General features: G+C 68.0%; 53 protein-coding genes (2 of these 53 running past the window's edge). 33 read left to right on the top strand and 20 right to left on the bottom strand.

What is annotated here, in order from left to right; all coding sequences use genetic code 11:
* The 6 genes from AC1DEY_RS03710 to AC1DEY_RS03685 form a co-directional block, all read right to left on the bottom strand.
* Window positions 1-106: the 5' portion of a DNA polymerase III subunit gamma/tau domain-containing protein gene (locus AC1DEY_RS03710; protein WP_476866806.1), read on the bottom strand. It extends 2,453 nt beyond the left edge of the window; 106 of the gene's 2,559 nt are visible here — the first part of the coding sequence; it begins with the start codon at window positions 104-106; the stop codon falls past the left edge of the window.
* A 7-nt stretch (window positions 107-113) separates the two neighbouring features.
* Entirely contained in the window at window positions 114-881 is a 768-nt protein-coding gene (locus AC1DEY_RS03705; RefSeq protein ID WP_476866805.1) for a peptidoglycan-binding protein, read from the bottom strand.
* Between the two features lie 382 nt (window positions 882-1,263).
* Window positions 1,264-1,704 (bottom strand): hypothetical protein, encoded by a 441-nt coding sequence (locus tag AC1DEY_RS03700; RefSeq protein WP_476866804.1) that lies wholly within the window; start codon window positions 1,702-1,704, stop codon window positions 1,264-1,266.
* Window positions 1,705-2,017: 313 nt separating this feature from the next.
* Entirely contained in the window at window positions 2,018-4,246 is a 2,229-nt protein-coding gene (locus tag AC1DEY_RS03695; protein WP_476866803.1) for a S9 family peptidase, read from the bottom strand.
* Window positions 4,247-4,273: 27 nt separating this feature from the next.
* Window positions 4,274-5,395, bottom strand: a complete 1,122-nt coding sequence (locus AC1DEY_RS03690) for an LCP family protein (protein ID WP_476866802.1) — start codon at window positions 5,393-5,395, stop codon at window positions 4,274-4,276.
* A gap of 76 nt (window positions 5,396-5,471) precedes the next feature.
* The gene (locus AC1DEY_RS03685) at window positions 5,472-6,539 is read right to left on the bottom strand and encodes an LCP family protein (protein ID WP_476866801.1); all 1,068 of its coding nucleotides are present in this window, start codon (window positions 6,537-6,539) and stop codon (window positions 5,472-5,474) included.
* A 500-nt stretch (window positions 6,540-7,039) separates the two neighbouring features.
* Between AC1DEY_RS03685 and AC1DEY_RS03680 the strand changes: the two genes are divergently transcribed.
* Window positions 7,040-7,294, top strand: coding sequence for a hypothetical protein (locus tag AC1DEY_RS03680; protein ID WP_476866800.1), 255 nt, complete (start codon window positions 7,040-7,042; stop codon window positions 7,292-7,294).
* Window positions 7,295-7,378: 84 nt separating this feature from the next.
* Here AC1DEY_RS03680 and AC1DEY_RS03675 read toward each other — a convergent pair whose 3' ends face one another.
* Window positions 7,379-7,615, bottom strand: a complete 237-nt coding sequence (locus tag AC1DEY_RS03675) for a hypothetical protein (RefSeq protein WP_476866799.1) — start codon at window positions 7,613-7,615, stop codon at window positions 7,379-7,381.
* Between the two features lie 325 nt (window positions 7,616-7,940).
* Between AC1DEY_RS03675 and AC1DEY_RS03670 the strand changes: the two genes are divergently transcribed.
* The gene (locus AC1DEY_RS03670; protein WP_476866798.1) at window positions 7,941-9,224 is read left to right on the top strand and encodes a M23 family metallopeptidase; all 1,284 of its coding nucleotides are present in this window, start codon (window positions 7,941-7,943) and stop codon (window positions 9,222-9,224) included.
* A 13-nt stretch (window positions 9,225-9,237) separates the two neighbouring features.
* On the opposite strand, the gene AC1DEY_RS03665 is transcribed toward AC1DEY_RS03670, so the two are convergent.
* The 4 genes from AC1DEY_RS03665 to AC1DEY_RS03650 form a co-directional block, all read right to left on the bottom strand.
* Window positions 9,238-10,587: a permease prefix domain 1-containing protein gene (locus AC1DEY_RS03665; RefSeq protein WP_476866797.1), complete on the bottom strand. Its 1,350-nt coding sequence runs from the start codon at window positions 10,585-10,587 to the stop codon at window positions 9,238-9,240.
* Entirely contained in the window at window positions 10,587-10,949 is a 363-nt protein-coding gene (locus AC1DEY_RS03660) for a PadR family transcriptional regulator (RefSeq protein ID WP_476866796.1), read from the bottom strand. The genes AC1DEY_RS03665 and AC1DEY_RS03660 overlap by 1 nt, the downstream gene beginning before the upstream one ends.
* A gap of 70 nt (window positions 10,950-11,019) precedes the next feature.
* Window positions 11,020-12,300: an amidohydrolase gene (locus AC1DEY_RS03655; RefSeq protein WP_476866795.1), complete on the bottom strand. Its 1,281-nt coding sequence runs from the start codon at window positions 12,298-12,300 to the stop codon at window positions 11,020-11,022.
* A gap of 111 nt (window positions 12,301-12,411) precedes the next feature.
* Entirely contained in the window at window positions 12,412-13,641 is a 1,230-nt protein-coding gene (locus AC1DEY_RS03650; protein WP_476866794.1) for an FAD-dependent oxidoreductase, read from the bottom strand.
* A 110-nt stretch (window positions 13,642-13,751) separates the two neighbouring features.
* Here AC1DEY_RS03650 and AC1DEY_RS03645 point away from each other — a divergent pair, with 110 nt between their 5' ends.
* From AC1DEY_RS03645 to galU, 8 genes are all read left to right on the top strand, one after another.
* Window positions 13,752-14,219, top strand: coding sequence for a MarR family winged helix-turn-helix transcriptional regulator (locus AC1DEY_RS03645; protein ID WP_476866793.1), 468 nt, complete (start codon window positions 13,752-13,754; stop codon window positions 14,217-14,219).
* A 104-nt stretch (window positions 14,220-14,323) separates the two neighbouring features.
* Window positions 14,324-15,355 carry a 1,2-phenylacetyl-CoA epoxidase subunit PaaA gene (gene paaA / locus AC1DEY_RS03640; protein ID WP_476866792.1) on the top strand — a complete coding sequence of 344 codons (1,032 nt, stop codon included), beginning with the start codon at window positions 14,324-14,326 and terminating at the stop codon, window positions 15,353-15,355.
* Entirely contained in the window at window positions 15,352-15,711 is a 360-nt protein-coding gene (gene paaB, locus AC1DEY_RS03635) for a 1,2-phenylacetyl-CoA epoxidase subunit PaaB (protein WP_476866791.1), read from the top strand. Before paaA ends, paaB begins: the two co-directional genes overlap by 4 nt.
* Window positions 15,708-16,655, top strand: coding sequence for a 1,2-phenylacetyl-CoA epoxidase subunit PaaC (gene paaC, locus AC1DEY_RS03630; protein ID WP_476866790.1), 948 nt, complete (start codon window positions 15,708-15,710; stop codon window positions 16,653-16,655). Before paaB ends, paaC begins: the two co-directional genes overlap by 4 nt.
* 11 nt (window positions 16,656-16,666) lie before the next feature.
* Window positions 16,667-17,239: a 1,2-phenylacetyl-CoA epoxidase subunit PaaD gene (gene paaD / locus AC1DEY_RS03625; RefSeq protein ID WP_476866823.1), complete on the top strand. Its 573-nt coding sequence runs from the start codon at window positions 16,667-16,669 to the stop codon at window positions 17,237-17,239.
* Window positions 17,240-17,254: 15 nt separating this feature from the next.
* Entirely contained in the window at window positions 17,255-18,481 is a 1,227-nt protein-coding gene (gene paaE / locus AC1DEY_RS03620) for a 1,2-phenylacetyl-CoA epoxidase subunit PaaE (RefSeq protein ID WP_476866789.1), read from the top strand.
* A 38-nt stretch (window positions 18,482-18,519) separates the two neighbouring features.
* Window positions 18,520-19,299: an enoyl-CoA hydratase/isomerase family protein gene (locus tag AC1DEY_RS03615; protein ID WP_476866788.1), complete on the top strand. Its 780-nt coding sequence runs from the start codon at window positions 18,520-18,522 to the stop codon at window positions 19,297-19,299.
* Between the two features lie 97 nt (window positions 19,300-19,396).
* Window positions 19,397-20,287, top strand: coding sequence for a UTP--glucose-1-phosphate uridylyltransferase GalU (galU, locus tag AC1DEY_RS03610; RefSeq protein WP_476866787.1), 891 nt, complete (start codon window positions 19,397-19,399; stop codon window positions 20,285-20,287).
* Here the strand turns inward: galU and AC1DEY_RS03605 are convergent.
* Window positions 20,284-20,748 (bottom strand): Lrp/AsnC family transcriptional regulator, encoded by a 465-nt coding sequence (locus AC1DEY_RS03605; protein WP_476866786.1) that lies wholly within the window; start codon window positions 20,746-20,748, stop codon window positions 20,284-20,286. The genes galU and AC1DEY_RS03605 overlap by 4 nt on opposite strands.
* Before the next feature lie 159 nt (window positions 20,749-20,907).
* Between AC1DEY_RS03605 and pdhA the strand changes: the two genes are divergently transcribed.
* Genes pdhA through AC1DEY_RS03590 form a run of 3 tightly spaced genes read left to right on the top strand, consistent with a single transcriptional unit; the run spans window position 20,908 to window position 24,880 of the window.
* The gene (pdhA, locus tag AC1DEY_RS03600) at window positions 20,908-22,155 is read left to right on the top strand and encodes a pyruvate dehydrogenase (acetyl-transferring) E1 component subunit alpha (protein WP_476866785.1); all 1,248 of its coding nucleotides are present in this window, start codon (window positions 20,908-20,910) and stop codon (window positions 22,153-22,155) included.
* The gene (locus AC1DEY_RS03595; protein WP_277526417.1) at window positions 22,152-23,264 is read left to right on the top strand and encodes an alpha-ketoacid dehydrogenase subunit beta; all 1,113 of its coding nucleotides are present in this window, start codon (window positions 22,152-22,154) and stop codon (window positions 23,262-23,264) included. Before pdhA ends, AC1DEY_RS03595 begins: the two co-directional genes overlap by 4 nt.
* Before the next feature lie 2 nt (window positions 23,265-23,266).
* Window positions 23,267-24,880 (top strand): dihydrolipoamide acetyltransferase family protein, encoded by a 1,614-nt coding sequence (locus AC1DEY_RS03590; protein WP_476866784.1) that lies wholly within the window; start codon window positions 23,267-23,269, stop codon window positions 24,878-24,880.
* A gap of 47 nt (window positions 24,881-24,927) precedes the next feature.
* On the opposite strand, the gene AC1DEY_RS03585 is transcribed toward AC1DEY_RS03590, so the two are convergent.
* A complete protein-coding gene (locus AC1DEY_RS03585) occupies window positions 24,928-25,605 on the bottom strand; it encodes a TMEM175 family protein (RefSeq protein WP_476866783.1) in 678 nt (225 codons plus the stop codon).
* A 231-nt stretch (window positions 25,606-25,836) separates the two neighbouring features.
* On the opposite strand from AC1DEY_RS03585, the gene AC1DEY_RS03580 reads away from it, so the two are divergent.
* From AC1DEY_RS03580 to AC1DEY_RS03565, 4 genes are all read left to right on the top strand, one after another.
* Window positions 25,837-26,652 (top strand): MBL fold metallo-hydrolase, encoded by an 816-nt coding sequence (locus AC1DEY_RS03580; RefSeq protein WP_476866782.1) that lies wholly within the window; start codon window positions 25,837-25,839, stop codon window positions 26,650-26,652.
* A gap of 117 nt (window positions 26,653-26,769) precedes the next feature.
* Window positions 26,770-28,059, top strand: coding sequence for a MinD/ParA family ATP-binding protein (locus AC1DEY_RS03575; protein ID WP_476866781.1), 1,290 nt, complete (start codon window positions 26,770-26,772; stop codon window positions 28,057-28,059).
* A 49-nt stretch (window positions 28,060-28,108) separates the two neighbouring features.
* On the top strand, window positions 28,109-28,846 hold the full coding sequence (locus AC1DEY_RS03570; protein WP_476866780.1) for a GAF and ANTAR domain-containing protein: 738 nt from the start codon (window positions 28,109-28,111) through the stop codon (window positions 28,844-28,846).
* Window positions 28,847-28,884: 38 nt separating this feature from the next.
* A complete protein-coding gene (locus AC1DEY_RS03565) occupies window positions 28,885-30,099 on the top strand; it encodes an MFS transporter (protein WP_476866779.1) in 1,215 nt (404 codons plus the stop codon).
* Here AC1DEY_RS03565 and AC1DEY_RS03560 read toward each other — a convergent pair.
* Window positions 30,093-31,115 (bottom strand): phosphatase PAP2 family protein, encoded by a 1,023-nt coding sequence (locus AC1DEY_RS03560; protein ID WP_476866778.1) that lies wholly within the window; start codon window positions 31,113-31,115, stop codon window positions 30,093-30,095. The genes AC1DEY_RS03565 and AC1DEY_RS03560 overlap by 7 nt on opposite strands.
* A gap of 376 nt (window positions 31,116-31,491) precedes the next feature.
* On the opposite strand from AC1DEY_RS03560, the gene AC1DEY_RS03555 reads away from it, so the two are divergent.
* The 4 genes from AC1DEY_RS03555 to menD all read left to right on the top strand — a co-directional run bounded on the left by AC1DEY_RS03555 (window position 31,492) and on the right by menD (window position 38,412).
* Window positions 31,492-32,556 carry an o-succinylbenzoate synthase gene (locus tag AC1DEY_RS03555; protein ID WP_476866777.1) on the top strand — a complete coding sequence of 355 codons (1,065 nt, stop codon included), beginning with the start codon at window positions 31,492-31,494 and terminating at the stop codon, window positions 32,554-32,556.
* Between the two features lie 54 nt (window positions 32,557-32,610).
* Window positions 32,611-34,707, top strand: coding sequence for a PhoX family protein (locus tag AC1DEY_RS03550; RefSeq protein ID WP_476866776.1), 2,097 nt, complete (start codon window positions 32,611-32,613; stop codon window positions 34,705-34,707).
* 154 nt (window positions 34,708-34,861) lie between these two features.
* The gene (gene argS / locus AC1DEY_RS03545; RefSeq protein WP_476866775.1) at window positions 34,862-36,685 is read left to right on the top strand and encodes an arginine--tRNA ligase; all 1,824 of its coding nucleotides are present in this window, start codon (window positions 34,862-34,864) and stop codon (window positions 36,683-36,685) included.
* Entirely contained in the window at window positions 36,682-38,412 is a 1,731-nt protein-coding gene (gene menD / locus AC1DEY_RS03540) for a 2-succinyl-5-enolpyruvyl-6-hydroxy-3-cyclohexene-1-carboxylic-acid synthase (protein WP_476866774.1), read from the top strand. Before argS ends, menD begins: the two co-directional genes overlap by 4 nt.
* 81 nt (window positions 38,413-38,493) lie before the next feature.
* Here the strand turns inward: menD and AC1DEY_RS03535 are convergent, their stop codons facing one another.
* From AC1DEY_RS03535 to AC1DEY_RS03520, 4 genes are all read right to left on the bottom strand, one after another.
* Window positions 38,494-39,270 (bottom strand): amino acid ABC transporter ATP-binding protein, encoded by a 777-nt coding sequence (locus AC1DEY_RS03535; protein WP_476866773.1) that lies wholly within the window; start codon window positions 39,268-39,270, stop codon window positions 38,494-38,496.
* Complete coding sequence (locus AC1DEY_RS03530; protein ID WP_476866772.1) at window positions 39,267-40,238, bottom strand: amino acid ABC transporter permease; 972 nt, start codon at window positions 40,236-40,238, stop codon at window positions 39,267-39,269. Before AC1DEY_RS03530 ends, AC1DEY_RS03535 begins: the two co-directional genes overlap by 4 nt.
* A 35-nt stretch (window positions 40,239-40,273) precedes the next feature.
* On the bottom strand, window positions 40,274-41,227 hold the full coding sequence (locus AC1DEY_RS03525) for an ABC transporter substrate-binding protein (protein WP_476866771.1): 954 nt from the start codon (window positions 41,225-41,227) through the stop codon (window positions 40,274-40,276).
* Between the two features lie 277 nt (window positions 41,228-41,504).
* Window positions 41,505-42,887: an isochorismate synthase gene (locus AC1DEY_RS03520; RefSeq protein WP_476866770.1), complete on the bottom strand. Its 1,383-nt coding sequence runs from the start codon at window positions 42,885-42,887 to the stop codon at window positions 41,505-41,507.
* A gap of 152 nt (window positions 42,888-43,039) precedes the next feature.
* Between AC1DEY_RS03520 and AC1DEY_RS03515 the strand changes: the two genes are divergently transcribed.
* The 4 genes from AC1DEY_RS03515 (at window position 43,040) to AC1DEY_RS03500 (ending at window position 47,740) form a co-directional block, all read left to right on the top strand.
* Complete coding sequence (locus AC1DEY_RS03515; RefSeq protein ID WP_476866822.1) at window positions 43,040-43,834, top strand: demethylmenaquinone methyltransferase; 795 nt, start codon at window positions 43,040-43,042, stop codon at window positions 43,832-43,834.
* A 12-nt stretch (window positions 43,835-43,846) separates the two neighbouring features.
* A complete protein-coding gene (locus AC1DEY_RS03510) occupies window positions 43,847-45,253 on the top strand; it encodes a geranylgeranyl reductase family protein (RefSeq protein ID WP_476866769.1) in 1,407 nt (468 codons plus the stop codon).
* Complete coding sequence (locus tag AC1DEY_RS03505; RefSeq protein WP_476866768.1) at window positions 45,250-46,350, top strand: polyprenyl synthetase family protein; 1,101 nt, start codon at window positions 45,250-45,252, stop codon at window positions 46,348-46,350. Before AC1DEY_RS03510 ends, AC1DEY_RS03505 begins: the two co-directional genes overlap by 4 nt.
* Window positions 46,351-46,918: 568 nt before the next feature.
* Entirely contained in the window at window positions 46,919-47,740 is an 822-nt protein-coding gene (locus tag AC1DEY_RS03500; protein WP_476866767.1) for an endonuclease domain-containing protein, read from the top strand.
* A 166-nt stretch (window positions 47,741-47,906) separates the two neighbouring features.
* On the opposite strand, the gene AC1DEY_RS03495 is transcribed toward AC1DEY_RS03500, so the two are convergent.
* Both AC1DEY_RS03495 and AC1DEY_RS03490 read right to left on the bottom strand, forming a co-directional pair.
* The gene (locus AC1DEY_RS03495; protein ID WP_229995872.1) at window positions 47,907-48,335 is read right to left on the bottom strand and encodes a hypothetical protein; all 429 of its coding nucleotides are present in this window, start codon (window positions 48,333-48,335) and stop codon (window positions 47,907-47,909) included.
* A gap of 20 nt (window positions 48,336-48,355) precedes the next feature.
* On the bottom strand, window positions 48,356-49,021 hold the full coding sequence (locus AC1DEY_RS03490) for a trimeric intracellular cation channel family protein (RefSeq protein WP_476866766.1): 666 nt from the start codon (window positions 49,019-49,021) through the stop codon (window positions 48,356-48,358).
* Window positions 49,022-49,081: 60 nt separating this feature from the next.
* Between AC1DEY_RS03490 and AC1DEY_RS03485 the strand changes: the two genes are divergently transcribed.
* The 8 genes from AC1DEY_RS03485 to AC1DEY_RS03450 all read left to right on the top strand — a co-directional run.
* Window positions 49,082-49,828, top strand: a complete 747-nt coding sequence (locus tag AC1DEY_RS03485) for a sirohydrochlorin chelatase (protein WP_476866765.1) — start codon at window positions 49,082-49,084, stop codon at window positions 49,826-49,828.
* Between the two features lie 131 nt (window positions 49,829-49,959).
* A complete protein-coding gene (locus AC1DEY_RS03480; RefSeq protein ID WP_476866764.1) occupies window positions 49,960-51,699 on the top strand; it encodes a nitrite/sulfite reductase in 1,740 nt (579 codons plus the stop codon).
* Window positions 51,696-52,439 carry a phosphoadenylyl-sulfate reductase gene (locus AC1DEY_RS03475; RefSeq protein ID WP_476866763.1) on the top strand — a complete coding sequence of 248 codons (744 nt, stop codon included), beginning with the start codon at window positions 51,696-51,698 and terminating at the stop codon, window positions 52,437-52,439. Before AC1DEY_RS03480 ends, AC1DEY_RS03475 begins: the two co-directional genes overlap by 4 nt.
* Window positions 52,436-53,503: a sulfate adenylyltransferase subunit CysD gene (gene cysD / locus AC1DEY_RS03470; protein WP_476866762.1), complete on the top strand. Its 1,068-nt coding sequence runs from the start codon at window positions 52,436-52,438 to the stop codon at window positions 53,501-53,503. The genes AC1DEY_RS03475 and cysD overlap by 4 nt, the downstream gene beginning before the upstream one ends.
* Entirely contained in the window at window positions 53,503-54,927 is a 1,425-nt protein-coding gene (locus tag AC1DEY_RS03465) for a sulfate adenylyltransferase subunit 1 (protein ID WP_476866761.1), read from the top strand. The genes cysD and AC1DEY_RS03465 overlap by 1 nt, the downstream gene beginning before the upstream one ends.
* 281 nt (window positions 54,928-55,208) lie before the next feature.
* On the top strand, window positions 55,209-56,384 hold the full coding sequence (locus AC1DEY_RS03460; protein WP_476866760.1) for an ABC transporter substrate-binding protein: 1,176 nt from the start codon (window positions 55,209-55,211) through the stop codon (window positions 56,382-56,384).
* A 47-nt stretch (window positions 56,385-56,431) separates the two neighbouring features.
* Complete coding sequence (locus AC1DEY_RS03455) at window positions 56,432-57,157, top strand: ABC transporter ATP-binding protein (protein ID WP_476866759.1); 726 nt, start codon at window positions 56,432-56,434, stop codon at window positions 57,155-57,157.
* Window positions 57,147-57,517: the beginning of an ABC transporter permease gene (locus AC1DEY_RS03450; protein ID WP_476866758.1), read on the top strand. The gene runs 580 nt beyond the window's last position; the window shows 371 of its 951 coding nt (coding positions 1-371); its start codon is at window positions 57,147-57,149; the stop codon falls past the right edge of the window. The genes AC1DEY_RS03455 and AC1DEY_RS03450 overlap by 11 nt, the downstream gene beginning before the upstream one ends.

Raw genomic sequence — 57,517 nt, 5'->3', positions numbered from 1 at the left:
CGTTCGACGCCGGGCCGGCAGCTTCGGCGGCTGTGCCGACTCCGCTGGCGGCGGGCGGGACCGGAGGGCCGTCCTGCCCGGACGGCCCTCCGTGCGCACTGATCATCTGGGTGTTACTGCTTCAGGCCGGACTGCTGGTCAGCCGACGCCGTGGCATCGCCATGGATGTCCTGGTTGATGATGGCATCCTGGTGGGCGACGGCGAACGCGTTGCTGTCGATTGAGCCGATGTTGGCGCCGACGGCGGCGTCGATCGGTGCAGCCACGTTGGCGTTGGCGGCCACCGCACCGTTGATGGGCGCGGCGATGCCCGCATTGGCGTCCAGGTTCACGTCGACGTTGAGCAGGTTGCCGTTCAGGGCGCCGGCTCCGGCGGCAGCACCGGCTGCATCGGTGGGCAGCGCGCCGCCCAGGTCCGGGGCCGTGCCGCCGGGCAGGATGCCGCCGTCGGTAAGGGGGCCGGAAGCCGGGGCCGTACCCGCGGCGGCGGGCGCGGCGGTGGACGCTGCGCCGGGATCCGATGCAGCTGCGGCATCCGTGCCGGTGCCCTGGTCAATGACACTGTCCTGGGTGGAATCTGCTGTGGCGTCTCCAGTGACGCCCTGGTTGATGATGGTCCCCTGATCGGCGAGCGCCTGTGATTCGGACCCAAAGGAGAGAACGTTTGCCGACGCAGCCGCGTCAATCGGGGCAGCAACGTTGGCGTTGGCCGCGATGCCGAGGTCGATCGGCGCGGCGGCGCTGATGCCCAGGTTCAGGTCTGCGTTCAGGTCCAGGACGGAGGCGACCTCCTTGTCCGGGAGGGCCGTGCCGCCCTGCGCCATCAGCTCATCATCGGTCAACGGGGTCATTCCCTGCTCAACGCCCACAATAAACTCCATCTCCGGCACCCTGTGCCCGGTAAAAGCCTTCAAACGCCCCGCCCCCAGCGGACGGGTTCCACGTCGAATGCCCATCATGCCAGTAAATAGTAAGCATGATGACCAATTTTTCGGTAGAGGGCTCCCAGATGATCCGGGATGCGCCGCCACACCGCGTCCGCCCCCCTCCCGCCTCGAAGCCGCGTCCGCACCGATTCGACAAACTTGGCCGCCAAGAGGGTCTCATAGCGGCCATCCCTGTCGAATCGGTGAGGCGAATGGGTGAACGGGCGAGCCACCCGGCCACCCGGCGACCCGGCGACCCGGCGCGCCCGCGCGCTACTTCAGCGGGCTCCCGGCAGCAGTTCGGTGGGCGTCATCGCCGCAGCTCATCGCTTCGGGATCACCGTAGGCCAGGACCCCGCTTCTCCCTGGACAACCCGATCCCTATGACGATGATGACCGTCGTCGCCAGCAAGGGCGCAATGAATGTGGCGCTGTAGACCCCAAAGCCAAAGGCGACGATGAAAGACACCATGAGTGCGCATGAGCTCCAGCCCAGCAGCAAGACGGGCGCCGCGCGGAGCCGTTCGCGCCGCTTGACCAGGAGCAAGATAGCGGAGGCGAGCGTGCCGATCGCGGCCATCAGGAATAGGAAAGGAGCGAAGCCGGCCCCAACTGAGATGCCGGTGAGGAACAGCATGAAGAGCCAGACTCCCAACACGATCGCCACAATACTCGAGGCGACCCGGTAGTCGGAGGACCTGGGCTCCGTGGGGCCGGCAGGAACCCATTGGCCTGCCGGCGTGAACTGCTGTGCGGACGGGTAGGGAACGTACTGCATCTGCTGGTGGTTCGGCTGCTGACCGTACCCTGGCGGTGCATAAGGCGGGGCAAATGGCTGCGGCGCCGGCTGCTGACCGTACCCTGGCGGTGCGTAAGGCGGTGCGTAAGGCTGCGGCGCCGGCTGCCCATACCCCGCCGGTGGCTGGACTGGGTTCTGCGGTGCCGGTGGTGCCGGCGGGACCGGCGGTATGTTCTCAGTCAATGGTGCCCCCATGGTCATCGATCCGGTCGCCACAGGCTACACCAGGCCCTCGTCGGGAAACAGGCCACCATTGTGCGCCGTGAGGACCGGACGAGGACAGGGAACCGTTTTACTTCAGCCCGGCTCCGGGCAGCAGCTCGGTGGCGCCCACGGAATCGGCGACGAACGCGTAGTCCCAGGCCCGTTCACGCCACTGCACGTAACGGCCCGAGGCGCCGCCGTGGCCGCCCTCCATCTCGATCTTCAGGACGATCGGGTCGCTGCCGGTGTTCACCTCGCGCAGCCGCTGCACCCATTTGGCCGGCTCCACATAGAGCACCCGGGTGTCGTTGAAGCTGGTGACCGCGGCGATCTTCGGATAGGCCACGGCACGGACGTTCTCGTACGGCGTGTAGGACTTCATGTACGCATAGACCTCAGGGTCCGTGATCGGGTTGCCCCACTCCTCCCACTCCAGTGCGGAGAGCGGCAGTTCGGGGTCCAGGATGGTGGTCAGCGCGTCCACGAACGGAACGGCCGCAACAATTGCCGCGTACTTTTCCGGTGCCAGGTTGGCGACGGCGCCCATCAGCAGGCCGCCGGCGGAGCCGCCCATGGCCGCGATCCGGTCCGGGGCCACCCAGCCGGATCCCGCGAGCCAGTCCGTGGCCGCGATGAAGTCGGTGAAGGTGTTCTTCTTGTGCAGTTTCTTGCCGTCGTCGTACCAGTGCCGGCCCAGCTCGCCGCCGCCGCGGATGTGGGCGATCACGAACACGATGCCGCGGTCCAGCAGGGACAGCCGGGGGATCCCGAAGCCCGGATCCATGCTCATCTCGTAGGAGCCGTACCCGTACACCAGGCCGGCCGCCGTCGAATCCTGCCGGACGGAGGCGTGCCGCAGCACTGAGAGCGGAACCTTCGTGCCGTCCGCGGCGGTGGCCCACTCCCGGGTGGCGACGTAGTCCGACGGCGAGTAGCCGCCCAGCACCGGGCTCTCCTTGCGCAGCAGGAGTTCACCGGCCGGACGTTCCGGGGTGGGSAGCACRAAGTCGTAGACCCGGGACGGGGTGAAGTAGGAGGTGTAGCCCATCCGGATTACCGGGGCCTCGTAGTCGGAGCCCGCGACGCCGGCAGTGTAGAGCTCCTCGTCGAACGCGGGTTCCACTGCGGCGCCTTGCTCCGCGGTGCCGAGGCCGGCCAGGGGCAGGACCTGGACGCGTTCGATGGTGTCCTTGCGGATGGAGACCACCGCGTGGGTGGAGGTGACTCCGGCGCCGTTGACCCGGACCTGGTCGGAATGGGCGATGACGGTGTCCCAGTGCTGCTCGGCGATCGGCTTGTCGAGTTCGGCCGGGTCCACCAGCGAGACCATGGAATTGATGGCGTCCTTGTTGTGGGTCAGCAGGACCCGTTCCCGGCCAGCGATAGAGCCAGTGCCCTCGGCGTCCGCCAGCAGGAACGGTTCGGCCTCGTACAGGATGCGCTCATCGCGGGAGATCACGGTGCGCAGGCCGGCGTCGGGGTCATCGAAGCGCAGCAGGCGGGTTTCGCTGAACTCAGAGCAGCCGATGCTGAGCACCAGATGGCGCCGGTCGGCCGAGAGCTCGAAGCCGAGCCACATGGCGACGTCGTCCTCCTGGAAGATGACCCCGTCCTCGCTGACGGGTGTGCCCAACACATGGGACTTCACCTGGTACGGGCGCCAAGAGTCGTCCACCACGGTGTAGAAGATCCGGCTGCCGTCGGGGGAGAAGGAGATGCCGTAGAAAACGTTCTCGATCACGTCCGGGAGCAGTTCGCCGGTGCGCAGGTCTTTGATGCGGAGCGTGAAGCGCTCGTCGCCGGCGTTGTCCACGGCGTAGGCGTAGAGCGTGCCGTCGATGGTCGTGGCGGCCCCGCCCACGGCGAAGAACGGCTTGCCCTCGGCCTCGAGGTTGCCATCGAGCAAGACCTCCTCGCCGGGGATGGCGACGCCGGCCTCGACGGCCGGGGGAGTCCAGTCCGCGACGCGGTCCGCGGTTTCCTGGCCGCGGACGCGGCAGTGGATGCCGTACTCCTTGCCCTCGACCGATCGGGTGTAGTACCACCAGCCGTCCTTGCGGTTCGGGACGGAGAGGTCTGTTTCCTGCGTGCGGCCCTTGATTTCCTGGAAGATGGACTCGCGCAGCGTTTCCTGGTGCGCGGTCACGGCCTCCTGGTAGGTGTTCTCCGCCTTGAGCAGGTCCACGACCTCCGCGGATTCCTTGTCCCGCAGCCATTCGTAGTTGTCCTCGAACGCGTCGCCGTGGTGGGTGCGCACCGAGGGAACTTTCCGGGCGACGGGGGGCTGCGGGGAGGGCTGCGCGGGAGTCTGGGTCATGGACCCAATCTACCCAAAAGCGGCGCCTCAATTGCCGTTCTGCAGATTGTTGGCCGCCACGTACCCGGCGAGCGTTCCCGAGCCCAGCGCGGCGGAGACCGCGGCGGTTGCGGCCGGGGCCTGCAGGACAATCGACTGGCCGTCCCGGCTGAACCCGGTGCCGGCGGTCGGCAGTGTGAAGAAGGCGCCGCGGCCGGGGGCTGTGCTGCGGAGGCTGAGGGCGAGGTTTTCCAGCGACGCCAGGGTGAAGCTCGCGTCCAGTGTCACGTGCGGCAGCACCGTGGTGACGAGTTTCCGGACGGTGGCGTGGTCCGCCAGCGCGCCTTCGGAGGACAGCTTGGCGATGACGGCTTTCAGGAAGGTCTGCTGGTTCCGGACCCGCTGGTAGTCGCCGTCGGCGAAGGCGTGGCGCTCGCGGACGAAGGCCAGGGCCTGCACCCCGTTGAGCCGGTGGACGCCCGCCGGAAAATGCACCCTGTCATCCACCGTGCCGGTGAACGGCTGCTTGATGTCGACGTCGACTCCGCCGAGCGCGTCGGTCAGAGCCGCGAACCCCTGAAAATCGAGCATCACCGTGTGGTCGATGCGCTGGCCCAGGAGCGCGCCCACCGTCTGCGCCATCAGCGGCAGGCCGCCGAGGGACAGAGCCGAGTTGATCTTCGCCTGGCCGTGGCCGGGGATGTCCACCCACAGGTCCCGCATGATCGAGATGCCATAGACGCTTTGCCGGTCCGCAGGGAGGTGGATCAGCACCAGGGCGTCCGCACGCTGGTCGGAGACGCTCCCGGCGGCCGCCGCCGCACGCTGGTTGTCCCGGCTGTCGCTGCCGACCAGCAGGATGTTAAGCGCGACGGCGGGTGGTTCCGGCGTGGGAGTGGGGCTGGGCGGCGTCGAGGGCGTGGGTGCAGTCGACGGCGCGTGGCTGGCCGCCGCCGCGGGCGCGGCAGCCGGGGCGGCGGTTCCCGCCGGTACTGGGTCCGCGGGCCGCGGCCGGGAGAGGACATAGGCCGAGGCCCCGACGGCGACAGCGACGGCGAGCAGCGCCGCCAGGAACAGGATTATGCGACGTCGACGGCCGTGCGCAGGAGCCGGGGGAGGGGGCGGGGACGCCGCGGAAGCCGCGGCTGCTGGCTCCGGAGCGTTCCCCATGAACGGACGCTACCACCACTGCCCGCCCCGGAGGATGGGTCCAAGGGCCCGCTCCGGGGCGCACACGTGGCGGGAATCAGTTCCCGTTCTCGAACTTGTTCGCCGCGACGTACTCGCCGAGGGAGTCCGAGGCCATGGCTGCGGAGATGGCCTGGATTGCGGCGGGGTCGGTCAGCACGATCGACTGGCCGTCCGTGGACGTTCCGATCCCGCCGGTCGGCAGCGTGAACATCAGCGTGTTCTGCGCCCGGATGTCCTTGAGTTCGAGCGCCAGCCCTGCCACGGCTCCCGAGTCCAGGGTCTTGTCGACCGTGACGAACGGCGAGACGGCGCCCACCATGTTGTTGATTGTGATCGGGTTGCTCAGCGTCTGGCCGGCGATCGACTTCTTGATGATGGCCCGGAGGAACTCCTGCTGGTTGCGGACCCGCTGGTAGTCGCCGTCGGCGTAGGCGTGGCGTTCGCGCACGAAGGCCAGGGCCTCGGTGCCGTTGAAGGTGTGCTGGCCCGGGGCGAAGGACTGGCCCGGCAGCGCGGTCGAGGTGAACGGCAGCTTGAGGTTCACGCTCACCCCGCCCAGCGCGTCCGTGAGGCCCTTGAAGCCCTCGAAGTCGATCATGGCCACGTGATCGATGCGCTGCTGGAAGATCGACTCGACGGTCTGCACCATCAGGGGTGTGCCGCCCAGGGCCAGCGCCGCGTTGATCTTCGCTTCGCCGTGYCCGGGGATGTCCACCCAGAGGTCACGCATGATGGACATGGTGTAGATGTTCTTGCGGTCCGCCGGGATGTGCATCAGCATCAGCGTGTCCGCCCGCTGGYTCGTGGGCGTGCCGGCCGCCGAGTCSGYCTCGGTGGCGCCGCGGCTGTCGCTGCCCATCACCAGGATGTTCATCGCCGTGCCCGTTTTCTTCGGGCGGGTGGACTCGTCCGGGAAAGCCTGGTCAATCTTGCTGGAACCGGAGTCGAAGGTGTGCGCGAGGTTGAAGAGGTAACCGCCGGCAACAACCGCAACAAGCGCCACCACCACGGCGACGGCGATCAGCACCGTGCGGCCCCGACGCTTCTGCACGGGCCGCGATGGCCGGCGCTCGCGGAATTCCGTCCCGCGGACGTCGTCTGGGCTGTCGAAGGGGTTTGTCATGAGTTCCTCTACGTCGGCCGGGCCTGGTTGCCCGGTATCTAGGTGTCAGTATTTAGGCTGGCCACACCGGGGTTTTAGGCGCGAAACGCAGCACGGACGGGATGGTCGGCGCTGGCGTGTCCTGCATCCGGTGGCACAGATCCTCGCCACGGCGTTAGGGGGGCCGCAATGTCGCTCTCCGTTGCGTCCTGGACAAATGCCAAGTGCCGGAAGGTCGTCGTAGGGCCTCCTTTACAATACACCGGGCCCGCCGATCAACACTTTTCGGCGAACACACCGGCACATAACGCGAGGTTTCCCGGATATGAAGCGCACTGTTGCCTGCATCACACTCTCTGCCTAGGCTGGGATGCGGTCGCAGCGTCGCGGCCAAACCGGCCGCAGCGTCGCGGCCAAGCGGTACATGCACGAACAGGGGAATCGTTTTGAACCACAAACTCCGGGTTCTTGTCAGGCTTGACCTCGATTGCGGTCAGGCGGAAGTAGCAGCACAGGGACATGTGACGGCGCAGAGCCTCCAGGCCCTTTACGTGGTGGTCAAGCGGGCAAACCACCTGAAAGAAGGACTCCACCTCGTCCTGGATGTCAGCCACGCTGTCGTGGAGCCGGCAGCCATGGAGCAGCTGCGGGAATGCTCGGCCTCGCACCACCTGCCGGCAGCCATTGACCCGTTTCAGTCAGAATGCCAGCTCAGTATCGTGGCGCCGCTGGAAACGGCTGCGGTTCCCCGGGTCCGTCGGCTGGCGGCGGCGTAGGATCCATGTCACGCGTCCCGCAGGTGACGCCCGCATCGGTTGTCGTCAAGCAATGTTGTGACCCTTAGTTGCCCGGGCTCGTGCCTATCTGTGAGCCGCCGGATCTTCGCGCCGTTCGAGTGTCTGCCCGTAGGGGACATCCCTGCTGACGGCGACGGTGTAGGTGGTGTATCCGTGCTGGGTCACGAGGATGCCGTGGCGGCAATCCTTCATGGCGTGTTCGCGGGCGATCTCTTCGGCGGCGTTCAGGTCGTTCTCGACGGTGTCCGGGTCGTGGGCGGTGACTTCCAGGACGACATCTGAGTGGCGCTTGATCATCATGGTCTCTTTCTCGGCGGGATGTGCCGGGACTCTCGGCGGTGCGGGCTTCCGGGGCCGGTGCAGCCGGCGAGGCGGAAGCGGTGGTTCGAGAGGGGGTGCCCGGCATTCTCTGATGGGGCGGCAGGCCGGCCGAAGTGTCTGGCGGGCTGGATCGGCGGAAGGAATATCCTGCGGATCTGTAGTCAGTCTGGAGGATAGTCGGGGCAGGCGCAAGACAAAGGCCGAAAAATWGTCAGTGCCAGTGCCAGTGCTRGTGCCGCGCCCGACGTCGATGGGCAAGATCCGGGCAGGCCCCGGCAGCACCGCTAAGGACTAAACTTTCTCCATGGATGCGTCCGGCCGGCGCCGAATCATCGCCTTCGTGGCGGCGATCGGCGTCGCACTGGCGGTCGTTCTCCTTCTGGTCTCCTCTGGATCCGACCGGCCAGCCACTCCAGAGACGCAACATGGTCCGGACTCGAAGTCGCTCGAGGTCCCGTCCGCCGCTGCCGACGAATTCTCACCGATTACGGCCACCACCCTGGGCTCCTCGAGCACGGCGGTGCTTGGAACCGACGAGCGGTGGCACGTGGTCTACGAGCTTCAACTGACGAACGTCCGGCCGCAGCCAGCCACCCTGGCGGGCATCGACGTCGTCGACGCCGCCAACGGGAGCCGGATTGTCGAGGCATATTCGGGAGCTGACCTCCAGCACCGGTTGCGGACGCTGGGCTCGAGGCCCACGACGAACCTGGCGCTCGAGCCGAACGGAGCGCGCCTGGTGCTCATTGAACTCGACTTCGACCGGCGCGCGGACGTTCCGGGCGCGCTGGTGCACCGCCTCCATGTCCTCACGGCACCGGTCGACGGCGGCAGCGCTTCTGCTCCAACTGCCTACACTGCTGCGCCCTTCCCGGTCGACGGCGGCGCCACCGAGGTCGGGCCCCCACTGGTCGGCGGGGGCTGGGTGGCCGGGAATGGCTGCTGCTCCACCGACGGCGTGCACCGTGCCACGGTGCTGCCGATCAACGGAGCCCTGCACGCCGCGCAGCGCTTTGCCATCGRCYGGATCCGCCTCGACAGCCAAGGCCGGCTGGTCAACGGCGACCCGGCCGATGTGSGCAGCTACACCGCATATGGTGCGGACATCGTTGCTGTTGCGGCCGGCACCGTGGTGGACGCGCTGAATACCCTCGACGACCAGGTCCCGGGCCGGCTGCCCGATCCCGGCACGATCACACTCGGAAACGTCCTTGGAAACCACGTCACGGTACGCCACAGCGATGGCCGGTACGCCACGTACGCCCACATGCAGAAGGGCTCGGTGGCCGTCGGGGTGGGCGGGAATGTTCTGCCTGGCCAGACGCTCGGCAGGATCGGCAACACCGGTAACACCTCCGCGCCGCACCTGCACTTCCAGATCACGGAAGGCAGATCGGTGCTCGGCTCGGACGGACTGCCGTTCGTCGTCGACCGCTTCAGGCTCCAAGGCCGCATGGACGCGCAGCGGTGGGCGGCTGCCACGACGCTGGAGGGCACATGGAACGAGGGGCTGCTCCCGAACCCGAGCCCGCGCAGCGCCGAGATTCCGCTCGACGTCGACATTGTGGACTTCGGGGACCGCCGCTGACAGCGACGATCGACTAGACGAAGCCGAAAAGGGGCGGGAAGGTCACCACCACAACTGTTGCCCAGACGCCGTAGACCGGCAGGTAGCGTGTTTGCCAGCGCTCGACCGCGGCGAAGGGACGGYGCCCGCGCAGGAATCCGACGGCGAGCCAGGCCGCACGCAACAAGTGCACCAGCAACAGCAGGTTCAGCCCGAGCGCGGCGATCTTATTGGGGCTGAAGCCGAACTCGGCGATGCGGGTCAGCATTGCGGTCAGCAYCACGGCGTCGACCGCAAGGGCCGCGATGACCAGGGCCAACTGCACAGCATCGAACAATCCGGGCGGGGCGAGCGGGTCGCGGGCGGAAATCGAGTAGAGCAGCAGGSAGAGGACCAGCACGAGGATCGCGTCCATGAGGATCAGCAGGTTGCGGTCGATCCCGGCGAACCCGCCCGCGGTGGCAAGCACGGCCAGAAGGACCAGCAGCATSGCAACGGTCAGCGGCGTGAACACGCGGGTGAGGACSGGCGCAATATTTTCCACCACCTGCTGCTTGGCTTCGACCAGCCAGGTGGCGACCACGAGGGCGCCGGGCACGGCGAACGGCAGGACCCAACCGTCCAGGACCGGCTGGAAATCGGTTCCAACAACCCGGAGCGTCGCGAGGGTGAGCGCGATCAGGACTGCGCCGCCGAGMGCCAGCAGYGTGWAGTAGATCGCGAGCTCGCCGGTAAACCGGACAAAATCCATGCGCCKCTTGTCGGACCGCCATCTCCCACCGACATAGGCCATACCGGTCAGTACCCACAGGATGACCGGGGCGTGCAGGGCGGCGAGCATCCCGGTGGCACCGTCCGGGGCGAACGGGTAGAGGTTGAGCACCAGCGCAAGGGCGGCAAACGGGATGATCAGGGCCGCCGCAACCGCGCCGGTGAAACGCCGCTTCCACGCGAARTACGCCGCTACGAAGGGGAAAACGAGCAGGCCCAGATKGCGCAWCAGGGCSGCGCCGTCCTCGATCCAGGCAGTRCCGGCCTTGACCGCCACTCCGGMCCCGACGGCGAGCGCGAGGACGACGGCCAGCTCGCGCCATCGGGAAGTGTTGGCGTCCTCGGMRCCCTCCGGCACCAGGACGAGCTGCTTCCACAGCCGCTCGGAGTGCTCGCGGGCAAACTCGCGTGAGACRGCGTCCAGGTTGCCCAGCCGCTTGATGGCCACGAGGAAGGCCTCCTCGTCATCGAGGCCGGTCGCCTGCCGGTCGGCGATCTGCTCGCGCAGGTGGTCCTCCAGCTCGTCGACGTCGGCGGGGGAGATCGCCCGGTTGCGCTGGACGTAWCCGCGCCACCGGTCGATCTGGGCCTCCAGCTCAGCGTGCGGCGCCATCACGCCCATCCCTCAGCCGGGGCCGCKGGTCCCTGAGCGGTCTGCCACACYTGGCGCAGCGCGTCCGCGACGACGGTCCACTGCTCCTGGCGGTCGGCMAGGGCRTCCCGGCCCGCCGGCGTGATGGTGTAGTGCTTGCGCCGGCGCCCGGCCTCGGATGTACCCCACAGCGAGGATACGTAACCGAGCCGCTCGAGCCGGTGCAGCAGCGGGTAGAGCATCCCGTCGGTCCACTGCATGCCGCCGCCCGAGAGCTCAGCGACCCGCTTGAGGATTGCGTAGCCGTACAGGTCGCCCTCGGCCAAAATGCCCAGCACCAGAGGTGTGGCCGAAGCGGCGACCAGGTCCTTGTCAATGCGCACCGCGCCTCCTATACCTAGAGCTGAAGGGTATCAGGCCTAGCAGCTCTAGGTATAGGAGGCGCGGCAATCTTCAGGACGTGGTGTCCTGSGGYGAATKGTCSGGGCGCAGCCAGGCGAGGGCTGCGGCGACGAGGGCTTCGGTTCCGGTCTGGAGGGTGGGCTGGAGGACGGGCAGGAACATCGGCGAGTGGTTCGCCGGAATGTCCTCCTGCACGCGGCCGGCCCGTAYGGCGGCGCGGTAGGTTTCCGGGTCCGTTCCGCCGATGCCCCAGTAGGTGTAGGGAATGTTGCCGGCCCGCGGAATATCGCTGAAGTCCTCGCTGGCGGTCTGGAGCTCCAGGCTGCCGGCACGSTCGCCGAAATAGGCGCTGAACGCCCCGGCGACGCGCGTTGTTGCCGCGTCGTCGTTGACGGTGAGCGGGAAACTGTCGAAGATCTCGAATTCCGGTTCCTTGGGGGAGCCGCTGGCGGCGCACTCGGCCTGGACAATGCGCCGGACAGAGTCGAGAATCCGCTGCCTTGTGGCCTCGGTGTAGGTGCGCAGGTTCAGTTCCATCACTGCCGCATCGGGGATGATGTTGCTTTTGGTTCCGGCGTGAAGACTTCCCACGGTGAGGACGGCGGGYTCCGTAGGCGGGACTTCGCGGGAAATGATGGTCTGCAGTCGAACGACGATYACGGCGGCCAGGACCACKGGGTCMACSGTGTTCTGCGGCGTCGAGCCGTGGCCGCCGCGGCCGTGGACCGTGATGCGGATGCTGTCGGCGCTGGACAGGACCGGGCCGCTCCGGGTGGCGACGTGGCCCGCGGCGCCGGGCAGCACGTGCTGGGCGAGGGCGACGTCGGGCGCGGGGATGCGGTCAAGGAGGGCGTCGGCGAGCATGCCGCGGGCTCCGTCRCCGGTCTCCTCCGCCGGCTGGAACAGGGCCACSAGCGTGCCGCGCCACCGGTCCCGATGATCGGCGAGCAGCCGGGCGGCGCCCAGCAGGCATGCGACGTGAATGTCGTGTCCGCAGGCATGCATGACCGGCACGCGGTCCCCGCCCTGGTCCTCGGCTGTGACGGTGCTGGCGTAGTCGGCGCCGGTCCGTTCCCGCAGGGGCAGCGCGTCCATGTCCGCACGAAGCAGGACCGTTGGCCCGTCGCCGTTCTGCAGCACCGCCGCGACTCCCGTTCCTCCGATCCCGGGCTGCATCTGGAAGCCGTAGGAACTAATGCTGCGCGMCACCTTGGCGGCAGTGCGGTGTTCCTGGTGGGAGAGCTCGGGGTTTTGGTGAAGGTCCYTGTAGAAGTCCTCCTGTTCCGTGCGGATTGACTCGTAGTGCTGCAGTATCTGTGCGGTCGCGTCCACGGGGTCYRCTTTCATCCGGCTCGAACGTCCTGCCCTGGCTCCTGCCCCAACCTACGCCGGGACGGGGCGGCCCGCCAGGAATTTCCCGGCCGCCTGTCGGGCCCTGCCGGATCACTTGGACTGTGCGACTGCTTCGCCGTGCGAGGGGCCCCATGCAATGTGGTGGCCGTAGACCCAGTCGAAGCTGTCGGCCGAGCCGCGCGAGAGCGAGCGGAAGACAATTCTGAGCGCCACGTCCTGGAAGACCCTCTGGAACTGRCCCCTGATCTTCGGTGCCGCATTCCGGCGCCCCCATTCGACTACCGCCTCGGCCCTGCCGCGGCGCTCCGCCTCGKAGCGGGCCAGGGCCGGGGCAATGTCGTCTTCCGCCGTGGCGCCCAGGAGGCCGCGGCCCAGCGTGACGGCATCCTCGATTGCCATGGAGGCGCCCTGGCCCGACGACGGCGATGCCGCGTGGGCGGCATCGCCCACCAGGACCATGCGGTCCCGGTGCCAGCGCGGAATGGTGGGAAAGTCATAGGTCATATACGGCGCGATGATGTCCTCCGTGGCTTCAATAATCTGCGCCATCGGCGTGCGGTCCCCGGCCGCAAGGCCCATCAGCCATGCCTTCAGTGCCGGAGCATTCAGCTCGGCAGGACTGCCGGAGGAGCGCTGCAGCGGGTTGGCGAACCACCAGATCCTGCCGTCCGGGTCCGGCATGTAGCAGTAGAAGCAGCGCTTGCCGAAGACCATCTTCATCCGGCCCGGCTGAACGTCCAGCGTTGGACCGAGGCCGGCGGGCACGATTCCGCCGGTATTGAGCAGGGGAATGCTCCTGGGCTGCGGGGAGGAAGGCTCAATGAGCGGCCGGACAGCGGAACGCAGTCCGTCGGCGCCGACCAGGAGGTGGCCGGAAGTGGAGGTGCCGTTCTCGAAACGGGCGCTCACGTCGTCGGGCCGTTCCTCAACCGACTGCAGGCGCCTGCCGTACTCGATCCGGGCGCCCCGCTCCAGCGCCTCGTTGCGGAGCAGGGTGTAGAGCTCCGCGCGGGTCATGGTGCGGGCGGTGGTTCCATCTGCCAGCGTGCCGCCGTAGTCGAAGTCAATGAGGTGCCTGCCGGAGCTGCCGAGATACATCGCCATACCGGGCGTGCTGAAGCCCAGGCGGCGGGCCGCGTCCTTGAGCCCGAGTGTGTCCAGGGCGTCGAAACCGTTGACGGCGAGCGTAAGGAATCCGCCCACGCCGTCGGACGGTTCGGGGTAGGCCTCGTAGACCGTGGCTGCATGTCCTGCTTTCTGCAGGGCCAGGGCGGTGGCGAGCCCGGAGATGCCGGAGCCGATGACCAGGCAATTCAACATGGCGATCCCTCTCAGGAAATTTATTTCGTTCGGATGAAAGAAATATAATTCCTTGAACACCGACGGTCAATCCCTTCGGTCAGGCGAAATAGTTTTGCTAGCCTCGGGGCATGGAAAGTGAGCAGCGAGAAGCCCTGTTGGCCGCGGTGTACGAGTCGGGCCGGGAGTTGTCGACGGCGGCTGTCATGTTCCACACCGTGCTGTCCGAACTGCGCGGACTTTCCGCCACGGAAAGCAAGGCGATCGACATCCTTATGCGGTTCGGCCCCATGACAGCCGGTGAGTTCGGTGAGCATTCCGGGCTCGCGCCGGCATCAGTGACCGGCCTGATGCAGCGGCTGGAGAGCAAGGGCATCGCGCGCCGGGTCCGGCACGGGGCGGACAAGCGCAAGGTCCTGATCGAGCTCGTGGGTGACCAGGCGGCCGCGGCGGCACCGTACTTTGTGGACTTCATGGGCGCACTGGCGGCGCTCCTCGAGGGGTACAGCGACGATCAGCTGCGCACGATCGCCGACTTTTCCACCCGGGCCGCCCGGATCCAGCAGGAGGCCGCCGGCCGGCTGGCCACATCACCCTAGGCGGGGACGGTGGTCTTGGAACCGTCCTTGACGCATCTCGGGCCTTCCGCATATCCTGAACGAACGGTCGGTAATTATTTATCGGAAATTCACTAGGAGCAACCATGGCATCGCAGACCCTGCAGTCAGTGCCCGCCGAGCCATCGCCGGAACGGCACGAACCGAGCCCCGAGAACGCGGCCCGGCGCGACGCCGAGGGCCAGGCCTACTTCGACAAGGTCATGGCCGAAGATTCCCGGATCGAGCCGCGGGACTGGATGCCCCCGGCCTACCGCAAAACGCTCCTCCGCCAGATCTCCCAGCACGCCCACTCGGAGATCATCGGCATGCAGCCGGAGGCCAACTGGATCTCCCGCGCCCCGAGCCTGAAGCGCAAGGCCATCCTCATGGCCAAGGTCCAGGACGAGGCAGGCCACGGCCTCTACCTSTACTCCGCSGCSGAGACCCTCGGCCAGCCGCGTGATGCGATGATGCAGGACCTGATGGACGGCAAGGCCAAGTACTCSTCCATCTTCAACTAYCCGGCCCGCACCTGGGCGGACATGGGAGCCATCGGCTGGATGGTCGACGGCGCCGCGATCGCCAACCAGGTRCCGCTSTGCCGCGCMTCSTTCGGYCCCTACGGCCGGGCCATGGTGCGGGTCTGCAAGGAAGAGTCCTTCCACCAGCGCCAGGGCTTTGAGATCCTGCTGGAACTCTCCCACGGCACCCCCGAGCAGAAGCAGATGGCGCAGGAGGCAGTGGACCGATGGTACGCCCCGGCCCTGATGATGTTCGGCCCCCCGGATGACGATTCGCCCAACTCCAAGCAGTCCATGGCCTGGAACATCAAGCGGTTCAGCAATGACGAGCTGCGCAACCGGTTCGTCGGCATGATGATGGAGCAGGTCAAGGTCCTCGGGCTGACGCTGCCGGACAAGGACATCCGGTTCAACGAGGACACCAAGAAATGGGAGCACGGGCCGCTGGACTGGGCCGAATTCCACGAAGTCCTGGCCGGCCGCGGCCCCTGCAACGCCCAGCGCCTTGAACGGCGCCGCGAGGCACACCAGAACGGCGCCTGGGTGCGCGAAGCCGCAGCGGCTTATGCCGAAAAACAGAGCCGCAAGCAAGCAGAAAAGGTATCCGCAGCATGATCCCCAACGACTCCCCAACCTCGCAAGCTCGGCCGGGGACCCCTGTCGCCGTGGCCCCCACCGAAACCCACGCAGGCAACGTCTGGCCGATCTGGGAAGTATTCGTCCGCTCCAGCCGCGGGCTGTCCCACGTCCACGCGGGATCCCTGCACGCACCGGACGCGGCCATGGCACTGCGCAACGCCCGCGATCTGTACACCCGCCGGAACGAAGGCGTTTCCATCTGGGTGGTCCCGGCCGACGCCATAGCCTCCAGCGACCCCGATTCCAAAGGTTCCTTCTTTGAATCCCCGCAGGGCAAGGACTACCGCCACGCCACGTACTACACCAAGAGCGAGGGCGTGAAGCACCTGTGAGCACGACACCTGAAAGTGCGGCCCCCGCAGAACCAGTAACAGACGGCCACGGCGAGATCTCCGTCGGTGTATCCGGTGCCGGCGCCAGCGGCGATGGCACCGCCAGCGCCACGCGCATCACCCCCGGCAACGCCCTGCGCCCCGAAGACATCGCGCTGTCCGTCAGTCGCGGCACCGCAAAGCCGAGCGAGGACGCCGCGGAGTTCGCCCTGCGCCTGGGCGACGACGCCCTGGTCCTGGCCCAGCGCCTGGGCCACTGGATTTCCCGCGCGCCCGAACTCGAAGAGGACGTCGCCCTGGGCAACATCGCCCTGGATGAGCTCGGCCACGCCCGGTCCTTCCTCAGCTACGCCGGCGGCGCTCTCGGAGAGAACGGCACAGCCCGAAGCGAAGATGACCTCGCCTACTTCCGCCGCGAGCACGAGTTCCGCTCGGCGGCCATCTTCGAACAGCCGAACGGAGACTTCGCCGTCACGATCGCGCGGCAGTTCGTGGTCAGCTACTACCAGTTCGAGCTCTACCGCCGGCTGGCGTCCTCCACCGACGCCACCCTGGCCGGCATCGCCGCCAAAGCGGTCAAGGAAGTGGACTACCACCGGGACCACAGCGCCCAGTGGGTCCTGCGCCTGGCCCTCGGCACCGACGAATCGCGCCAGCGCATGATCCATGCGTTCAAAGTCATCTGGCCCTACGTGGACGAACTGTTCCGCGACGACGAGCTCACCGGACGCCTCAGCGAAGCCGGCGCCGCGCCGCAGCCGTCCAGCCTGCGAGAGGACTTCGACAGGCTCACCGGCGAGATCCTGGCCGAAGCGGAGCTCGAGGTCCCCAACGTGCAGCCCTCACCGGGCGGAGGCCGCCGCGGCCTGCACTCCGAACACCTCGGCTACCTCCTCGCCGAAATGCAGGTGCTCGCCCGCGAGTACCCCGGAGCCAGCTGGTAGGCATCATGGAAATGTTCGTCTCGGACCCGGAAACCGCGGAGCGCCGCAACGCCGCCCAGGGCAACACCGCCCAACAGAAAGCCTGGGCGGTGGCGGCCACAGTCTGCGACCCCGAAATCCCGGTCCTCACCATTGCGGATCTCGGCATCCTGCGCGACGTCCAGGTTTCGAAGGAACCAAGCACCGACGACGACGGCATGGTCCCCGCGGTCCAGGTCACCATCACCCCGACCTACTCCGGCTGCCCCGCCATGGACGCCATCCGGGATGACCTCACCACGGCTTTCCACCGTGCGGGGTATCCGAGCGTCCGGGTCGACCTTGTGCTCTCCCCGGCCTGGACCACGGACTGGATGAGCGAGGCCGGCAAGGCCAAGCTCGAGCAGTACGGGATCGCCCCGCCGTCTGGCAACTCGGCTGCCACCCGGCACGCCGGGCCCGTCCGGCTCTCGCTCGCCGTCAAATGCCCCCAGTGCTCATCGCTGAACACCAAAGAACTCACCCGCTTCGGTTCCACCTCCTGCAAGGCCCTCTACGTCTGCCAGGACTGCAAAGAACCGTTCGACTACTTCAAAGTTTTGTAAGGAACAGGTGCCTCCATGAAGGTTGTCCGCCAGACCGCCGCGGAGTCGGCCACAGCCACCGGCCGCCGTCGTGCGTCCTTCCACACCCTGAGCGTGGACGAGGTCCGCCGGCTCACCGACGACGCCATCGAAGTGACGTTCGGGGTCCCGGCCGAACTCGCCGGCCAGTTCGACTACCTGCCGGGCCAGTACGTCGCGCTGCGCACCACCCTGCCCGACGCCGACGGCCAGCCGCACGAGATCCGCCGCAGCTACTCGATCTGCGCCGAACCGCGCAGCTTCGCGGACGGCTCCAGCGAAATCCGCGTGGCCATCAAGAAGGACCTCGGCGGACTGTTCTCCACGTGGGCCAACGCCGACCTGAAGGCCGGCGACGCCCTGGACGTCATGAGCCCCATGGGCGCTTTTGTCTCCAAGCACGGCCGCGACGGCAAAGCGGTGGAACAGAATGTCATGAACTCCATGAACCATCCGGAAGAGCTCGCGGGGGAGCCCGGCTCATTCGTGGCGATCGCCGCCGGCTCCGGCATCACCCCCGTGATCGCCATCGCCCGCACCCTGCTGGCGGCCCACCCGGAGACCCGCTTCGACCTCATCTACGCCAACAAGGCCGCCATGGACGTGATGTTCCTCGAGGAGCTCGCGGACCTGAAGGACAAGTACCCGGCCCGGCTGGCGCTGCACCACGTGCTCTCCCGCGAACAGCGGATCGCGCCGCTGCTCAGCGGCAGGATCGACGCCGAGAAGCTGCAGGCGCTGCTGGGCACCGCCATCCACGCGGACGACGTCGACGAATGGTTCCTCTGCGGCCCGTTCGAGCTCGTCCAGCTGTGCCGGGACACGCTCGCCGCCCGCGGCGTCGCCCCGGAGCATGTCCGCTTCGAGCTGTTCACCTCCGGCAAGCCGGACCGCCCCGAGGGCAACATCGGCCGGCCCGTGATCGAGGACGAGTCCAAGGAGACGTACAAGATCACGTTCAAGCTGGACGGCCTGCAGGGCGAAGTGTCCAGCCCCACCCACGCCCGTGAATCCATCCTCAACGCAGCCCTCCGGGTCCGTCCTGACGTCCCGTTCGCCTGCGCCGGCGGCGTCTGCGGCACGTGCCGGGCCAAGGTGGTCACCGGCAATGTCACCATGGACGAAAACTACGCCCTGGAACAGGACGAACTGGACAAGGGCTACGTCCTGACCTGCCAGTCCCACCCCACCACCCCGGAAGTCACGGTCGACTTCGACGTCTAGGTTATTTCGACGCCCGCCTTTCGAATCCAAGGAGTCCCATGATTTCCCTGTCCATCGCCGACGGCGTCGCCGAGGTAGTGCTCGACGCCCCGCACAAGCTGAACTCACTCGACGAGCACGCGCTGGCGGATTTGTCCCGGGCGTACGACGACGCCGCTGACGCCGCCGCCCGCGGCGAGGTCCGGGCACTGCTGCTCCGCGGCGAGGGGCGCGCCTTCTGCGCCGGCCGCGACATTGCCGGCGTGACCCCGGAGAGCGACGACGCGCAGGCCTACCTGGGTGGCCTCGTCCAGCCGCTGCTCAAGAAGATGAGCGCCTTTCCGGCGCCCACGTTCGCGGCGGCCCAGGGCGCCTGCCTCGGCGTGGGGCTGGGCCTGCTGCTGGCCACGGATGTGGTCTACGTGGCGGAGAACGCCAAGTTCGGCTCCCCGTTCGCCAAGCTCGGCGCGACCCTCGATTCCGGCGGGCACTGGTACTTTACCGAGCGCCTCGGCATGCACCGGACCCTGGACCTGGTCTACACCGCGGAGCTCATGAGCGGCGCCGACGCCGTGGCGCAGGGCCTGTTCAGCCGCGCGATGCCGGCGGCGGAACTGCTCGAGGCCACCCGGTCGATCGTCGCCAACGTTGCCACCGGCGCCACGGGTGCGTTCCGGGCCAGCAAGGAACTCGTTGCACACATCCGGGACCAGCGGCTGGGGCTGTGGGAGGCGATGGCTGAGGAGAACGCCGAGCAGGCACGGCTGTGCAAAAGCGATGACTACGCCGAGGGTTTCCGCGCCTTCCAGGAAAAGCGCAGCCCGGTTTTCAAGGGCTGAGGGGCGATCCCGCGGGGGTCCGCGGCGCGTAATACCCGTGTACTCGTCTTTGCCTCGCGCCATTCTCATTTCCGGAACCCGCTTGTAAAGTTCGGTTATGAGTCTGGGGAGATCTGTAACTAAAGCTGTCATACCCGCCGCCGGACTGGGAACGCGCTTCCTGCCCGCCACCAAGGCAATGCCGAAGGAAATGCTGCCGGTGGTCGACCAGCCGGCCATCCAATACGTTGTGGAAGAAGCCGTGCGGGCAGGGCTGACCGATCTGTTGATGATTACCGGGCGGCAGAAGCGCGCGCTGGAGGACCACTTCGACCGCGAACCCGCGCTCGAAAGCGCCCTCGAACGCAAGGGCGATGTTGACCGGCTGGAGGCAGTACGCCACGCCTCCAGCCTGGGCCCGCTGCACTACGTGCGCCAGGGCGACCCCAAAGGTCTCGGCCATGCGGTCCTGTGCGCCCGCCAGCACGTCGGCTACGAACCCTTCGCCGTCCTGCTGGGCGACGACCTGATCGACGAGCGGGATGAACTGCTGATCGACATGATGGACGTCCAGGCCCGGACCGGCGGCTCCGTCGTGGCCCTGATCGAGGTGGATCCGGCGGAAATCAGTGCCTACGGCTGCGCCGACATTTCGGCGATACCGGGCGAGGACCACGTGCGGGTCAACCGGCTCGTGGAGAAACCCGACGTCGCCGATGCCCCGTCCAACCTGGCCGTGATCGGCCGGTACGTCCTCCACCCGGAGATTTTCGACGTCCTGGAGGACACCCCGCCCGGCCGCGGCGGGGAAATCCAGCTCACCGACGCCCTGCAGACCCTTGCGGTGTCCGACTGCGAGGGCGGCGGTGTCTACGGCGTGGTTTTCCGGGGCCGCCGGTACGACACCGGGGACAAACTGAGCTACCTCAAGGCAGTCATCTCGATCGCCTCCGACCGGGTGGAATTCGGCGAAGAGCTGCGGGCCTGGATGAAAGAGTTCGTCAGCTAGCGCGTATCCACGTCTTCGAACACCAGGAACGTCTGGGTGTCCAGGACCCCGGGCATGGACTGCAGCTGGTCGAAGATCACCCGGCGCAGGTCGATGTTGTCCACGGCGCGCACCAGCAGGATGACATCGAAATCCCCGCCCACCAGCGCGATGTGGTGGACCTCCGGGATGGCGCGCAGGAGTTCGCGCAGCTCGCGCCAGGAATGCTGGCGCACCTTCAGCGTGACGTAGGCCGAGGACTTCAAGCCGGCTTTGATGGGATCCACCAGGGCCGTGAACTTGGTCAGGACCCCTTCGCTGGTGAGCCGGGCAATCCTGGTGTAGGCGTGGGCACGGGAAATATGGACGTTCTCGGCCACCTGCGTCACGGACATCCGGCCGTCCCGGGTCAGCTCCGAAATGATGTTCCGGTCCACATCGTCCAGCGGCACCGCCACCTGGCCCGGCTCACGCTCTGCCATTCGTCTACAACCCCCGCCGGTAATCCAGCTCACACTTACGATTTGTCTACAAGATTAGGGCAAATTTGTGGACTTCTCCACGATTCGCGGTTGAGGTGGATACGAAACATCGGCTGGCGGCATACTGGGAAAGACTAGTGGCTACAGAAGGACGGACCAATGACGATCTCCGCAGACCACGCTGCGCATCAGCCCGCGACAGCGGAGCCGGGGCAGGCGACACAGCCGGCCGCGCAGCAGGATCCAGCCAGCGAGGCCGTGAGCAAGTTCGGCATCACTGTTGAGGACTACATGCTCCCGGCCCGCCATCAGATCCAGATGGTCGGCCCGGACGGCACCCTGAATCCCCACACGGAGCAGGGCACCCAGCCCGGGCACGAATACAGCCTGCCTTCCGAGGCCGAACTGCTGGCCGCCTACGAGCAGCTCGTCGTCGGCCGCCGCGTCAACGACCAGAACTCCGCGCTGGTCCGTCAGGGCCGCATGGCCGTCTACCCCTCAAGCCACGGCCAGGAAGCCTGCCAGGTTGCCGCCGCGCTGTGCCTTGCCGAGGGCGACTGGCTGTTCCCCACCTACCGCGACTCCGTGGCCGTGATGGCCCGCGGCGTTGACCCCGTCCAGACCATGACGCTGTTCCGCGGCGACTGGCACGGCGGCTACGACCCCGCCAAGAACAAAGTCGGCATCCAGTGCACGCCGCTGACCACCCAGCTGCTGCACGGCGTCGGCGTTGCCCACGCCGCCAAGCTGCGCGGCGAGGACACCGTGGTCCTGGCCATGTGCGGCGACGGCGCCACGAGCGAAGGCGACTTCCACGAGGCCCTGAACTTCGCCGCCGTCTTCCACCTGCCCGTGGTCTTCTTCGTCCAGAACAACCAGTACGCGATCTCCGTGCCGCTAGCGCACCAGTCCGTCGCGCCGTCGCTGGCCCACAAAGCCGTGGGCTACGGCATGGCCGGCGAACGCGTGGACGGCAACGACGTCGTCGCCCTGCTCGCCGTCCTCGGCCGGGCCGTCAAGCTCGCCCGCGAAGGCTCCGGGCCGCTCCTGGTGGAGGCCCACACCTACCGGATGCAGGCGCACACCAACGCCGACGACGCCACCCGCTACCGGCAGGACAGCGAAGTCGCCGAATGGGTGGCCAAGGACCCCCTGAGCCGCATGAAGACCTACCTGACGGACCGCGGCCTGCTCGACGACGGCCGCGCCGCCACAATCGCCGAAAAGGCGGAGGCGGTTGCCACGCAGCTGCGCGAAGGCCTCGGCGAAGAGGTTCCGGTGGAGCCGCAGGACCTCTTCAGCTACGTCTTCTCCACCCCGACCCCGCAGCTGAAGGAACAGTCCGCCATGCTCGCCGACGAACTGGCCCGCGACGCCGCATCCACCGCAACGGAGGCCGGCAAATGAGCCCCACCATCACCACGTCCTCCGAGGCGAACGGCAACGTCAGCGCCGCGACCGCCCGCGCCGCCGCCAAGGCTGCTGCCACCGCGGAGCTGACCGGCCCGCAGACCATCACGCTGGCCAAGGCCCTCAACACCGCGATGGCCGACGCCATGCACGCGGACCCCTCAGTCCTGGTCTTCGGCGAGGACGTCGGCATGCTCGGCGGCGTATTCCGCATCACCGACGGGCTCACCAAGACCTTCGGCACAAGCCGCTGCTTCGACACCCCGCTGGCCGAATCCGGGATCGTCGGCATGGCCGTGGGCATGGCCATGAACGGCATGCGCCCGGTCATCGAAATGCAGTTCGACGCGTTCGCCTACCCGGCCTTCGAACAGATCGTCAGCCACGTCGCCAAGATGCACAACCGCACCAAGGGCGCCGTCAAGCTGCCCATGGTCATCCGGGTCCCGTACGCCGGCGGCATCGGCGGAGTGGAGCACCACTGCGACTCCTCCGAGGCCTACTACGCGCACACCGCCGGCCTGAAGGTCTTCACCCCCGCCACCGTGGCGGACGGCTACCGGATGCTCCGCGAAGCCATCGACTCCGATGACCCCGTCATGTTCATGGAGCCCAAGAAGCTGTACTGGTCCAAGGACCAGGTGGACCTGGACGCGCTGCGCGCCGAGCACGCCGCGAACACCGAGCGCGGCACGTCCTCCGAGGGCCGGGCCGCCGTCGCCCGCCCCGGCACCGACGCCACGCTGATCGCCTACGGGCCGTCCGTCCCGACGGCGCTCGCCGCCGCGGCCGCCGCCGCCGAGGAAGGCCGCTCGCTCGAAGTGATCGACGTCCGCTCGATCGTCCCTTTCGACGACGAAACCGTCTGCGCCTCGGTCCGCAAGACCGGCCGCGCCGTGGTCATCGCCGAGGCCCACGGCTTCGCGTCCGTGGCCTCTGAAATCGTCGCCCGGGTCCAGGAACGCTGCTTCCACCACCTCGCCGCACCGATCCGCCGCGTCACCGGCTTCGACGTGCCTTACCCGGCGCCGAAGCTTGAGCACTACTACCTGCCCGGCGTGGACCGCATCCTCGACGCCGTTGACGACCTCCAGTGGGAAGACTGACCATGAGCGAACCGAAAGTATTCCTCCTCCCGGACCTGGGCGAAGGCCTTACCGAAGCCGAACTCGTGAACTGGCTCGTGGCCGTGGGCGATGAGATCCGCGTTGACCAGCCGATCGCCGAAGTGGAGACCGCCAAGTCCATGGTGGAGGTGCCCTCCCCGTACGCCGGCACAGTGGCCGTGCTGCACGGCGAGCCGGGCCAGACGCTCGACGTCGGCAAGCCGCTGATCTCCGTGATGCCGGTTGGTGCTTCCTCGTCCGCCCCCGGTGGTGCCGGCACGGATGATGCCGCCCCCGCCCCTTCGCCGGACGGCATTGCTGCAAGCAGCATGCCGTCCGGCTCCGACAGGCCCGATGCCACTCCCGGGGCGGCATCATCCGCGCCGGCTGGTTTCGCTTCTGGCTCACCGGCATCGCCTGGTGTTGTTGCTGACACCCCGGCCGCTGCCGCGGCTGAGGCGTATCGCGAGGAGGAGAAGGCTGGGTCCGGGAATGTCTTGATTGGTTATGGGACTCCGGGCGGGCATGGGGTTGCCCGGCGGACTCGGGCTCCTAAGCGGGCCGCCGCCGCTTCTTCAGTCGCCGAGTCGGTTTCCGGGGTGTCGGCTGCCGAGAAGGCTGCCGATGACCTGGTGCTCATGCGGACCCGCGTGCCGGGGAAGTTGGGGGCCGTTATTTCTCCGCTGGTTCGCCGGATGGCGCGCGATCATGGGGTTGATTTGGGGGGACTCCAGGGGTCGGGGGCCAGCGGGCTCATCATGCGGCGGGATGTGGAGGCAGTGATCAAGCCGTCTCCGGTGGCGGAGCGGGCGGTGGCGGAGCCTGCCGCTCCTGCTCCTGTTCCTGCCGCTCCTGCCGCGGCGTCTGCTCCGTCTGCTACGGATGCGCGGACCGGGCTGGGTATCTCCGGGCGTACCGCCGTGCGGGGCGTGCGCAAGGCTGTGGCGGCGAACATGACGCGCAGCCGGTCCGAGATCCCGGAAGCAACCGTGTGGGTGGACGTGGACGCCACGGCGCTCGTGGAGATGCGTGCCGCGCTGAAGAAGGCCGACCCGCACAACACGCCGGGGCTGCTGGCTTTCATCGCACGGTTCGTCGTCGCGGGGCTGAAGAAGTACCCGGAGCTGAACACCAGGATCGTAACCACCGAGGACGTCGCCGGCGGCGCCATGCAGGAGATTGTGGCCTTCGACGGCGTCAACCTCGGGTTCGCCGCGCAGACCGACCGCGGACTGATGGTCCCGTCCGTGCGGAACGCGGACAAGCTCAGCGCCCGCGAACTGGACGCGGAGATCCGCCGCCTCACCGCCGTCGTGCGCGAGGGCAAAGCGACCCCGGCGGAACTGGGCAGCGGCACGTTCACGCTGAACAACTACGGCGTGTTCGGCGTGGACGGATCCGCCGCGATCATCAACCACCCCGAGGTCGGGATCCTCGGCGTCGGGCGCATCATCGACAAGCCCTGGGTGGTCAACGGCGAGCTCGCGGTCCGCAAGGTCACCGAACTGACCCTCACATTCGACCACCGGGTGTGCGACGGCGGCGCGGCCGGCGGTTTCCTGCGCTACGTGGCCGACGCGATCGAGAACCCGGGGTCGGTGCTCGCGGACATGTAAGGCGGGCGGGGACCGCACGGCCAGTTCTGTTAGTTCTGTGCGGTCCCCTAATTCTGTGCGGTCCCCGGCCTCCGCTCCGTATTTTTCTCCGCTTTTTTCGCAGTCTCCTTTTCTGCTTTCCGCGCCGTGGAGGCCGAAAGCCGCCCCGCCAGCCACGATGCCGGCAGGAGCAGCAGCCAGAAGAACGGCGTGTAGGAGTTGAGGGCGAATGCCGCCGGAATCGAGAGCAGGAAGACCAGCGCCACGGCCAGCCGCGCGTTGAAGATACGGCCGTGGACGTGGGTGGCCATCTCCCGGGCCATCAGTCCGGCATGCTTCGCATAGCCCCAGATGGCGGCCAGCATCAGGTAGACCGCACCAATGTTCGCGGCGTACAAAATGCTTGGCCACGGCGTGGGGTCGTCGCCGTAGTCGCTGAGGATCGAGGTCGGACCGGGCAGCATGGCGATGAAGAACAACAGGGCCAGATTCAGCCAGGCCAATTTCGCGTTGAAGCGGCGGATGAGGGCAAAGTCCGAGTGGTGGGACATCCAGGTCTTGGCGATGATGACGAAGGACAAGGCGTAAGCCAGCAACTGCGGCAGGGCCGCGACCAGGGCTTCGTCCACCTGATCCGCGGGGATGCCCTCGGGCAGTTTCAGGTCCAGGGCCAAAAGGGTCAGGGCGATGGCGAAGACGGCATCGCTGAAGAACACCATCCGCTCCAGGGAAGTGCCGGAATTCAACGGGAGCCACCCCCAATCGTTCGGTGGAGCCACTGGCTCAGCGATGGAAGTTGCCCACAGGCTACACCGCGGCGGGAGCCAAGACGAGGGCATCCCGGTACATCAACTGCCTGGACCGCACGGGCACGCTCCCCGGGAATTGCCAGCAGGCATGGGTAGAATCGAGGCCTGTACAAAGCACCAACTCCACCGCACTACAACGCCGGAAAGCGTCGGAAATACGGAGATTCAATGTCACGATGGCTCGAGGTCGGTCCGGACAACTACGTACTGACAACTCAAGGTTCCCTGCTCAACACAGGCCTGGTGGTCGGCACCGAGCGCGCCATGGTGATCGACACCGGCGGCGGCCCCCGGCAGGGCCGTGAGATCCTGGCCGCCGTGCGGGAAAAGACCGGGCTGCCGCTGGTGGTGGTCAACACGCACGCCCACTACGACCACTTCTTCGGCAATGCCGTCTTCGCCGACGACGGCGTCACCGAATTCTGGGCGCACGAGAACTGCGCAGCGGAAATCGAGGAGAACRGCGACGAGCAGCGCCGGCTCGTGGTCTCGGATGAGCCGGAAATGGCGGCAGGGCAGGGCACCGACGCTGAGGTGGTKGTACCGAATGCGATCGTGAAAGATCAGCCGGTACTGGTGGACCTTGGCGGGCAGAGCGTGACCTTGTTCTATCTGGGCCGCGGCCACACCGACGGCGACCTCCTGGTCGGCTCGGCCAGCACCCTCTACGCCGGTGACCTCGTGGAGCAGGGTTCACACCCATCGTTCGAGGACTCATTCCCGGAAGACTGGGCCGACGCCCTCCGCCACCTGTCCGCGCTGCGGCACCGCTACGAATTCCTGATTCCCGGCCACGGCGAACCGTGCTCGGACCAGTTCGTCAAGACCATGGCCAACACCATGACCACCGCGGTCCGGCAGGCTATCCAGGCCACCCGGGAAACCCCGGACGACGCGACGAAGGCCATCCCGATTTTGCCGTACGGTCCAGAGCAGTCGCGCTGGTTCATCAAGCGCCTGCAGGACACGCAGGCCAACCGCTAACCCAGGATTTTGGTGGCTGAGCGGCAGTGTGCCCGTCCCTGCCCCTAGACTTGTGCCTTGAACGATGTCAATCGAGCACTGCAGCGGTCTGCGCTGTGATCCCTGGGGGGAACAAACATGCCAGAACCGGTCGAGAACAAGACCGCCAACGCCCTCGCTGAAGCTGAAACAGCTGCAGAGCAGGGCCAACTCCCGCGCCGGAGAGACCGCCGCCGCGGTGATGACTCCGACGCCTGGACAGGAACCATGCCCATTATTTCCAGCAACCAGGCCGAACAACGCCCGACAGCACCCAGCAGTTCCTGGGCGGAGGCTGCCGCCGCCGCCGACGCGCCGCCCGCGCGGCCCCAGCCTGCAAAACCGTCCAAGGACCCTGCCATGAAGCCGCCTGCCCCCCAGGCCGCTCCCGCCGTGCCGGCCCAGCCCACCCGTTCCACACGCTCGGCCAGCAAGGCAGCCGCCCTGGCGGACGCCCCGGTGCCCGATTTCATCAGTTCCCCGGGTCTTTTTGTCCGCGAGCAGAAACCCCGGCCCGTCGGCGGTTTCCGCGGGGCCCTCTACAACCTGACCGGCGGCGGACTGAACCTGGGCCCGAGTGCCCGGCAGCGTGAAGAAGACGAGCTGGCACGGCGCATCTCCCGCCAGCTCCAGGGCAGCTACAACACGGCGGTCCTGAGCCTGAAGGGCGGCATCGGCAAGACCTCCACCACGGTCGGCGTCGGCCTGACCCTGGCCGAGTTCCGGGGCGATCCTCCCTGCGCGATCGACGCCAACCCCGATTCCGGGGACCTTGTGGAGCGTGCCCTCGGCGAGGGGATCTACCAGCAGCAAAGCCCGCGCACCATCACGGACCTGCTCAAGAACATCGAGTCCGTCGATTCCCTCACGGCGCTGGCCCGCTACATGCACCATGCCGGCCGGCTCCACCTCATTGCCGGTGAACAGGATCCCGAGGTATCGGATTCGCTGACGGCCGAGGCCTACCTGCGGATCCGCAAGCTCATCGCCGGCTACTACTCTGTGGCCCTGATCGATTGCGGCACGGGCGTGACGCACAACGCCATGAGCGGGATCCTGCAGTCGGCGGACAACCTGATTATCGCGGCCGGCTATGCCGTCAGCGGCGCTAAGCGGGCCCGCAGCACCCTGCACTGGCTGGCCAGCCACGGCTACGAAGACCTGGCCCGCAACGCCGTCGTGGTCATCACTGACAAGGACGAGGTGTCCACCCGGGTGGACAAGGACGCCATCGAGGAACACCTGTCCGGCATCTGCCGGCAGCTCATCGCCGTTCCTCACGACCGCGGAGTGGCCGACGGCGACCTCGTCACCCTGGACGTGCTGCGCCCCGATACACGGCGGGCCTACCGAGAGATCGCCGCGGCAATCGTCGACGGGTACAGCTGAGCCGTCCGGCCGGGCCGCCGCACCAGATTAGGGCGCGGTAGATTAAGGCATGGCCAACAACTTCATCGGGGATGACGCCGCACGCCACCTGCAGGACCTGCTTTTGGGGACCGACAACGTCGAGGACTTCCTGAACCGCCTCGCGGAATTCTCGGCCGCCACACTGAGCCACACCACCGGCGCCGAGGTTGAGTGCGGCGTCACGCTGCAGCGCCGCAAACGGACCATGACGGTCGCGGGCAGCAGCCCCCGGGCCGTGGTGCTGGACCGCATCGAACAAAGCCTCGGTGCTGGCCCCTGCATCGAGGCGCTGCGGACCAAAACCGTCATCCTGCTCGCGGATGTCGACGCCGACTCCCGCTGGCCCGACTACCAGCTCCAACTCGCAGCCAACGGCTGTCGCAGCACGCTCGGCGTCCCACTGGAAATCGGCGAGGACGCCGCCGCGGCACTGAACTTCTTCGGCGCGGACACCGGACTGTTCACCGAGGACATCATTGCGGAGGCGGCCGGATTCGCCGATCTCGCCGGTCGTGCCCTGCGGTTGGCCGTGCGGATCGCAACCGCCCAGTCCCGGGCGGAGGACATGCAGGCCGCCATGGAACGCCGGACCTCCATTGACCTCGCCTGCGGTGTGATCATGGCGCAGAACCGCTGCTCCCAGGACGAGGCCATGGCCATCCTGACCCGGGTGTCCAGCAACCGGAACCAGAAGCTCCGTGATGTGGCCGCTGACGTGCTGCGCAACCTCACCAGCGAAGAAGTCCGTACCCACTTCGACGCCTAGGCAAAGTTCGGCCGCGGAGGATGCCTAGGATGAACGGGATGACAACCACACGCCTCGCCCCCTTCAGCCTCCGCAGCATCGCCGTTCCCGCGTTCGGGCCGGCCCTCATGTTCAGCCTGGGTGAAGGTGCCATCCTCCCCGTGGTTGCCCTGTCCGCCCGCGACCTCGGGGCCTCCGTGGCCGGCGCTGCGCTGATTGTCACGCTGATCGGACTCGGATCCTGGTTCTTCAACTTGCCGGCGTCCCTGATCACGCTGAAGTTCGGTGAACGCTGGGCGATCGTAGGGGCCGCTGCCGCCAGCGCGTTAGCCCTCGCCGCCGCGGCCGTCGCCCCGCTGTTCTCCGGCGGCCTCTGGGTGCTGGCTGCGGCGATGGTGGTGGTGGGGATGGCCGCCAGCGTTTTCAGCCTCGCCCGGCAGAAATACCTGACCGAGGCCGTCCCGGTCATGGTCCGGGCCCGTGCACTGTCCACGCTCGGCGGCGTCAACAGGATCGGGATCTTCATCGGCCCGTTCATCGGCGCCGTCGTGATGCAATTTGCCGGCATCAGCGGAGCCTACTGGGCCGGCGTCGTGGCCATGGCCGCCGCCGCGGCGGTATCGGTCACCATCCCCGACCTTGAGGCGAAGCCGCTGCCGTCAAGCGACGTGGCGCAGCAGCAGCCCACCCTGCGCAGCATCGCGGTGTCCCACGCGGGGGTCTTCCTGAGTGTGGGCGCGGGGGTCCTGCTGCTGAGCGCGCTGCGGGCCTCCCGCCAGGCCGTCATCCCGCTGTGGGCCGATCACCTGGGCATGGACCCCACGCAGGCTTCCCTTATCTACGGCATTTCCGGGGCGATCGACATGCTGGTGTTCTACCCGGCAGGCAAGCTGATGGACCGCAAGGGCCGGCAGTGGGTGGCCGTGCCGTCCACGATCATCATGGGTACGGCCATGGTGCTGATCCCGCTCAGCACGGGCTTCGTCTCGCTCATGCTGGCGGCGCTCCTGATCGGCTTCGGCAACGGGATCAGTTCCGGCCTGAACATGACGCTCGGGGCCGACTTCTCGCCGGACAACGGACGTGGCCAGTTCCTGGGCATCTGGCGCTTCATGGCCGACGCCGGGTCAACCGGCGGGCCCGTGCTGCTGTCCGCCGTTACCGCCGTCGCCTCCCTGGGGGCCGGGGTTGCCGCGACCGGCGTGATCGGCTTCGCCGCCGCGGCAGTGTTCGCCGTGACGATTCCGCGCCTGAAGCACCGCCGGAACTACTGAACCCCAGAACTCTTGACGGGTCGGGCGGCCAGGCCGAACAACCACACGCCTGCGACGGTGGCGAGGTAGCCGGCAATAATGATCAGCGACGTTCCGGCCCAGAAATAACTGATGGTGCTGATCTGCCCGCCCGGGCCGATGCTCAGCAGGGCATAGGCGGCCACCGCGGCAGCTGCAAGGCCGGTGAGCACGGGAAGCGCCACCCACAGCCTGGCCGAGGCCCAGTGCGTGTTGTAGCCCTCCCAGACGTTCCAGCGGGGACCCCGGCGGATGATCAGCCAGCCGGCCGGGATCATGAAGGCTCCCACCACCAGGAAGGCYGCCACCACGTCGGCSGGCCGGTGCCACTGGTTGATCAGGGTSGAAACCCCCGTGGCGACGGCGAAGCTGCCGCCCAGGAACCCAGCCAGCGGCCGCCAGCGCGGCGAGACCATCAGGAACACGGCAGCCGCGGCGGAGGCCGCCATGGTGGTGTGGCCCGAAGGCAGCGAATTCAGTTCCAGCGTCTCCACACCCCGGTACGGCCGGACCGGGAGCAGGTCCTTCAGGATCTGCGTGGCCACATTGGCGCCCACGCAGGCCGCAMTCGCAATCGCGGCCGCAGACCAGCGGCGCCGCAGGATGGTGACAAAGACCACCACGATCGAGGCGATCACCATGGAGAGCGCCGGCAGCCAGTCCAGCAGTTTGGTTGCGGCCTTGCCCGCGGTGCCGCTGAGCTCCACCGCCTCCACGAGGGCGGATTCGTCAATGAACTGCCCGGCGGTGGTCCGCACGAAGAACACATAAGTGGCGGCCAGTGCGGCGACGCAGAAAAGCGTGGCCAGCACGAACAGTGCGGCCGTTCTCTTGCCGGGGGACCGCCGCGCCTTCGGATCCGCCCGCGGATCCTGGACTTGGGATTCCGGGACCTGCATCTCCGGGACTTGGATCTCCTGGACCTGGGTCTTCGGAGTTGGGGTTTTCTGAATCTGGGCAGACGGGTCCCATAGGGTGCGTTCCTGCCGAAAAGTCATGCCATTAAGGGTCCCACAGAACCCTGCGCGCCAGCTGAAGGGCCGGTGCAGGGCCCGGCGCGGCGGGGAGTAGCGGCCGCCGAAAAAGCAGGTACCCACTACTCGTGCGGCTCCGGAAGGGAGTTCGTAGAGTCGGGTGTGCCGGCGTGGCTTGTCCCCGGCACTACGCTCCTTGAGCGGGGCCGGCGGAGACGAGTTTCCTGGAACAGGGACTCACCCCCAGTCGACGCCGGCCCAATCAAGGACCTTCGCCCCAGCTGACACTGCCTCCCTGTGCCACATCCCCATGCAGCTTCCCTGTGCAACATTCCCATGCAGCTCCCCATGCAACCTCCCCATGCAACATCCCGATTCGACACCCCAGTACAGTGGCACCATGCCCGCCCWCCCCACGCACCCCCCGGCACCCCTCGACACACCCCTGCCCGGCCTGGATGAGCTCCTGGCCGGCGCCTATGTTGTGAGCCTGCCGATGCGCGTGAAGTTCCGCGGCATCCTGCAGCGCGAGGCCCTGCTGCTCCGCGGACCGCTGGGCTGGGGAGAATTCGCCCCCTTCCCCGAGTACGGCGACGCCGAGGCCTCCCGCTGGCTGGGTGCCGCTGTCGAAGCTGGCTGGTCCGGGTTCCCGGCGCCGCTGCGGGACAGCATCCCCGTCAACGCCACAGTCCCTGCCGTGCCGTCGCACCAGGTGCCCGAAGTCCTGGCCCGTTTCGGCCGGGTAGATGCGGTCAAGATCAAGGTTGCCGAACGCGGCCAGACCCTGGACGAGGACGCCGCCCGGGTTGCCGCCGTCAGGGAGGCGCTGCCGGACGCCGCCATCCGGGTGGACGCGAACGGCGGCTGGGACGTGCCGGGCGCCGTCGCGGCACTCACACGGCTCGCCGCCGTCGGGCTCGAATATGCCGAACAGCCCGTGCCGGAGATCGCTGGCCTCGCCGAGGTTCGGCGGCAGCTCCGAGCTGCCGGAGTTCCCGTACTGATTGCCGCGGACGAGAGCGTGCGCAAAGAAGATGACCCCCTCAAAGTGGCGCGCGCCGGCGCCGCGGACCTGATCGTGGTCAAGGTCGCCCCGCTCGGGGGAGTACGGCGTGCCCTGGAGATCGTGGCGCGGGCCGGGCTGCCCGCCGTCGTGAGTTCGGCGCTGGACACCTCGGTGGGGATCCGCGCGGGGCTGGCCCTCGCCGCCGCCCTGCCCAAGCTGCCGTACGCCTGCGGCCTCGGCACAGTGTCCCTTCTCGCCGCCGATGTCACGGAAGATTCCCTGGTTCCCGACGACGGCGTGATCGCCCTCCGCGACGTCCGCCCGGCGCCGGAACTGCTGGCCGCACACGCAGCATCCCCGGACCGCCGGGACTGGTGGCTGGACCGGCTGCGGCGGGTGCATGCCGTGCTGGAGCTGAGCCGTTCATCGGATCTTCACCCGGGGGACGGGTCCGCGTAGTCCGCGGCTGGAAGGGTGGGCGCGACCGCAACTCACCCCATGGAAGGTCTCTCCATGTCTGTCTCCTCCGGACGCACGTTTTCCCTGCTCCCCATGCTCGGCCACACCAAAGGCAAGCGGAGCCCCGTCACCTGCGCGCTGAAATGCGACAACGCCTGCTCTGGCGAGGTCTGCAACACCAGTAGCAACAGCTACTTCCGTGACATCGCCTCCGCCACGATGTCCCGCCGTGCCGCCCTGGGCTTCGGCGCCGCCGGCGCTCTCGCCGTCGCGTTCGGGAACGCCGTGACCTCGGCCGGACCCGCCGTCGCCGATGGCGGGCCGGGCCTCGCGGCCGCCGCCAAGGACGGGTTTGGAAAGTCCAAGCTGCAGTTCACCGCCATCGCTCCGGTGGACGCCGCCGTCGACCAGCTCACCGTCCCCGCCGGGTTCACCTGGCAGCCGGTCATCCGCTGGGGCGACCCGCTCTTCAACGACTCGCCGGCCTTCGACATCGACCACCAGAGCGCCGCGGCGCAGGCCCGCCAGTTCGGCTACAACAACGACTACACGGACATCCTGCCGATAGATGGCTCCAAGGACCGCCGGGCCGTGCTCTTCACGAACCACGAATACACGAACGAGAACATCATGCTGCCGGCCGGGTTCGACGCCGCCGAGACCCGCGCGATCGGCCGGGCCGCCCATGGCCTGACGGTGGTCGAGCTGGAGCGCAAGAACACCAACAAGCCCTGGAGCTACGTCCGCGGCGCCGGACTGAACCGCCGCTTCCTGACGGACACCACCTACGAGCTCGACGGCCCCGCCGCCGGATCCGCGCTCCTGAAGACAGTCGCCGACCCCTCCGGCCGGGCCATCAAGGGCACGCTGGGCAACTGCTCCGGCGGAACCACCCCGTGGGGCACCATCCTGTCCGGCGAGGAAAACTTCAACGGCTATTTCGCCACGCCCGGAACCTCCGAGTCGGACAAGCGCTACGGGCTGACCAGCAAGCCCACCGCCCGCCAGTGGGAACTTGATGACCCGCGCTTCGACACCCGCAACCCCGGATACGGGAACGAGGCCAACCGCTTCGGCTGGATCGTGGAAGTGGACCCCTTCGACCCCTCCTCCACACCGCGCAAGCACTCGGCAATGGGCCGCTTCAAGCATGAGGGCGCCAACGTGATCATCGCCAAGTCCGGCCAYGTGGTGGCCTACATGGGCGACGACGAGCGCTTCGACTACCTGTACAAGTTCGTCTCGGCCGGCACGTACCGGCCCGGCAAAACGGCGGCGGACCGCAAGAACAACCTCACGCTGCTCTCGGAGGGTGACCTGTACGTCGCCAAGTTCACGGGCAACTCCCCGGCGGCCGGGTTCGACGGCACCGGGAAGCTTCCGGCCGACGGAGCCTTCGACGGCGCCGGCGAGTGGCTGCCACTCGTGGTGGGCGGACAGTCCAAGGTGGCCGGGATGTCCGTGGAAGAAGTGCTGGTGTACACCCGCCTCGCCGCGGACAAGGTGGGCCCCACCAAGATGGACCGCTGCGAGGACGTCCAGCCCAGCCTGCACACCGGCAAGGTCTACGTGGTCTGCACCAACAACGCGGACCGCGGCAAGCCGGGCAAGGAAGGGGCCACCGAGGTCAATCCCCGAACCCTGAATCGTGACGGCCACATCGTCGAAATCACAGAGACCGGGGACCAGACCTCCACCACGTTCGGCTGGAACCTGCTGATGGTCTGCGGCGATCCGACCAAGAACTCCGCCGCGTACTTCGCCGGGTTCCCCGCCAGCCAGGTCTCACCCATCTCCTGCCCGGACAACGTGGCCTTCGACTCCGTGGGCAACCTCTGGATCTCCACCGACGGCGCGCCTTCCAGCATCGGCTACGCCGACGGCCTCTTCAAGGTGACCCTGGACGGTGCCGAACGCGGCCGGGTGGAACAGTTCCTCGCCGTCCCGCGCGACGCAGAGACCTGCGGCCCGGTCATCCACGACGAGGAACGCACCGTGTTCGTCGCCGTGCAGCACCCGGGCGAGGAAGGCACGTTCGCCGAACAGCACTCCTACTTCCCGGACTACGTCGGCGCGGGCACGACGCCGAAGCCGGGCCAGGTGCGCGCCCCGCGTCCGTCCGTGGTCCAGGTGTTCCGCACCAACGGCTAGCCAGCCGCCACAGCACCACGGCACCGCGGGGTCACTTCGCGCCCATGACTTTGGGGGCTCTGGATGGGCGCGATCTGACCCCGCGCTGCTTGTGCGGGCGGGCGGAGGGGCTGGGGAGGGCAGGGGGTGAGGCCCGAACTGATAATTTGGGACTGTGAATAATCCGGCCGAATTGGTTGTCCCCAGAGTCCAGGCTGCAATTGCCACCGCGTTCGGCGAAGAGTTCCGGCAGGCGGACCCGGTGGTCAGGCCCTCCCAGTTCGCCGACATCCAGATCAACGCCGCCATGGCCCTGGCCAAGAAGGCCGGCCTGCCGCCGCGGGACGCCGCCGCAAAGATCGTGGAGGCCCTGAACCTGGACGGCATCTGCACCAGCGTGGAAATCTCCGGGCCCGGCTTCATCAACCTGAGCTTTGACGGCACGTGGATCGAGGAACTGCTCAACGCAGAGTCGGTCCGGGCCGCGTCCCCGGCCACGGCAGTCACGCCCGCCGCGACACCGCAGCGCGTCGTCGTCGACTATTCCTCCCCGAACGTGGCCAAGGAAATGCACGTCGGCCACCTGCGCACCACAGTGGTGGGGGACAGCCTCGTCAAGGTGCTCGAGTCCCTCGGCGACACCGTGATCCGGCAGAACCACATCGGGGACTGGGGCACACCGTTCGGCATGCTGATCGAGCACTGGCTCGAGATCGGCGAGGACTCCCCGGAGGCGGCGCTGCTGGTGGAGGACCCCAGCGCGTTCTACCAGGCCGCGCGGGCCAAGTTCGATGCCTCGGCCACGGACGCGGAAGGCTTCGCCACCCGGGCCCGGCTCCGCGTGGTTGCCCTGCAGGGCGGCGACGCCGAGACCTTCGCCGTCTGGCAGCGGCTCGTCGCCCAGTCCAAGCGCTACTTCAACGCCATCTACTCCACGCTGGGCATCAGCCTCACCGACGACCACATCGCGGGCGAAAGCTCCTACGACGCGCATCTGGCACAGCTGTGCCAGGAGCTCGAGGACCGCGGGCTCGCCCGGATCAGCGACGGCGCCCTTTGCACCTTCCCCGAGGGCTTCAGCGGCCGCGACGGGCAGCCGCTGCCGCTGATCATCCGCAAATCCGACGGCGGCTACGGCTACGGCACCACCGACCTCGCCACCATCCGCTACCGCGTCCGCGATCTGGCCGCCAACCGGATCCTCTATGTCGTGGGCGCCCCGCAGAACGTCCACCTGCGCATGGTCATGGCCAGCGCCCGGGACGCCGGCTGGCTGCCGGACACGGTCGAGGCCGTGCATGTGCAGATCGGCAACGTGCTCGGCGAGGACGGGAAGATCCTCAAGTCCCGGTCGGGTGCCCCGGTGAAGCTCATGGCCCTGCTCGAGGAGGCCGTGGACCGGGCCCGGGCCGTCATCGACGCGAGCCGGCCCGAGCTCAGCGAGGAGGAACGCGCCGTGACCGCCCGCCAGGTGGGCATCGGCGCCGTCAAGTACGCCGACCTCTCCACCGGCCACGACACCGAGTACGTCTTCGACTTCGACCGCATGCTCGCCCTCAGCGGCAACACCGGACCCTACGTGCAGTACGCCGCGGCGAGGATCCGCTCCATCCTTCGCAAAGCCGGGGTGCTGGAGCAGATCACCAGCGGTCTCGACGGCGGCACGCCGGCATCCGCAGCTGCGGCGGCCGGCGCCACCGGCGAAAACGGGCCCGCGACGGCGATCGCCGTCGTCGAACCCGCAGAACGTGCCCTGGCCCTGCATCTGCTGGAGTTCGACGCGACGCTGAACAAGGTCCGGGAGGCGCTCGAGCCGCACCGGCTCTGCGGCTACCTGTTTGAGCTGGCGCAGCTGTTCACGGCCTTCTACGACCAGTGCCCGGTGCTCAAGGCCGAGGAATCCGTGCGGGACTCGCGGCTGGCCCTGTGTGCGCTGGCGCTGCGCCGCCTGTCCGGCGGCCTGGAGCTGCTGGGCATCGAAACGCCGGAGAACATGTGAGTCCGGCGGATTCCGCGCCGGCCTCGTCCACGCCAGGCCTTGCCGCGGTGGAGGCCGCACGGATCGCCGTCGACACCCTGCTCGAAGCCGGTGTGCGCCAGGTGGTGGTGTCCCCGGGCTCGCGTTCGGCACCCATGGCCTACGCCCTGGCCGAGGCAGAGGCCGCCGGACGGGTTGAGCTGCTGGTCAGGATCGACGAACGTTCGGCCGGTTTCACGGCGCTGGGCGTGGCCTTGTCCACCGGCGCCCCCGCCGCCGTCCTCACCACCTCCGGGACCGCCGTCGGCAACCTCCTGCCGGCCGTCATGGAAGCCAACCACGCCGCCGTGCCGCTCGTGGTCATCTCCGCCGACCGGCCCGAGGAACTGCGGGGGACCGGCGCCAACCAGACCACCGTGCAGCTGGACCTGTTCGGCGAGCACGTGCGGTTCGCYGYCGACGTGCCCGCGGGCAGCGATCCGCRGCGCGCCGTGGATACGGCCCTCAGCGCCGCCACCGGRGCYTTCGAGGACGCCCCTCCCGGTCCTGTCCAGCTCAACCTGGCCTTCCGTGATCCGCTGGTCCCGGCCGTGGGCGACGGGCTTCCCGCCGCGGCGGGCCGGAGCGTATACCGGGCCGCCCGGAACCCCCTGGCGCTGGACTTTCCGGCCGCGTCGGCGGCCCTGCCGGAGCGGCGCACCGTGGTGCTGGCCGGGCACGACGCCGGCCCGGTCGCCGAGGCGTTCGCCCGCGCGCACGGCCTGCCGCTGCTTGCCGAACCGTCCTCCAACGCCCGATTCGGACCCAACGCCGTGGGCCCCTACCGGCTGCTGATCGACCACTTCGGCACGGATTCGGCACAGCCGATCGAGCGCGTGGTCCTCTTCGGCCGGCCGACGCTCTCCCGGCCGATCAGCGCTTTGCTGGAGCGGGCGGATGTCCCCTCGGCCCTGTACCAGCCCGTCCCGGTGGCCTGGTACGAACCCGGCCGCCGCACCGAACTGCCGCTGGAATCCCTGGCGGACCTGGCCGAGTTCGCCGGCCGCGGAGCCGCCTCGTGGCTCGATGCCTGGCTGCTGGCAGGAGCCGCCGCGCAGCACGCCGTGGACCTCATCCTTGCCGCGTCCCCTGCCGCGACCGGACCGTCCGCGGGCGCCGAGATCTGGAAGCACGCCCGCGGACAGCTGATGCTGGGCTCCTCGAACGGGATCCGCGACGTGGACCTGGCCGGGGCACCGCCCGCGGAACCGCAGGCCACCATGTTCGCCAACCGGGGCCTGGCCGGGATCGACGGCACCACGTCCACCGCCACGGGGATCGCGCTGGGCGGGCGCCAGGAAACCACCGTTTTCATGGGGGACGTGACGTTCCTGCACGACGCCGGTGGACTCCTGCTCGGCGCCGGGGAGGCCGAACCCCAGCTGCGGATCGTGGTGCTCAACGACGCCGGCGGTGCCATCTTCGGGCTCCTGGAGCACGGCGCAGTGGCCGCGGCGGGGCGCTACGGCGACGCCGTCGAACGCCTCTTCGCCACCCCGCAGCGGGTGGACGTCGCAGCCCTGGCCGCGGCATACGGCGTCGGGCATCAGGCGGTGGGCACGACGGCGGAACTCGCCAAAGCGCTGTCCCAGCCTTTGGAGGGCCGCAGCATCATCGAAGTGCGCACGGACCGGCACCGGCTCGGGGAACTGCACCGCGCCATCCGGGCCGCCGTGGCCACGGCCGTGGAAGGCCTCCCGCGGACGTAGCCCAGGTTTCCGCTACAAAAAAGGACAGCCGCTACGTGGATCCACGTAGCGGCTGTCCTTAGTCGGTGCGGCATACCGGAATTACAGCACCCGGCTCAGGAACTCCTTGGTGCGGGGATGCTGCGGGTTGGCCAGGACTTCGCGCGGGTCGCCGGATTCCACAACCACGCCGCCGTCCATGAACGTCAGGCGGTCGCCGACCTCGCGGGCGAAGCCGATCTCGTGGGTCACCACGATCATGGTCATGCCGGACTTGGCGAGGTCCTTCATCACGTTCAGGACATCGCCCACGAGTTCCGGGTCGAGCGCGGACGTGGGCTCGTCGAACAGCATGAGTTCGGGGTCCATGGCCAGGGCCCGGGCAATAGCGACGCGCTGCTGCTGGCCGCCGGAGAGCTGGTTCGGGTAGTGGCCGGCGCGGTCGCCGAGCCCCACGCGGTCCAGCAGCTCCAGTGCCCGCTTCCGGGCCACGGCCTTCGACTGGCCCTTGACCTGGATCGGGGCTTCCATGATGTTCTGCATGGCCGTTTTGTGCGGGAACAGGTTGAAGCGCTGGAACACCATGCCGATCTCGCGCCGCTGGGCTGCGATTTCCTTGGTCTTCAGGTCATGGAGCCTGCCCTTGACCTCGCGGTAGCCGATCAGCTCGCCGCCCACGGAAATGCGTCCAGCGCTGATGGTCTCGAGCAGGTTCACGCAGCGGAGCATGGTGGACTTGCCGGAACCGGACGGGCCGATCACCACCGACACCTCGCCCTGGTTGACGGTCAGGTCGATGCCGCGCAGCACGTGGTGGTGGCCGTAGTACTTGTGAAGGCCCTCGATCTGGACCAGTGGTTTCTCAGTGGTGATCGTCATTTCGCCTCCTCCTCGGGGAAGTCCATTTTCAGGTCCGGCTCGGCCTCGGCGCTGGTAGCCACCGCCGCGGAGGCCTTGGCTGCCGCGGGGTTGATTGCCGCCGGAACCCGGTTGTCCACGCCCTTGCCGTAGTGCGCCTCAATGAAGTGCTGGCCCACCATCAGCAGGCTGGTCACCAGCAGGTACCAGAAAGCAGCAACAATCAGGAGCGGAATCGGAAGGTAAATGCGGTTGGCCAGGGCATTGGTCGCGAAGGTCAGGTCCAGCGTGAACGGTACAGCCAGAACCAGGGAAGTGGTCTTCAGCATGCCGATGGTCTCGTTGCCGGTAGGCGGAACGATGACGCGCATGGCCTGCGGCAGGATGATCCGCCGCATGATCTTGCCCTTTGTCATGCCGAGTGCCTCGGCAGCCTCACTCTGGCCCGTGTCTACGGACTTCAGGCCGGCCCGGAAGATCTCCGCGAGATACGCGGACTCATTCAGGCCCAGGCCAAGGATGGCCGGGATCAGGCCGTGCGTGGGATCCGAGGTCACCCAGGTGACGGTTGCAGGACCAAACGGGATTCCGAGAACGATCGTCGGATAGAGAACAGTTGCCAGTCCCCAGAAGAGCAACTGGGTGTACACCGGGGTGCCGCGGAAGAACCAGACCCAGGTCCAGCTGGACCAGCGGAACACAAAGTTCTCGGACTGCCGCATGAAGGCCAGGAGGATGGCCAGGACGATCGCCAGGACCATGGAGGCAAACGTCAGGAACAGTGTCCACATCACGCCCTGGACCACCTTGGTGTCCAGGATGTAGGTGCCCACGACGTCCCAGCGGAAGTTGGGGTTCGTGAACAGGCTCTGCAGGAAGGCGACAAGGAACCCGACGATGATGATGGCGCTGATCCAGCGGCCGGGGTGCCGCACCGGTACTGCGTTGTTCAGTACCGGTGCTGCTTCAGCGTCCTGATGGCTGTCCATCTGTTCCCCTGCTGTTGGTGGGGTTGAGGAGAGGCTCAAGATGTCGCCGCCGGGTTGACCTGGGACGTGGTGATGGCACCGTCAGCGGCGCCCCAGCCCTCAAGGATCTTCTTGTAGGAGCCGTCCTGCATCAGTTTGGTGACGGTCTTCTGGATGACGTCGGCCAGGGCCGTGTCGGACTTGGCGACGGCGATGCCCTGGGGTGCGGCGTCGTAGACCTCGCCGAGCTTTTCGAGCTGGCCGTTGGTCTGGGTCAGCGCGTAGCCGATGATGGGCGAGTCGGCGGCCATCGCATCGATGCTGCCGTTGACCAGGCGGGTGGTGATATCCGTCTGGGTCTTGAGCGTCACGATGTTGATGGGCTGCTTGCCCTCGGCCAGGCACTTCTTGTTGCGGCCGGAGAGGTCCGGGTCCTCCTGGATGGTGCCGGTCTGCACGCCGATGGACTTGCCGCAGAGGTCATCCAGCGAGACCTTCTTCGGGTTGCCCTTCTGCACGGCCCAGCCGGTGCCGGCCTGGTAGTAGCTGACCATGTTCACCGCGGCGAGCCGCTCCGGGTTGATCGTGAAGGAAGAGATTCCGAGATCGTACTTCGGGCCCAGGGCCGGAAGGATGCCCGTGAATTCGGCCGTCTGGACCTGGACCTTCAGGCCCAGCGCGGCGCCGATCGCCTTGGCGATGTCGACGTCGTAACCCACGGCGGTCTGGCCGTCGGTGCCGAGGAATTCCGCAGGGGCATAGGAGGTATCCGAGCCCACCGTCAGGGTGCCTTTGGACTTGACCGCTTCAGGCAGCATGGCGGCCAGCGCGTCGTCCTTCTGGACCGTGCTGGGGTCAAAACTGGCCGCGGCACTGCCGGAAGCGGTGGCCGCGCCGCCGGTCCCGGTCTCGGAGGCGTTCGTGCAGGCCGTGAGGGCCAATGCGCTCACGGCGAGGACCGTGGCGGCCTTGAGTGCGGGGTTGCTCAGGAGCGAACGGGAGATCTGCATTTTCTTACCTTTTTGTTGCAGGAGGGATGCGTATTCAAGTCGATATAAAAAGTGTATCGCCGACAAAGAGATGTACGTCACAGAAAACTAAGTTTCACTATTGGATAACTAAACCAGACCCGAATGCAATATCTCCAATACCCGATGTGTCTGTAATCCCGGATTCCTGCCGGTTCGGCGGCCTCTGCGGGCCCTGCCGTTTGGGCGTCACGGCCCCCGCTGGCCCCGCAGGCCTCCCGGGCCTCCCAGGCCCCGCAGACCCCGCGAGTCCCGCGAGCTAGCTGCTGATTCCCAGCGACTCCAGCATGGGGCGGAACTTCGCCCACGTCTCGGCGAGCTCGGTCTCGGGCACCGAGCCATCCACCACGCCGCAGCCCGCGTACAGCCGGACCGTCTGCGGGGATTCGATGACGGCGCCGCGCAGCGCGATGCCCCACTCGCCGTTGCCTGCCGCGTCCAGCCAGCCGACCGGGCCGGCATACGGGCCGCGGTCCAGGTGCTCAAGCTTGCGGATCAGGGCACCCGCCACGGTGGTGGGGGTGCCACAGACCGCGGCGGTCGGGTGCAGGGCGTTGATCAGGGCCAGGCAGGTGGGGACGTGGCCTTCCACCTCGGCCAGTTCGGCCTTCACATCCGAGGCCAGRTGCCACACGTTSGGCAGTTCCAGGATGAACGGYTCGCTGTGSGCGTTCATSGCCTCGGARAASGGGGCSAGTTGSGTGGTCAGYGACTGGATGGCGATGTCGTGYTCGTGCCGCTGCTTCTCGGAGCCGGCCAGCACGCGCTCGGCGAATTCCAGCGGGGAGCCGTCCATGCCGTCGGCGTCCCGGCGGTCCAGGGTGCCGGCCAGGACGCGGGCCTGGGCAGTGCGGCCCTCCACCTGGATCAGCATTTCCGGCGTGGCCCCCACGAGTCCGTCCACGCCGTAGGTCCAGCACTCACGGTAGCGGGCGGACAGTTCACGCAGCACCTGGGCGGCATTGACGCCGGTGGGGACGGTGGCCACGATGTCCCGCGCCAGCACCAGTTTCTCCAGGGCGCCGGTCCGGATCTCCGCCACGCCCGCGGCGACGGCGGCCATCCAGGCTTCCTCAGTCAGGGAACCAGTGTGCAGGGTTGCCCCTGCAGCCAACGTCAATGGGCGTACGACGGCGCCACCCGCCTGAGCGGGCACCGGCGGCGGGTCGTCCACCACGGTGCTGCCTGCGCCGGCGCCGGCAGTGGCGCCGGCGCTGCCCAGCCACCGGTTCAGGGCGGCGCGCGCGCCGGCCTCGGTGAGTTCGCCGTCGTCGAAGGTCAATTGGGTGAGCCAAGCCTGGCCGTCACGGAGCCCCACAACGATCTCGGGGACCAGCAGGCGTGACTCGTGGGCGGAGGCTTTGGAGAAGGCGAACGAGCCAAAAGCGACCGGACCCGTGCCGGGACAGTCCACGGCGTCCTCGATGTCCGCCTCGAGAACCAGGTGACGCCACCAGATGTCGGCCTCAAGGAAGCGCTCGGCGCCGGTGGCGGTGAACCGGGCGATCTCGCCGAAGCCCACGAGTCCGGCCTCGCGGCGGGTCCAGCAGTGGACATCGTCCCGGACCAGAAACGACGGCAGGCCCCCGGGGAAAGTTTCGGCATCGAGGGGGACTGTCAAGGTGCGGAACGTGCTCGTCATGATGGCATAACACTAGCCCGTGATCGCCCCGCCGTGGATAATCACCGGCCGGCAGGGGCTGCGCGCGGCGGGCCCGTCCGTTGCCGCAGGTGAAAGCGGCGTTGATTGGCGGCCCGTTCGTGGGCGAGCCGATCATTTGAGACAATGGCATGGTGAACCGAGCATCCTTGGATAAGCGTCCGGACGAAGTAGCCACGATGTTTGACGACGTCGCACCCAAATACGACGTCGTCAACGATGTCCTGTCGATGGGGCAGACGCGGCGTTGGCGCAAAGTGGTGGTCGACGCCGTGGGCGTTTCGGCCGGCCAGCGAGTGCTGGACCTGGCTGCCGGCACGGGCACCTCCAGCGAGCCGTATGCCGACGCCGGCATCGACGTGATCGCCTGCGACTTCTCCCTGGGCATGCTCAAGGTCGGCAAGCGCCGCCGCCCGGACATCGACTTCATCGCCGGGGACGCCACGCGCCTGCCGTTCGCGGACAACACCTTTGATGCCAGCACGATCTCCTTCGGCCTGCGCAACGTCAACGAGCCCAAGAAGGCCCTGGCCGAGATGCTGCGCGTCACCAAGCCCGGCGGCCGGCTGGTCATTGCCGAGTTCTCCCAGCCCGTGGTGCCGCTCTGGCGCACCATGTACACCGAATACCTCATGCGGGCCCTGCCGGCCATCGCCGTCAAGGTCTCCTCCAACCCGGACGCCTACGTCTACCTGGCCGAGTCCATCCGTGCCTGGCCGGACCAGGACCACCTGGCGGCCTGGCTGCAGGAAGCCGGCTGGGAATCCGTCACCTACCGCAACCTCAGCGGCGGAATCGTCGCCGTGCACCGGGCCCAGAAACCGCTGGCCGGCCCCACAGGTGATCCCGCCAACGGGGCGGCAGCGCTGGCCGCCCACACCGGACCCGTGGCCAAGCTGCGCCGCAACATCACCCGGCCCGGGCGTTAGCCGATACGCGTCGTGAAAGTACTGATCGTCGGAGCGGGGCCGGCCGGTTCCACTGCCGCCTACTACCTTGCCAAAGCCGGCATTGACGTCACGGTGCTGGAGAAAACCAGCTTTCCCCGCGAGAAGGTCTGCGGCGACGGCCTGACTCCGCGCGCGGTCCGCGAGATCCAGAAGCTGGGACTCCCGCATCCGGAAACCGAGGGCTGGCGCCGCAACAAGGGCCTGCGCCTGATCGCCGGCGGCCGCACCATCGAACTGCCCTGGCCCGAGGTCTCCGACTTCCCGCAGTACGGGCTGATCCGGACCCGGCTCGGCTTCGACGAAGAACTGGCCCGGCATGCCCGGTCCGCGGGCGCCGTCGTGCTGGAACGCCACAGCGTCACCGAGGCGCTGCGCTCCGAGGACGGCCGGGTGACCGGCGTCCGCGCCGCGCTGCTGGACGAGTCCGGGCGCAAGACCGGCGAAACGCGCGACTTCAGCGCCGACGTCGTCCTCGCGGCGGACGGCAACTCCACGCGTACCGCCGTCTCGCTGGGCATCAGCAAGCGCGATGACCGGCCGCTCGGCGTTGCCGTGCGTACCTATTTCACCAGTCCCCGGCACGAGGACGACTGGATGGAAGGCTGGCTGGAGCTTCCCGGCCGCGACGGCAAACTGCTGCCCGGCTACGGCTGGGTTTTCGGCGTCGGCGACGGCACCTCCAACGTGGGCCTGGGCATCCTGAACTCCTCGAAGGACTTCGGCAAGCTGGACTACAAGCAAGTGCTGCGCGAATGGACCGCCGGCATGCCCGCCGACTGGGGCTTCGCTCCCGAGAACCAGGTGGGCGAGATCCGCGGCGCCGCGCTGCCCATGGGCTTCAACCGCACGCCGCACTACTCTCCTGGCCTGCTGCTGCTCGGCGACGCCGGCGGCATGGTGTCCCCGTTCAACGGCGAGGGCATCTCCTATGCCATGGAGTCCGCCCGCTTTGCGGCCGAATTCATCATCGACGGCGCCGCCCGGTCCGCGTCGGCAGGCTGGGGCTCCGGAGCGGAGGCCACCAGAGCCGCCGACGCGCACCTTTCCCGGTACGCCGATCATGTCCGGGAACAGTGGGGCTCGCACTTCACGCTGGGCCGGGCGTTCGCCGCCCTGATCGGCAAGCCGGCCGTCATGAAACTGGCCCTGCGGACGGGCATGCCCATCCCGGTGCTCATGCGTTTCGTGGTGCGGATGCTGGCCAACCTCACAGATCCCGCCGCCAAGGGCTTCGAGGACCGGGTCATCCGCGTCCTGGAATCCCTGGTTCCTGCAACTTCGAATCAGGCACCCTCGAAGCAGGCAAAGTCCAATCAGGCCACGCCCACCACGGACAGCGGTCCGCACACCGGCGCCAACTCCGCGGATTCCGCAACAAAAGTTAGGGTTAACCCGTGACCAACTCTGCAGACCAAAGCTGGACGCACGCCGGACACGGCCTGCCGAGCTCTGAACCCTCCCTCAACACCACGGCGATCGCCACGGGCCTCCAACTGCCGGCAGGCTTCGCGGCCATTGCCGGCGACCCCGAGCTGGGCCCCGCGCTGACCACCAACCTGGCCCGCGTCGAGAAAAGGCTGCGCGAAGCCATCGCCAATTCCGATCCCCTGGCTGATGCAACGTCGCGTCACCTCGTGGAAGCCGGCGGCAAGCGCATCCGTCCGCTCCTGACCCTGCTGTGTGCCCACCTCGGCGACGCCTCCCTGCCCGCCGTTGTGCAGGCCGCCGTCGTCGTCGAACTGACGCACCTCGCCACCCTGTACCACGACGACGTCATGGACTCCGCGCCGTTCCGCCGCGGGGCGCCGACGGCCCACGAGGTCTGGGGCAACTCCGTGGCCGTCCTGACCGGTGACCTCATCTTCGCGCGCGCGTCCATTCTGGTCTCCGAGCTCGGCTCCCGTGCGCTGGGCATCCAGGCGCGGACCTTCGAGCGGCTCTGCCTCGGACAGCTGCACGAGACCGTGGGACCCCGCCCTGACGAGGACCCCCTGGCGCACTACCTGTCCGTCATCGCCGACAAGACCGGCTCGCTCGTGGCGGCCTCCGGCCAGCTGGGTGCGATCTTCTCCGGCGCCGACGAGGCCTACGAGCCCATGCTGGTCGAGTACGGCGAAAAGGTGGGCGTGGCCTTCCAGCTCGCCGACGACGTCATCGACGTCACCGGGATCAAGGTCAAGTCCGGCAAGTCCCCGGGAACCGACCTGCGCGAAGGCGTCCCCACCCTGCCCGTGCTCCTGCTCCGCAACGCCGCCCGCGACGGTGACCAGTCCGCCGTCGAACTGCTCACCCTGATCGACGGTGACCTCAGCTCGGACGAGGCCCTGGCCGCGGCCGTGGCCGGACTCCGCGAGCACCCCGTCACGGCAGAGTCCTGGGTGGTGGCGCGCGCCTGGGCCGATGAGGCCATCGCCGCGCTTGCCCCGCTGCCCGAAGGCGTCGTCAAGGCCTCGCTGACCAGCTTCGCCCACGCGGTAGTGAACCGCAGCAGCTAACCTGCCGGCCTGGTTCTTGGGCCGGCCTCGGCGGGTTCGTTCGGCAATTCCGGCCGTGCCCCCGGCCGGTGCGTCAGGGCTGGCGCGGCGGCTGATCTTGCCTGGTTGGCCGTGCCGGGCTGATCTCGCCGGCTGATCTCGTCAGGTGGCCGCGCCGGGCTGATTTCGCCGGCCCTGCTGATTCTTAAACGGAATGGCCCCGGTTCCTCACAACGTTCGAGTCTTCCGTTGTGCCGAACCGGGGCCATTTCTCCGTTCGCATCAGATCCACCGGAGGCATTTGGTGAACCCAGAAATGACTCTATGACAGTTGTGTCATAGAGTCCAGCCCTTTCTGTTATTTTCTTGTCATAAAATTCTCAGGTCCATGCCAGCGTTGTCGCGCCGAGTTTCCCCACCTTTGGCCGGGCAGCTGCCGGACACGCCGGCCCGGCGGCGGGACACGCCGTCGGACGCCGTCAAAACTGGGGAAAGTCGGCGCCAAAGCCCGGGGGTGCCGGCGCCGGAATTTTCCACATAGATGCCAACAAGGCTGTTGGTGCGCTCGGGCCGGGACTGTGCTGGGCCCATGGACCTCACCACTTACCTCAAATACGCCGGCTCCGTGGCCCGGACGGGGACGCTGTTGCAAGCAGGCTTCTCCGAGCGGAGCATCAGGAATGCCGTGGCTGTGGGGGAGATGTCACGGCTGCGCCACGGAGTCGTGGCCCTGGAGGGCGCCAGGCCTGATCTGGTGGCCGCCGTGCTCGCGAACGGCACACTCTGCTGCGCCTCCGCCGCGCCGTTCCACGGCATATGGCGCCTTCATGAGCCCGAACGGCTGCACCTGCTGTGCGCGCACGGATCAGCGACCGGCGCCGTCATCCACCGCGGTACTGTAGTGCCCCCGGTGTTCCCGTTGCCGGTAGCCGGTCTGACGGACACCCTGCTCCATGCGCTGCGGTGCCTGCCCGCTGTCGAGGCCGCCGTCATGGTGGAAAGCGCCCTTCTCCAGGGCCGCACCACCCTCGACTACCTGCGGGAGCGGCTGCCGGGAAACCGGAACGGCGCCGCCCGCGCAGTCCTGGAGCTGGTCGACGGCACGGCGGGTTCAGCCATCGAGGTCGTTGCGAGGCTGCTTTTCCGGAGCCAGGGTATTGGCACCCAGACACAGGTGGCGCTGCCCGGGATCGGCATTGTGGATTTCCTGCTGGAGGGATTCCTGATCGTGGAGATCGACGGGAGCACCCATCTTGAGCAGGCGCAGGTAAGGAAGGACCGCGGGCGGAACAACGCCAGCACCCTGACGGGCTATGCCGTGCTCCGCTACGGGTATCAGGACGTGGTCCACACCCCGCAGAAGGTGGTTGATGAGGTGTGGCAGGTGCTCCGCGGCCGGATCATCCGCTGAGTTTCCCCAGGTATGACCGTCCGACGCCGAAAATCACCGGCGGTTTGCCAGGACACTCCGTCGGGGGAGGCCAATCATGGGGAGAATCCGCCGCGGGGCAGACAGCGCAGCAGGGCAGGCAGTGCAGCCGGCCGGGGAAGGCTGGAGGCGGGCGGCCAGCCCCGGCCTAGTCTTCGTCCTCGTCGTTGAAGGCCCACTCGAACATGTCGAAGACGAATTCGGAGAAGGTCCCCTCTTCGCTTTTCCACTGGCCGCGGGCGTTGTTGCGGCGGTAAACGATGGGATCGGGGATGCTGAGGTCCCCCACGCGGAAGCCCCAGGTGAACTGCTCCTCCTCGTCCTCGAGGAACATGAGGAAGCCTTCGTCGTCGACTTCGAGCTCTTCGGGGTCCCAGAAGTAGTGGTAGGCCTCCATGATGTCCTCGCACCCTCCGACGGCGAGGTAGAACTCGCGCAGGACCAGCGGGACTTGGAACTGGTGTTCGGCGAGGGCGGCGTCGAGCTCGTCGGCCGCCAGGCCATCTTCTTCCTGCCATTCGTCTTCGAGATACTTCGGGACAAGCGCGCGGAATTTCTCGAGGAACATGTCAGTCATGGTCTTATCCTAGCTAATCCTCAGCGGTCGTTTTCCGCCGGGTCCAGGCCCAGCCGGTGCCAGCCGCGGACGGCCAGCGGAACGTACCAGTGGCGCCGCCAGGCCGTGACCCGGAAGGCGAAAACGACGGCGGCGACAGCGCCGGCACTCACAGCTGTGAAAGCCCCCGTCAGGGACAGGATCACGGTCGATGCCGCCCCCGCGAACGCCGGCAGCGCGTACAGGTCCTTGGGGTCGAATAGCTGCGGCACCTCGTTCGCGGTGATGTCCCGGAGCAGGCCGCCGCCCACCGCCGTCGTGACCCCCAGCAGCACGGCCGCCACCGGGTTCATCCCGGCGGCCATGGCCTTCAGGGTGCCGGTGATGCAGAACAGGGCCAGCCCGCCGGCGTCGAACAGGACCAGCAGCGACGTGAAGCGCTGGACGCTGGAGAACAGGAAATACACCAGCACCGTGGCGAACAGGGGAGGCGCCAGGTAGGCCGGGTTGGTGAACGCTGCGGGCGGGCCCGCGTTGATGATGATGTCGCGGATGACGCCCCCGCCAAGGCTCACCAGCGAGGCCAGGAGCAGCGAGCCGATGATGTCGAACTGTTTCCGCGCCGCGAGCAGTGAGCCCGAGACCGCAAAGAAGAAGACGCCGGCAAGGTCAAGCCAGACCAGGACAAGGCTGAAAGAGAAGGTCATGAAGCGTCCCGGTCGATAACAAGGGGTGGATGGGGCGGCTCCAAGGTTACGCTAACGGCTATGAATAGCCCCATCCTGATCGCCTGCGCCCATGGCACGTCCAGCCCGAACGGAGCCGCGGAGGTCAACGCGCTCCGGGACGGGATCGCCGGGCTCCGTCCGGGACTGGACATCCGCGAGGCCTACGTCGACGTGCAGGATCCGGACCTGCCGGCCGTCGTCGCGGGGCTCCCGGCTGGGGAGCGCGCCGTCGTGGTTCCGCTGCTGCTCAGCGTCGGCTACCACGTCAAGGTGGACATCGCCCGGGCCGTGAAGAGCCGGCCGGACACCCTTGCCGCCGCGCCGCTGGGCCCGGACCCGCGCCTCGCGGCGCTGCTGGACCAGCGCCTGCGCGAGGCCGGCGTGACGGACAACGACGCCGTGGTCCTCGCCGCCGCCGGTTCCTCCGATCCCAACGCCTCGAAGAACGTCGAGGAGCTCGCCGACCAGCTCCGGGCGCTGCGGTCCAACCGGATCGTGGCGGGGTATGGCGCCTCGGCCAAGCCCTCGGTCCCCGAGGCCGTTGCCATGCTCCGCGAGGAGGAGGCCGGCGGCGCGGGTGCGGGGGAGTCGGCCGGGGCGGTGGACCTGGGCGGACGGGTGGTGATCGCCTCCTATCTCCTGGCGCCCGGCTTCTTCCATGACCAGCTGGCCAAGGCCGGCGCGGACCTGGTGACGGCGCCGCTCCTGCCCTCGCCCGTCCTCGCCGAAATTGCGCTGGAACGCTACGACGCGGCGCTGGCGGCAGCCTCCCAGCCACCGGACTGACCGTCCCCGCCGATGCACAGGCGCCCGGATCGATCAATGCTTTCGGGCGGTTCGTGACGAAATGTTTCCCTAGGTGACTTCCCGTTTCCGACCCTTTGTGACGGCATTACGGCCACCCCTACAGTCGATGCATGACTGATACAGCTCTAGCCGGAGCGTCCACGGACAAGCCCTCGCGCCCGGCCCGTGCCTCCCGGCCCGCCGCCAAGCCCCACGGCCAGTGGAAGGTCGACGGAACCACGCCGCTGAACGCCAACGAAACCTGGAAACAGGAAGACGACGGCCTCAACGTCCGCGAACGTATCGAGTCCATCTACTCCAAGGACGGCTTCGACTCCATCCCGGGCCAGGACCTGCACGGCCGCTTCCGCTGGTGGGGCCTGTACACCCAGCGCAAGCCCGGGATCGACGGCGGCAAGACCGCCACGCTTGAGCCGCACGAGCTCGAAGACAAGTACTTCATGCTCCGCGTGAGGATCGACGGCGGCGCGCTCACCACCGAGCAGCTGCGCGTCATCGGCAACATCTCGGTCGACTTCGCCCGCGACTCCGCCGACCTCACCGACCGCCAGAACATCCAGCTGCACTGGATCCGCGTGGAAGATATTCCCGAGATCTGGAAGCGGCTCGAAGGCGTGGGCCTGTCCACCACCGAAGCCTGCGGCGACGTTCCCCGCGTCATCCTCGGCTCGCCCGTGGCCGGCATCGCGAAGGACGAAATCATCGACCCCACCCCGCTCATCGCCGAGCTGGGCGAACGGTTCATCGGCAACCCGCTGCTGTCCAACCTGCCGCGCAAGTACAAGACCGCCATCACCGGCCACCCCAGCCAGGACGTGGTGCACGAGATCAACGACTTCGCCCTCGTCGGCGTCAAACACCCCGAACTCGGCATCGGCTACGACCTCTGGGCCGGCGGCGCCCTGTCCACCAACCCGATGCTGGGCAAGCGCCTCGGCGCCTTCGTCACCCCCGAGCAGGCTGCCGACGTCTGGCTCGGCGTCACCAGCATCTTCCGCGACTACGGGTACCGCCGCATGCGCACCAAGGCACGCCTGAAGTTCCTCATGGCCGACTGGGGCCCGGAGAAGTTCCGCCAGATCCTCGAGGACGAGTACCTCGGCTACAAGCTGGCCGACGGTCCCGCCGCGCCCAAGCCGTCCACCCCGGGCGACCACGTGGGCGTGCACGAACAAAAGGACGGCAAGTTCTTCATCGGCGCCACCCCCATCGCCGGCCGCCTCTCCGGCAGCCAGCTGGTGAAGCTCGCGGACACTCTCGAGGCCCGCGGCTCCCACCGCCTGCGCACCACCCCGCACCAGAAGCTCGTGGTGCTGGACGTGCCCAAGGACGAGGTTGAGCCGCTCGTGGCAGAACTCGACGCCCTGGGCCTGTCCGCCCGGCCGTCCGTCTTCCGCCGCGGCACCATCGCCTGCACCGGCATCGAGTACTGCAAGCTGGCCATCGTGGAGACCAAGGTCACCGCGGCCACCGCCGTCGCCGAACTGGAACGCCGCCTCGCCGACCTCGCGGACAGCGGCCAGCTGCCCCACGCACTGTCCCTGCACATCAACGGCTGCCCCAACTCCTGCGCCCGCATCCAGACCGCGGACATCGGGCTCAAGGGCATGATGCTCCCCACGCCCGACGGCGACCCCAGCCCGGGTTTCCAGGTCCACCTCGGCGGCGGGCTGGCGTCCTCGGACCGCGAAGAGGCCGGCCTCGGACGCACCGTCCGCGGACTCAAGGTCTACGTTGCGGACCTGCCGGACTACGTGGAACGCGTGGTGCGGAAGTTCGTGGCGGACCGCGCCGAAGGCCAGACCTTCGCCGAATGGGCCCACGCGGCTGAAGAGGGTGATCTGCAGTGACCGAGGCTCAGCCGCTGGCAGGCGGTGCCGCCCCCGTCGCACTCCGCTCCCATGAGGAGCTCAAGGCCCTCGCCGAGGCCGGCTCCGCCGAGCTCGGCTGGGACGCCCCGGCCCGTGACGTCATCGCCTGGGTGGCCCGCAACTTCGAGCTGCCCGCCGTCGCCGTCGCCTGCTCCATGGCCGACGCCGTCCTGCCGGCGCTGGTCGCGGACCAGCTTCCCGGCGTCGACGTCCTGTTCCTGGAGACCGGCTACCACTTCCCGGAGACGTACGCGACGCGCGACGAGGTCGCGGCCAACCTGCGCGTCAACGTCGTGGACGTCCTCCCGGAGAACACCGTGGAACAGCAGGACCGGCTCCTGGGCAAGGACCTCTTCGCCCGCGACCCCGCCCAGTGCTGCGCCCTGCGTAAAGTCGCGCCCCTGCGCCGCACCCTCGCCGACTACGAGCTCTGGTTCACCGGAGTCCGCCGGGACGAGGCCCCCACCCGCACCAACACCCCGCTGATCACCTGGGACGAGGCCAACGGACTGGTCAAGGTCAACCCGGTGGCGGCCTGGACGTTCGACCAGCTGGTGCAGTATTCCGACGACAACCTCCTGCCCGTCAACCCGCTGCTTTCACAGGGCTACCCGTCCATTGGCTGCCAGCCTTGCACCCGCAAGGTAGCGCCCGGCGATGATCCCCGCGCCGGCCGCTGGGCAGGAACCGACAAGACAGAATGCGGACTACACGTATGAGCACCCAAATCACCAACGAGGACCTGGAGCTGTCTGTGCTGGACAACGACGCTGCTGAGACGCCGATTGCCGCCCAGGGAGTGGCATCGGGCCTGTCGGAGCCGCGCGCTGGGCTGATCGAAGATCAGCCCMGCGGCGAAGGGGCGGGGGCGGCAATCGGCGACTCAAGCTCACGCCTCTCCAGCCTGGACACCCTCGAGTCCGAGGCCATCCACATCATCCGCGAGGTGGTCGCCGAGTTCGAGAAGCCGGCGCTGCTGTTCTCCGGCGGCAAGGATTCCGTGGTCATGCTGCACCTGGCCACCAAGGCCTTCTGGCCCGGCAAGGTGCCCTTCCCCGTGCTGCACGTGGACACCGGCCACAACTTCCCCGAGGTCATCGATTTCCGCGACCGCACGGTGGAGCGGCTGGGCCTGAAGCTGGTTGTCGGCTCCGTCCAGGAGTTCATCGACTCCGGTGAACTGGCCGAACGCGCCGACGGCACCCGCAACCCGCTGCAGACCGTCCCGCTGCTGGACGCGATCCAGCGCAACAAGTTCGACGCAGTCTTCGGCGGCGGCCGCCGCGACGAGGACAAGGCCCGCGCCAAGGAACGGATCCTGAGCCTGCGCGACGAATTTGGCCAGTGGGACCCCCGCAACCAGCGGCCCGAGCTGTGGAACCTGTACAACGGCCGGCACACCGTGGGCCAGCACGTCCGTGCGTTCCCGATCAGCAACTGGACCGAACTGGATGTGTGGCGCTACATCGAGCGCGAAGGCATCGAACTGCCCGGCCTGTACTACGCCCACGACCGCGAAGTCTTCGCCCGCGACGGCATGTGGCGCGCAGTCGGCGAGGTCTCCCAGCCGCGCGAGAACGAGGAAGTCATCACCAAGACCGTCCGGTACAGGACCGTCGGGGACATGTCCTGCACCGGCGCCGTGGAATCGGCCGCCGCCACCGTGCAGGATGTCGTCATTGAGGTTGCCGCCTCGACCATCACCGAACGTGGCGCCACTCGGGCCGATGACCGCATCTCCGAGGCCGCCATGGAAGACCGCAAGAAGGACGGCTATTTCTAATGAGCACGGAAACGTTTCTCCCGGACCCGGACCTGGTGTCCGCGGCGCTGCCCACCACCCTGTTCCGCTTCGCCACTGCTGGCTCGGTCGATGACGGCAAGTCCACGCTGGTGGGCCGGCTCCTGCACGACTCCAAGGCGATCCTCGCCGACCAGCTCGACGCCGTCGCCCGCACGTCCGCGGACCGCGGCTTCGGCGGGGCCGGGGCCACCGGCACGAAAGCGATCGACCTCGCACTGCTGACCGACGGCCTGCGCGCCGAGCGCGAGCAGGGCATCACCATCGACGTCGCCTACCGCTACTTCGCCACGGACCGCCGCAGCTTCATCCTGGCGGACTGCCCCGGTCACGTGCAGTACACCAAGAACACGGTGACCGGCGCGTCCACCGCGGACGCCGTCGTCGTGCTCATCGACGCCCGCAAGGGTGTCCTGGAGCAGACCCGCCGGCACCTGTCCGTGCTGCAGCTGCTGCGCGTGGCGCACGTGATCGTGGCCGTGAACAAGATCGACCTTGTGGACTTCAGCGAGGACGTGTTCCGCGAAATCGAGGCGGACGTCCAGCGGGTCGGGCGCGAGCTCGGGCTGGGGTCCGACGGTGTCGCCGATCTCCGGGTCATCCCGGTGTCCGCGCTCGACGGCGACAACGTGGTGGACGCGTCGGAGCGCACCCCCTGGTACACCGGGCCGGCGCTGCTGGAAGTCCTGGAGACGCTGCCGGCCGCCGACGAGCTCGAAAGCCACCTGGAGAGCTTCCGCTTCCCCGTCCAGCTGGTCATCCGGCCGCAGGGCGCGCTGGCGCCGGACGCGATCGCAGCCGGGCTCGACGCCGAGGCGTACCGCGACTACCGCGCCTACGCCGGGCAGATCACCGAAGGTTCGGTCAAGGTGGGGGACCAGGTCAGCATCCTGACCCCGGGCCAGGCCCCGCGCACCACCACGGTCACCGGGATCGACTTCGCGGGCAGCGAGCTCGCCGAGGCGGCCGCCCCGCAGTCCGTAGCACTGCGCCTGGCCGACGAGTTCGACGTCGCCCGAGGCGACACGATCGCCGCTGCCGGCACCGTGCGCGAAAGTAGCGCGGACCTGTACGCCGCCCTGTGCTGGCTCTCGCCCAAGCCGCTCCGCGAGGGCGCCAAGGTGCTGGTCAAGCACGGCACCCGCACGGTCCAGGCCCTGGTCCGGAATGTGACAGGCAAGGTGGACCTCGCCAGCTTCGGCCTGGAACCGACGTCCACCCTGGAGCTGAACGACATCGGGCACGCGCAGCTTCGGCTCGCCGCCGCGCTGCCGCTGGAGAACTACCTGCACCACCGCCGCACCGGGGCGTTCCTGGTGATCGACCCGCTCGACGGCAACACCCTTGCCGCCGGCCTGGTCAATGACCACCCGGGAGACCACGAGGACGAGCGCTACGCGATCTGACGCCCCTCCTCACGGGTGCAGCCTGTTTCCTTGCCCGCAGCAATTGCCGCGGGCCAGGAAACAGGCTGCAGTCTTTTTCGGCCGAATATGACGCTGCATGAACTTGCGTGACCCCCGGTTTCCGGGCCATTGAACCGCGTTTATGACACTCCCTATGGTGAATGAATGACGACGACGGAACGGTTCCACGGTCTTGTCGACGGGGATCTTCGGGGGCGATGTCGCCGGCGCTGACCACCCCGCCCGGCCTTTCCGCACAGACCCAGAACAGGATTCAGCCCATGTCACCCACACCCGAAAACCGTGAGCCCACGCAGCCCGGCACAACCCGGATCGTCGCCGGCGAGACCGGCAAACCCAAACGCAAGCGCACCCTGGAGATCGCCCTCGTAGCGGGACTCGTGATCCTGATCGGCGCCGGCGCAGCCGTGGCATCCTCGCTGTCCCGCGCCCCGGAAACCGCCCCGGCAGTGGCCGCCGGGGACACCAGCCCGGCCACCGAACTGCGGCTCGGCTACTTCAACAACATCACCCACGCCCCGGCCCTGGTCGGCGTCAGCAAGGGCCTCATCGCCAAGGACCTTGGCGCAACCAAGCTCACCACGCAGACCTTCAACGCCGGCCCCGCCGCGATCGAGGCCCTGAACGCCGGCGCCATCGACGCCACCTACATCGGCCCCAACCCGGCCATCAACTCCTACATCAAGAGCAAGGGCGAATCGGTCAGCATCATCGCCGGCGCCGCGGCAGGCGGAGCCCAGCTGGTGGTCAAGCCCGGCATCAACTCACCGGCCGATCTCAAGGGCAAGACGCTCGCGTCCCCGCAGCTTGGGGGCACCCAGGACGTGGCCTTGCGTGCCTGGCTCGGCCACCAGGGTCTGAAGACCTCCACCGACGGCGGCGGTGACGTCGCGATCAACCCGACCGAGAACGCCCAGACCCTGAAGCTGTTCCAGGACGGCAAGCTTGACGGCGCGTGGCTGCCGGAGCCTTGGGCCTCCCGCCTTGTCCTGCAGGCCGGCGCGAAGGTCCTGGTGGACGAGAAGGACCTGTGGGACAAGGGCGAGTTCATCACCACCGTCCTGATCGTCAACAAGAAGTTCGCGGCCGAGCACCCGGCCACCGTGCAGGCGCTCCTGAAGGGCCATGTTGAATCGGTCAACTGGCTCAATGCGGCGCCCGCCGCCGAGAAGGCCACCGTCCTCAACGACGCGCTCAAGGCAGCGGCCGGCTCGCCGCTTCCGGCCGATGTGATCGACCGGTCCCTGAAGAACATCGCCTTCACCACGGACCCGCTCGCCGGGACGTACAAGAAGCTGCTCCAGGACGGCGTCGACGCCGGAACCACCAAACCGGCCGACATCAACGGGATCTTCGACCTCACAGCGCTCAACAGCGTCCTGGCTGAGACTGCGGCGGGCCAGAAGATTTCCGCCGAAGGACTGGGCAAGGACTAGCTCCTTAGCCTCCAGCCGCCACCCGCAACAACAGTTAGGACCTGACCATGCCAGTCGTACTGGAAAACCTGGGCAAGCGCTTCGGCGACGGCGCCCCGGTGCTGGACGAGGTCAACGCCACCATCGGGCAGGGCGAGTTCGTCGCCCTGCTCGGTGCGTCCGGCTGCGGCAAGTCCACCCTGCTCAACATCATGGCGGGACTGGAGGCACCGACGTCGGGGGCCCTGGAAGTGCCCAGCGACGGCGCCGCCTTCATGTTCCAGGACTCAGCACTCTTCCCGTGGCTCACTGCCCGGGAAAACGTGGAACTGGCGCTGAAGCTGCGCGGGCTCGGGAAGGCCGAGCGGCGGACCAAGGCCGGCGAACTGCTCGACCTCGTGCACCTGGGCAGCGCGGGGGACAAACGCCCGCACGAGCTCTCCGGCGGCATGCGACAGCGCGTGGCCCTGGCCCGTTCCCTGGCCCAGGACCGGCAGCTGCTGCTGATGGACGAGCCGTTCGCCGCCCTGGACGCCATTACGCGCGACCTGCTCCATGACGAGCTGGAGCGCATCTGGAAGGAAACCGGCCGCACCATCGTCTTTGTCACCCACAACGTCCGCGAGGCCGTCCGGCTTGGCCAGCGCGTGCTGCTGCTCTCCTCCCGGCCCGGCCGGGTGGTGCAGGAATGGCACGTCACCGARGAGCACCGCACCGACGCMGGMYTGGCCGGCCACCTSACCGGCGTCATCACCGCCCGGCTTCGCGAGGAGATCCGCCGCCATGCCAAGTAACCAACTACCCGTAGCCGAAGCTGTGGCGGACGCCCCCGCCGAGACCCGCAAAGTCCACGCGGCCCTGACCCGTTCCTCCACCGGCAAGGAAGACCTGCGGCAGCTCGAATCCGGGCTCGATTCGCTCCAGTCCGATGCTGTACGCAAGGCCGGCATCGACTGGAGCCGGATCCTGCTCCCGGTGGCTGCCCTGGTGGTGCTTGTCCTCATCTGGCAGGTGTACGTCTCCCTTGGCTACAAACGCCGGGACATCGTGCCCGGGCCAATGGATGTCGTTGGGCAGATCGGCACCCTGTGGGGTGAGGGCAAGCTGCAGCAGGCCGTCTGGACCTCGCTGCAGCGCGGCGTCGTGGGCTTCCT

It is taken from the genome of Arthrobacter sp. 05T47 (genome assembly GCF_056395825.1).
Note: the sequence above shows the minus strand (reverse complement) of the source record. Positions and strands in the feature narration are given on the sequence as shown.

Coding starts and splice junctions, on each gene's coding strand:
- AC1DEY_RS03705 (WP_476866805.1), bottom strand. CDS start 881: ATGGAGTTTATTGTGGGCGTTGAGCAGGGAATGACCCCGTTGACCGAT.
- AC1DEY_RS03700 (WP_476866804.1), bottom strand. CDS start 1,704: ATGCAGTACGTTCCCTACCCGTCCGCACAGCAGTTCACGCCGGCAGGC.
- AC1DEY_RS03690 (WP_476866802.1), bottom strand. CDS start 5,395: ATGGGGAACGCTCCGGAGCCAGCAGCCGCGGCTTCCGCGGCGTCCCCG.
- AC1DEY_RS03675 (WP_476866799.1), bottom strand. CDS start 7,615: ATGATGATCAAGCGCCACTCAGATGTCGTCCTGGAAGTCACCGCCCAC.
- AC1DEY_RS03645 (WP_476866793.1), top strand. CDS start 13,752: ATGGAAAGTGAGCAGCGAGAAGCCCTGTTGGCCGCGGTGTACGAGTCG.
- paaB (WP_476866791.1), top strand. CDS start 15,352: ATGATCCCCAACGACTCCCCAACCTCGCAAGCTCGGCCGGGGACCCCT.
- paaD (WP_476866823.1), top strand. CDS start 16,667: ATGTTCGTCTCGGACCCGGAAACCGCGGAGCGCCGCAACGCCGCCCAG.
- paaE (WP_476866789.1), top strand. CDS start 17,255: ATGAAGGTTGTCCGCCAGACCGCCGCGGAGTCGGCCACAGCCACCGGC.
- AC1DEY_RS03615 (WP_476866788.1), top strand. CDS start 18,520: ATGATTTCCCTGTCCATCGCCGACGGCGTCGCCGAGGTAGTGCTCGAC.
- galU (WP_476866787.1), top strand. CDS start 19,397: ATGAGTCTGGGGAGATCTGTAACTAAAGCTGTCATACCCGCCGCCGGA.
- AC1DEY_RS03605 (WP_476866786.1), bottom strand. CDS start 20,748: ATGGCAGAGCGTGAGCCGGGCCAGGTGGCGGTGCCGCTGGACGATGTG.
- pdhA (WP_476866785.1), top strand. CDS start 20,908: ATGACGATCTCCGCAGACCACGCTGCGCATCAGCCCGCGACAGCGGAG.
- AC1DEY_RS03595 (WP_277526417.1), top strand. CDS start 22,152: ATGAGCCCCACCATCACCACGTCCTCCGAGGCGAACGGCAACGTCAGC.
- AC1DEY_RS03590 (WP_476866784.1), top strand. CDS start 23,267: ATGAGCGAACCGAAAGTATTCCTCCTCCCGGACCTGGGCGAAGGCCTT.
- AC1DEY_RS03575 (WP_476866781.1), top strand. CDS start 26,770: ATGCCAGAACCGGTCGAGAACAAGACCGCCAACGCCCTCGCTGAAGCT.
- AC1DEY_RS03570 (WP_476866780.1), top strand. CDS start 28,109: ATGGCCAACAACTTCATCGGGGATGACGCCGCACGCCACCTGCAGGAC.
- AC1DEY_RS03565 (WP_476866779.1), top strand. CDS start 28,885: ATGACAACCACACGCCTCGCCCCCTTCAGCCTCCGCAGCATCGCCGTT.
- AC1DEY_RS03535 (WP_476866773.1), bottom strand. CDS start 39,270: ATGACGATCACCACTGAGAAACCACTGGTCCAGATCGAGGGCCTTCAC.
- AC1DEY_RS03530 (WP_476866772.1), bottom strand. CDS start 40,238: ATGGACAGCCATCAGGACGCTGAAGCAGCACCGGTACTGAACAACGCA.
- AC1DEY_RS03525 (WP_476866771.1), bottom strand. CDS start 41,227: ATGCAGATCTCCCGTTCGCTCCTGAGCAACCCCGCACTCAAGGCCGCC.
- AC1DEY_RS03500 (WP_476866767.1), top strand. CDS start 46,919: ATGGACCTCACCACTTACCTCAAATACGCCGGCTCCGTGGCCCGGACG.
- AC1DEY_RS03495 (WP_229995872.1), bottom strand. CDS start 48,335: ATGACTGACATGTTCCTCGAGAAATTCCGCGCGCTTGTCCCGAAGTAT.
- AC1DEY_RS03490 (WP_476866766.1), bottom strand. CDS start 49,021: ATGACCTTCTCTTTCAGCCTTGTCCTGGTCTGGCTTGACCTTGCCGGC.
- AC1DEY_RS03485 (WP_476866765.1), top strand. CDS start 49,082: ATGAATAGCCCCATCCTGATCGCCTGCGCCCATGGCACGTCCAGCCCG.
- AC1DEY_RS03480 (WP_476866764.1), top strand. CDS start 49,960: ATGACTGATACAGCTCTAGCCGGAGCGTCCACGGACAAGCCCTCGCGC.
- AC1DEY_RS03465 (WP_476866761.1), top strand. CDS start 53,503: ATGAGCACGGAAACGTTTCTCCCGGACCCGGACCTGGTGTCCGCGGCG.
- AC1DEY_RS03460 (WP_476866760.1), top strand. CDS start 55,209: ATGTCACCCACACCCGAAAACCGTGAGCCCACGCAGCCCGGCACAACC.